General features: G+C 64.4%; 42 protein-coding genes and 1 pseudogene. 27 read left to right on the top strand and 16 right to left on the bottom strand.

What is annotated here, in order from left to right; genetic code table 11:
- The 4 genes and pseudogenes from BOO71_RS07630 to BOO71_RS07615 all read right to left on the bottom strand — a co-directional run.
- A pseudogene (locus BOO71_RS07630) lies at positions 1 to 289 on the bottom strand (hypothetical protein); the annotation flags it as partial.
- Positions 290 to 390: 101 nt separating this feature from the next.
- Positions 391 to 2,016, bottom strand: a complete 1,626-nt coding sequence (locus BOO71_RS07625; RefSeq protein WP_075831345.1) for a catalase — start codon at positions 2,014 to 2,016, stop codon at positions 391 to 393.
- A 71-nt stretch (positions 2,017 to 2,087) separates the two neighbouring features.
- Entirely contained in the window at positions 2,088 to 2,627 is a 540-nt protein-coding gene (locus tag BOO71_RS07620; protein WP_075831344.1) for a Dps family protein, read from the bottom strand.
- Positions 2,628 to 2,799: 172 nt separating this feature from the next.
- A complete protein-coding gene (locus BOO71_RS07615) occupies positions 2,800 to 3,195 on the bottom strand; it encodes a hypothetical protein (RefSeq protein WP_075831343.1) in 396 nt (131 codons plus the stop codon).
- Between the two features lie 273 nt (positions 3,196 to 3,468).
- Between BOO71_RS07615 and BOO71_RS27710 the strand changes: the two genes are divergently transcribed.
- The 4 genes from BOO71_RS27710 to BOO71_RS07595 all read left to right on the top strand — a co-directional run bounded on the left by BOO71_RS27710 (position 3,469) and on the right by BOO71_RS07595 (position 6,468).
- A complete protein-coding gene (locus BOO71_RS27710; protein ID WP_175607392.1) occupies positions 3,469 to 3,642 on the top strand; it encodes a hypothetical protein in 174 nt (57 codons plus the stop codon).
- A 153-nt stretch (positions 3,643 to 3,795) separates the two neighbouring features.
- Positions 3,796 to 4,395, top strand: coding sequence for a hypothetical protein (locus BOO71_RS07605; RefSeq protein ID WP_075831341.1), 600 nt, complete (start codon positions 3,796 to 3,798; stop codon positions 4,393 to 4,395).
- A 62-nt stretch (positions 4,396 to 4,457) separates the two neighbouring features.
- The gene (locus BOO71_RS07600; RefSeq protein ID WP_139322822.1) at positions 4,458 to 5,000 is read left to right on the top strand and encodes a hypothetical protein; all 543 of its coding nucleotides are present in this window, start codon (positions 4,458 to 4,460) and stop codon (positions 4,998 to 5,000) included.
- A gap of 52 nt (positions 5,001 to 5,052) precedes the next feature.
- Positions 5,053 to 6,468, top strand: coding sequence for a hypothetical protein (locus BOO71_RS07595; RefSeq protein ID WP_075831339.1), 1,416 nt, complete (start codon positions 5,053 to 5,055; stop codon positions 6,466 to 6,468).
- 36 nt (positions 6,469 to 6,504) lie between these two features.
- On the opposite strand, the gene BOO71_RS07590 is transcribed toward BOO71_RS07595, so the two are convergent.
- The 3 genes from BOO71_RS07590 to BOO71_RS07580 all read right to left on the bottom strand — a co-directional run bounded on the left by BOO71_RS07590 (position 6,505) and on the right by BOO71_RS07580 (position 9,487).
- Positions 6,505 to 7,026, bottom strand: a complete 522-nt coding sequence (locus BOO71_RS07590; RefSeq protein WP_075831338.1) for a hypothetical protein — start codon at positions 7,024 to 7,026, stop codon at positions 6,505 to 6,507.
- A gap of 300 nt (positions 7,027 to 7,326) precedes the next feature.
- Positions 7,327 to 7,959 carry a response regulator gene (locus tag BOO71_RS07585; RefSeq protein WP_075831337.1) on the bottom strand — a complete coding sequence of 211 codons (633 nt, stop codon included), beginning with the start codon at positions 7,957 to 7,959 and terminating at the stop codon, positions 7,327 to 7,329.
- Entirely contained in the window at positions 7,952 to 9,487 is a 1,536-nt protein-coding gene (locus BOO71_RS07580) for a sensor histidine kinase (RefSeq protein WP_075831336.1), read from the bottom strand. Before BOO71_RS07580 ends, BOO71_RS07585 begins: the two co-directional genes overlap by 8 nt.
- Before the next feature lie 45 nt (positions 9,488 to 9,532).
- Between BOO71_RS07580 and BOO71_RS26315 the strand changes: the two genes are divergently transcribed.
- From BOO71_RS26315 to BOO71_RS07555, 5 genes are all read left to right on the top strand, one after another.
- On the top strand, positions 9,533 to 9,679 hold the full coding sequence (locus BOO71_RS26315) for a potassium-transporting ATPase subunit F (protein ID WP_083653196.1): 147 nt from the start codon (positions 9,533 to 9,535) through the stop codon (positions 9,677 to 9,679).
- An 87-nt stretch (positions 9,680 to 9,766) separates the two neighbouring features.
- Positions 9,767 to 11,455, top strand: a complete 1,689-nt coding sequence (gene kdpA / locus BOO71_RS07570; RefSeq protein ID WP_075831334.1) for a potassium-transporting ATPase subunit KdpA — start codon at positions 9,767 to 9,769, stop codon at positions 11,453 to 11,455.
- Positions 11,452 to 13,530: a potassium-transporting ATPase subunit KdpB gene (kdpB, locus tag BOO71_RS07565; RefSeq protein ID WP_083653194.1), complete on the top strand. Its 2,079-nt coding sequence runs from the start codon at positions 11,452 to 11,454 to the stop codon at positions 13,528 to 13,530. The genes kdpA and kdpB overlap by 4 nt, the downstream gene beginning before the upstream one ends.
- A gap of 28 nt (positions 13,531 to 13,558) precedes the next feature.
- Entirely contained in the window at positions 13,559 to 14,173 is a 615-nt protein-coding gene (kdpC, locus tag BOO71_RS07560) for a potassium-transporting ATPase subunit KdpC (protein WP_075831333.1), read from the top strand.
- On the top strand, positions 14,145 to 15,302 hold the full coding sequence (locus BOO71_RS07555) for a sensor histidine kinase KdpD (protein ID WP_254843078.1): 1,158 nt from the start codon (positions 14,145 to 14,147) through the stop codon (positions 15,300 to 15,302). The genes kdpC and BOO71_RS07555 overlap by 29 nt, the downstream gene beginning before the upstream one ends.
- Positions 15,303 to 15,591: 289 nt before the next feature.
- Here BOO71_RS07555 and BOO71_RS07545 read toward each other — a convergent pair whose 3' ends face one another.
- From BOO71_RS07545 to BOO71_RS07505, 9 genes are all read right to left on the bottom strand, one after another.
- Positions 15,592 to 16,521 carry an acetamidase/formamidase family protein gene (locus BOO71_RS07545; protein ID WP_075831331.1) on the bottom strand — a complete coding sequence of 310 codons (930 nt, stop codon included), beginning with the start codon at positions 16,519 to 16,521 and terminating at the stop codon, positions 15,592 to 15,594.
- A gap of 151 nt (positions 16,522 to 16,672) precedes the next feature.
- Positions 16,673 to 18,295 carry an ABC transporter substrate-binding protein gene (locus tag BOO71_RS07540; RefSeq protein ID WP_075831330.1) on the bottom strand — a complete coding sequence of 541 codons (1,623 nt, stop codon included), beginning with the start codon at positions 18,293 to 18,295 and terminating at the stop codon, positions 16,673 to 16,675.
- Positions 18,296 to 18,347: 52 nt separating this feature from the next.
- Positions 18,348 to 19,268, bottom strand: a complete 921-nt coding sequence (locus tag BOO71_RS07535; RefSeq protein WP_075831329.1) for an ABC transporter permease — start codon at positions 19,266 to 19,268, stop codon at positions 18,348 to 18,350.
- Positions 19,268 to 20,158, bottom strand: coding sequence for an ABC transporter permease (locus BOO71_RS07530; protein WP_075831328.1), 891 nt, complete (start codon positions 20,156 to 20,158; stop codon positions 19,268 to 19,270). The genes BOO71_RS07535 and BOO71_RS07530 overlap by 1 nt, the downstream gene beginning before the upstream one ends.
- Before the next feature lie 523 nt (positions 20,159 to 20,681).
- Complete coding sequence (locus tag BOO71_RS07525; protein ID WP_075831327.1) at positions 20,682 to 23,225, bottom strand: excinuclease ABC subunit UvrA; 2,544 nt, start codon at positions 23,223 to 23,225, stop codon at positions 20,682 to 20,684.
- 516 nt (positions 23,226 to 23,741) lie between these two features.
- On the bottom strand, positions 23,742 to 24,308 hold the full coding sequence (locus tag BOO71_RS07520) for a hypothetical protein (RefSeq protein ID WP_075831326.1): 567 nt from the start codon (positions 24,306 to 24,308) through the stop codon (positions 23,742 to 23,744).
- 42 nt (positions 24,309 to 24,350) lie between these two features.
- Positions 24,351 to 25,415, bottom strand: coding sequence for an ABC transporter ATP-binding protein (locus tag BOO71_RS07515; protein WP_083653191.1), 1,065 nt, complete (start codon positions 25,413 to 25,415; stop codon positions 24,351 to 24,353).
- Between the two features lie 22 nt (positions 25,416 to 25,437).
- On the bottom strand, positions 25,438 to 27,753 hold the full coding sequence (locus BOO71_RS07510; RefSeq protein WP_075831325.1) for an ABC transporter permease: 2,316 nt from the start codon (positions 27,751 to 27,753) through the stop codon (positions 25,438 to 25,440).
- A gap of 32 nt (positions 27,754 to 27,785) precedes the next feature.
- Positions 27,786 to 28,796: an ABC transporter substrate-binding protein gene (locus tag BOO71_RS07505; protein ID WP_075831324.1), complete on the bottom strand. Its 1,011-nt coding sequence runs from the start codon at positions 28,794 to 28,796 to the stop codon at positions 27,786 to 27,788.
- Between the two features lie 210 nt (positions 28,797 to 29,006).
- On the opposite strand from BOO71_RS07505, the gene BOO71_RS07500 reads away from it, so the two are divergent.
- The 18 genes from BOO71_RS07500 to BOO71_RS07415 form a co-directional block, all read left to right on the top strand.
- Complete coding sequence (locus tag BOO71_RS07500) at positions 29,007 to 30,356, top strand: extracellular solute-binding protein (RefSeq protein ID WP_175607391.1); 1,350 nt, start codon at positions 29,007 to 29,009, stop codon at positions 30,354 to 30,356.
- Positions 30,334 to 31,983 (top strand): sensor histidine kinase, encoded by a 1,650-nt coding sequence (locus BOO71_RS07495; RefSeq protein ID WP_217694858.1) that lies wholly within the window; start codon positions 30,334 to 30,336, stop codon positions 31,981 to 31,983. The genes BOO71_RS07500 and BOO71_RS07495 overlap by 23 nt, the downstream gene beginning before the upstream one ends.
- Positions 31,980 to 32,660, top strand: coding sequence for a response regulator (locus tag BOO71_RS07490; RefSeq protein ID WP_139322821.1), 681 nt, complete (start codon positions 31,980 to 31,982; stop codon positions 32,658 to 32,660). Before BOO71_RS07495 ends, BOO71_RS07490 begins: the two co-directional genes overlap by 4 nt.
- 582 nt (positions 32,661 to 33,242) lie before the next feature.
- A complete protein-coding gene (locus BOO71_RS07485) occupies positions 33,243 to 34,607 on the top strand; it encodes an NAD(P)-dependent oxidoreductase (protein ID WP_254843077.1) in 1,365 nt (454 codons plus the stop codon).
- Positions 34,600 to 35,979, top strand: a complete 1,380-nt coding sequence (gene preA / locus BOO71_RS07480) for an NAD-dependent dihydropyrimidine dehydrogenase subunit PreA (RefSeq protein ID WP_075831322.1) — start codon at positions 34,600 to 34,602, stop codon at positions 35,977 to 35,979. Before BOO71_RS07485 ends, preA begins: the two co-directional genes overlap by 8 nt.
- 40 nt (positions 35,980 to 36,019) lie before the next feature.
- On the top strand, positions 36,020 to 36,283 hold the full coding sequence (locus BOO71_RS07475; protein WP_139322820.1) for a hypothetical protein: 264 nt from the start codon (positions 36,020 to 36,022) through the stop codon (positions 36,281 to 36,283).
- On the top strand, positions 36,283 to 36,741 hold the full coding sequence (locus tag BOO71_RS07470) for a type II toxin-antitoxin system VapC family toxin (RefSeq protein ID WP_075831320.1): 459 nt from the start codon (positions 36,283 to 36,285) through the stop codon (positions 36,739 to 36,741). The genes BOO71_RS07475 and BOO71_RS07470 overlap by 1 nt, the downstream gene beginning before the upstream one ends.
- Entirely contained in the window at positions 36,738 to 38,159 is a 1,422-nt protein-coding gene (gene hydA / locus BOO71_RS07465; protein WP_075831319.1) for a dihydropyrimidinase, read from the top strand. The genes BOO71_RS07470 and hydA overlap by 4 nt, the downstream gene beginning before the upstream one ends.
- Positions 38,156 to 38,980: an ABC transporter ATP-binding protein gene (locus BOO71_RS07460; protein ID WP_254843076.1), complete on the top strand. Its 825-nt coding sequence runs from the start codon at positions 38,156 to 38,158 to the stop codon at positions 38,978 to 38,980. The genes hydA and BOO71_RS07460 overlap by 4 nt, the downstream gene beginning before the upstream one ends.
- Entirely contained in the window at positions 38,973 to 39,857 is an 885-nt protein-coding gene (locus tag BOO71_RS07455; protein WP_254843079.1) for an ABC transporter permease, read from the top strand. The genes BOO71_RS07460 and BOO71_RS07455 overlap by 8 nt, the downstream gene beginning before the upstream one ends.
- Positions 39,833 to 40,819 carry an ABC transporter permease gene (locus BOO71_RS07450; RefSeq protein ID WP_083653180.1) on the top strand — a complete coding sequence of 329 codons (987 nt, stop codon included), beginning with the start codon at positions 39,833 to 39,835 and terminating at the stop codon, positions 40,817 to 40,819. Before BOO71_RS07455 ends, BOO71_RS07450 begins: the two co-directional genes overlap by 25 nt.
- A 67-nt stretch (positions 40,820 to 40,886) precedes the next feature.
- On the top strand, positions 40,887 to 41,957 hold the full coding sequence (locus tag BOO71_RS07445; RefSeq protein ID WP_075831318.1) for an ABC transporter substrate-binding protein: 1,071 nt from the start codon (positions 40,887 to 40,889) through the stop codon (positions 41,955 to 41,957).
- A gap of 134 nt (positions 41,958 to 42,091) precedes the next feature.
- Positions 42,092 to 43,108 (top strand): alpha/beta fold hydrolase, encoded by a 1,017-nt coding sequence (locus BOO71_RS07440; RefSeq protein WP_075831317.1) that lies wholly within the window; start codon positions 42,092 to 42,094, stop codon positions 43,106 to 43,108.
- 66 nt (positions 43,109 to 43,174) lie between these two features.
- The gene (locus BOO71_RS07435) at positions 43,175 to 44,410 is read left to right on the top strand and encodes a hydantoinase/carbamoylase family amidase (protein WP_075831316.1); all 1,236 of its coding nucleotides are present in this window, start codon (positions 43,175 to 43,177) and stop codon (positions 44,408 to 44,410) included.
- 333 nt (positions 44,411 to 44,743) lie between these two features.
- Complete coding sequence (locus BOO71_RS07430) at positions 44,744 to 45,790, top strand: Atu2307/SP_0267 family LLM class monooxygenase (protein ID WP_075831315.1); 1,047 nt, start codon at positions 44,744 to 44,746, stop codon at positions 45,788 to 45,790.
- A 139-nt stretch (positions 45,791 to 45,929) separates the two neighbouring features.
- On the top strand, positions 45,930 to 47,537 hold the full coding sequence (locus tag BOO71_RS07425) for a GAF and HD-GYP domain-containing protein (protein ID WP_083653178.1): 1,608 nt from the start codon (positions 45,930 to 45,932) through the stop codon (positions 47,535 to 47,537).
- A complete protein-coding gene (locus BOO71_RS07420) occupies positions 47,527 to 49,203 on the top strand; it encodes a GGDEF domain-containing protein (protein ID WP_139322819.1) in 1,677 nt (558 codons plus the stop codon). Before BOO71_RS07425 ends, BOO71_RS07420 begins: the two co-directional genes overlap by 11 nt.
- 317 nt (positions 49,204 to 49,520) lie before the next feature.
- The coding region (locus BOO71_RS07415) for a transposase family protein (protein WP_139322818.1) at positions 49,521 to 49,870 on the top strand (350 nt) is incomplete at its 3' end.

Below are 49,870 nucleotides of genomic sequence, written 5' to 3'. Positions count from 1 at the left end.
CTGCGTCGATCCCAATGATGCTCTCCCTGCCCAGACACTGCTGATCTTGCATCTGCAAGATCAAACTGGTGTTCAACTCCACCCACGGCATTGGTTTCTGGAACCAGGCGCGATGGGTTCGCTCAGATGGCCCGCCATAGCGGGCCAGATTGGTGAAATTCAGTCGTCCAGGAACGACCAGCCACAGCACCAACAGCACCTGAAGATAGGCGGCCTGGGTGGAACGCAGGCTGGTTCCAGGGAGCAGGGCCGCTAGAATCTGGCTGGGGGTCGTCCGTTTTGTTGCCACACATCAACATGGACGATCCCCACCCCATTCGTCAAAAACCTTCCGGAGTACTGCATGACGAAGAGGGGGTTCGGTGATGCACGTTGTTCAGTCGTCAGCGTTTAGTCGTCTGCGCCTACGGCCTGCTGGGTCTGTGCCGTCATCAGGCCGCCTGCTGCATGGGTATGGTCCTCTTTGAGGATCGTCTCAATCTCTGGCTTTGCCTTCATCTCTGGCTTCTCCAGACTGGCACGCACACCTGCGCCCAGTCGGGCGTCCACCTTGTCCAGTTGGATGAGGTAGCGCTGCTGAATGAAGTCAGGAGCGGCTCCCAGATGCCGGGCGAAATTGTCGTGCATCCTGTTCTGCTCTTCCGCCCGCAACAGGCGGTACAGCGCGCCGGGCTGGGCAAAGTAATCCTCGTCAGTGTCGGGCCAGCCATACCGGTCCGCGCGACTGCCTACGGTCATGGGCGGCTCGGCAGCTTCCTCACCGTACTGCACTGGTCCCCCGAAAGAATTGGGTTCGTACACTGGCATTCCGCCAAAGTTGCCGTCAGAGCGCAGTTGCCCGTCCCGGTGGTAGGTCTGCACGGGCGAGACGGCCTGATTTACCGGCAGCGCGGCGTAATTGGCCCCGATGCGGTAACGGTGCGCGTCGGCGTAGCTCATCAGGCGGGCTTGCAGCATCTTGTCGGGACTGAACCCAAACCCGCGCGGCGAGTTGCTGGGTTCAAAGGCCGCCTGTTCAATCTGCGCGAAGTAGTTGTCCGGGTTCTCGTTCAACTCGAACTCGCCCACTTCCATCAGGGGGTAATCCGCGTGGGGCCACGTCTTGGTCAGGTCAAAGGGATCGAGATGATACGTCTCGGCGTCGGCCTCCGGCATCACCTGAAGGCTGACCTTCCACTTCGGATACTCGCCGCGCTCGATGGCCTCAAAGAGGTCCTGAAAATAGAAGTCGGGATTCTTCCCGGCAATCTCCATCGCCTCTGGTTCGGCGAGGTTCTGGATGCCCTGCTGGGTGTGGAAGTGCCACTTGACGTACACGCGCTCGCCCTGATCGTTCCACAGGCTGTAGGTGTGGCTGGAGTAGCCGTTCATGTGGCGGTGGCTGCGTGGAATGCCCCGGTCCCCGAACATGTAGACCACCTGATGCATGGATTCGGGGCGCAGGCTCCAGAAGTCGAACATCATGGTCTCGCTGCGGCGGTGCGTGACCGGGTGGCGCTTCTGGCTGTGGATGAAATCCGAGAACTTGAGGCCATCCCGCACGAAAAACACGGGCGTGTTGTTGCCCACCATGTCCCAGTTGCCGTCCTCGGTATAAAACTTCAGCGAGAAACCGCGTGGATCGCGCACGGTGTCGGCGAAACCGCTCTCTCCAGCCACCTGAGAGAAGCGGGCCAACATGCGGCACTCGGTCCCCTCCTTCTGAAACAGTTTTGCCACCGTCAGTTCGGGGATGGCGCGGGTCACGCGGAAGGTGCCGAACGCGCCGGTCCCCTTGGCATGGACCACGCGTTCAGGGACGCGCTCGCGGTTGAACAGGGCCATGCGCTCCAGCAGGTGATGGTCCTGAAGCAGCACTGGGCCGTCCTTGCCTGCCGTCAGGGAATTCTGGTTGTCGGCCACCGGATTGCCCGCCGCGTTGGTCAGTCGGGTCTGGCTCTGTTTGGGGGCCTGCATGTCGGTGGGTTCACTGGGTTTATAGACCTTACTATTGCTGGCCTTACTGTCGTCACTCATGGGAAGACTCCTCGTGGTGCTGCCGGGGCAGCCGACGCCTGGGAAAGGGCGGAAGAGGCGAGCGTCCGAGATTACTTGGTGTTTTCGCCACCCTGCGCGGCTTCAAACAGGAACCAGATGCGCCGCTCGGTCTCGTCGATCAGCACTTCGAGCAGGCTGGAAGTGGCGTAGTCGCGGGCGTCGTCGCAGGTTTCATGGGCGGCGCGCATACTGGCCGCAATGCTCTGGTTGTCGGCCATCAGCTCGCGCAGCATGTCCAGTGGAGCCACGAAATCGGCGTTGTTGTCCTGCACCGTCTGAAGGCCAGAGATGTGCGAGACCGAGCGTAGCGTGGTGCCGCCCAGTTTGCGGACGCGCTCGGCCAGTGGATCAGTGCTGCCCAGCAGTTGCTCGGCCTGCTCATCAAAGAGCAGGTGGTAGTCGCGGAAATGGCTGCCGGAGAGATGCCAGTGAAAGTTCTTAGTCTTGAGGTACACGGCGTAGGCGTCGGCGATGATCGGGTTGATGGCCTCAACGATTTTCTGCACGCCGTCAGCCTTGAGGTCTGTGGGCGTCTTCAGGGCGTCGGGGGCGGAAGAGGTGACAGTCTTTCTGGAGTCGTTCTGGGTCATGGAAATCTCCTTGAGATGGATGCGCAGTCTGCGGTCTGCCAGAGACGGCGCGGGCGATTGGCCTCGACGCTGATGTTCGGCCTGGACAATGGGCGGAGAGATACGAAAAGGGTGCAACAGACTTCATTGAGCATGGATGAAGCTAACCACTGGTGACCACTGGCGAGCTGGATCAGTTGACGGCGGAGTTGACCGCCTGGATGGTGGGCGCTGGGCGCAACTGAATAACGCTCAGCACCACGAACGCCACTTCCATAACCAGAGCGATGATCCCGGACGGTTCGGCCCAGTTGCCGATGTCGTCCTTCGCATTGGGCAATCCGGTGGTCCGGGTCAGCACATAGAAAATGATGGACCCGGCAGAGATCAGCAGACCCAGGCCATAGCCGTTTTTCCAGTGCGAACTCAGCAGCCAAGCTCCCGCCGCCGCGCATCCAGCCACCAGCAAGATGTACAGCCAGCCCAGGTAGGCGGTTTCTCCCAGCTTGTCGGGGATATCCCTGAAGTGAATGAAGCCGATGCCGGCCAGCAGTAGCACGCCGATCCAATGGTCCTGAAGATATTTCATACCCCTCCTTGTGGGGCGGCAAACCGCCGAGGTCAAACAGGTTGGGCCTCAACAGCCCACGGTGGCCGCGCCGCACGCATCCACCAAAATCATTGGGACACGACGTATTCCAGGCCCAGGGTGTTACGCGGGGGTTAGATTCCAGTCTCGCTTAAGATCGGCTCTACAGATCATGAGATTCAGTCGCGCAGGATGATGGCGTGCGCTTCGGGTGTCAGCCGAGGGATCGGTTTAAGCCTCAGATGTTCAATTGACAAGCAGCAGGTGCTTGCAGTGTCGATCGTGCGTGAGCTGGGCCAGCGTCAGACCGTCACCGGGCAGTCCATCAACCTCTCTGACAGACCTGCCGAACGCAAAAATGGAGGGGCGGTGAAAATAGAGCGTCAGAAACGTCCTGTCCACCCGCCACATGCCCGTGAATTTCTGTATGGGGTGCTGCACGTCTGACCGACCCGCCGCCACCTGACACAGAAAGCAAAGCTGGGATTAAAAATGACAGATGTTGGGGGGCATCCACCAAGCGCCCGTTGATTCAGCCACATGTCGTCAGCCGTGTTTTACACTGAACCCAGGCTGCCTTCCGGCACCCGAAGGAAGCGCATGACCACACCTTTTACGGCCCTCGAACGCAACATTCTGAAAGCCAAGGGCTTGAGCGAACAGCATCTGGCCGCCCTCGCAGACCTGGGCGTCAGCGGGCGGGCCGATTTTGCGAGTATCGGCTCCTGTGAAACACTGCTGGAGTTGCTGCCAGACCTGAACACCGAAGTCGCAGCGCGGGTGTTGAACTGGGCACTGCCCTCTGCCGCGCTGGGAGAGCCGGTGCCATCTGCGCTCAGCGGTGAGACGCAGGCTGGCGCGGCCATGTTCTTGCAGGGGCTGGTAGTCAATTCCAGCGACTCGACGTACTGCGTCCACTGTCAGGCCAAGCAGCCCAAGGATTACAGCGTGGGTGACCTGTGCCTCAACTGTGGCCTCCAGGCCGAGCCGATTGAAACGTGCTACTGGTGCGGCACCAGCGGACCGGGCCGATTTTGCCGCACCTGTGGCGCGGCCTTCGTGATCACCGCCGAACTGCCGCTGGCCCTGCTGCTGAGGCGCGAGGGCGTGGCCAAGGACGACATTCCAGCCAAGATCAGGGCGATGGGTGAGGCCGAGAAACAGGTCCTGTGGGGCCGCGTTCGTCGGTCCCGCCGTTAGAAGCAGTGACCGCCCCTTTACCAGACCACCCAGCGGATCACTGTCCCCATTGCGGCGCACCCTTGCCCCCCGACTGGCAGGCTGGTGACCTGTGCAGCCACTGTGGTGGGGCCAGCCGTGAAGATGTCCGCCGCGCGTGGTGTACCCAACTGATCCCACCGGGACCATTCTGCCGCCACTGCGGGTCCGAACAGCTTCCAGGCGCATGGTACGGCGCGGCGCGAATGCTGCGGTCCGTGGGCGTGGATCAGTTCAGCATGCCGGAGCGCCTGCGGGCCATGCCAGCGGCCCAGCGGGAACACTTCAGCCGCCAATATGCCCCCCATCAGGCCATGCTGGAGCGCCTGCTTGACGACGTGACCTTTGCCGAAAGTGTCATTGGCCGCCGTGGTTGGAGCGCGGCCCTGGAAGATCAGTGGCTCCCCCAGTTGCCAGCAGCCCCGGAAACGCTGACGGCCCTGAGCCTGCCGCCCAGCACGGCGGACAGCGACGAGGCGCGCCTGACCGAGATGCGCGATCAGGCCCGGCTGCCCCTGAGCGCCTGGCTGGCCTCGCTGGCCCGGCTGCGGCTGGGCGCCGAACGAAACGAGGCCGACAGCATTTAGCATTTACCTCAGGGAAGCGGTACAGAGCGGTGATCTGGCCCTTCAGGAGGCGGTGGCGCTGGCGCTGGCCCGCTGGCCCTACACCTACCTGCACCCATACAGCCTCCAGGCCAGTGAACTGCGTGACGTGCTGTGGACGCTGTACCGCGCTACCTGCTCACCCGAGGCGGGACTGGGCCTGAATCTGCTCGCGCGGCAATACACCAATGTAAGCAGTGAGGCCATTCCTGAAGAGCTGCTGGCCCCGCTCCTCGGCGCGGAGGACCCTGATCTGGCTTTCGGCGCGGCGCTGGCGCTAGACCGACAGGACGTGTTGCAGGCCGCCCTGCGCGACCCCCATAAGCGGCTGGCGGCGGCGCTGGGGTTGGCACGGGGCGGCGCGGGACAGCTTCTGGCCCCGGTCCTGACCACGATGGATGACGGCGAACTTGATCATCTGCTGCTGATCTTGAAACCCTTGCCAGAATTGCGGCCCGCGCTGGTGACCCTGACTGAGTCGCCGCGCCGCCAGGCGGTCCAGCGACGCGCACTGGACCTGCTGGCGCGTCTGGGCGATCCTGCCGACGCCCTGCGCTTGGTAGCAGCCAACTCCACGTGGTATGCCAACGACGTTCTGAACAACCTGGACCTGAGGCCACAGCAGCTGGAGGACGTATTGACTGCACTGCTGGATCAGGGCCTTGACCCGTCTGAGGTCAGCGGCTTCATGTCACTGGCAACCAGTGGCCGAGTACCGGACGGCTTTGTGCCCGCCATCTTCAGACAGGTAGGACCAGACGCCCAGTTGAGCCTGGTTTCCTTCGCGGGTCAGCAACTCGCCGTCAGTCAGAATCAGGACCTTCACCGCTGGCTCTGGTCCCTGATCGACGGTGACTTTCCCGAAAAGATTCAGGAGCGGGCCTGGGCCATGCTGAGCGGCTGGTACGGTACGTACGGTTCTGCGCTGGAGCTGTCGCGGGCCAGCGTGGAACGGTTTTTTGGAGGCTTTGCTGCCTTCACAGGGCAGCTGTGTGTGATCATTGAAAATCCCCAACTGACGGGCCGATTCTTCAACTCCTTCCGCTTCATGGCCGTTCTCTCGTCGGTGGACGAGGGCGCACTTGCGCCATTGACTGAGCTGGGCGCGTCGTCTGAGCGGCTGTGGCAGGCGCTGCTGTCGCTTACGCAGACCCAGCAGGTCTTCATCCCGGACCGGGCCGCCGGCCTGCGCCTGCTGGGCCGACTGACCCGCTCTGCAACGCAGCGCAACACCCTGGAAATCCATCTCCGCCCCCTGCTGGACGACCATGAAACGCCTGCCGATCTCCAGCGCGGCGCACTGGCTGCTCTGTATCCCAGCGCAGCGGCGCAGACGGCGTACCTGGCCCAACTGGAAGCGAGACTGACACTGGCGCAGACCTACGACGAGCGCTCACCAATTGAGACAGTGATTTATAGCCTGCGGGCGGTGATCGCGCAGAGGCAATAAGTGGTTCATGCGGTCTCCAGGCCACTCTTTCCAAGTCTACTTGAGCTTGAGAGACCCCAGGGTCTTGTCGAACGCCCCCCGCTGGGCCGCCGTGGCAGCGGGTCCCGTGGTGAACTGAACGCTGAGCATGTTGTGTTTGCTGACCCCATACCAGTACTGCAAGCGCACCACCGCCCCGTTGGCCTTAAGGGTCAGGTCATACAGCCGTTCAGACCCCTTGACGCCGCCCACCGTTCGTGGGCGCTCACTCACGCGCTTCAGGGTGGCCAGACCGCCGCCCGTGAGCGATCCCTCGACGCCCCCGATGAATTCTTTCAACGCGGCGGCGTCGTTGCCCTTGCTCTGATACGGCGCAAAGAACAGTTGCAGGACGGCAGGCGGCGGGGTGCCAGGAGCCAGCACCGTGATGCCGGGCAGACCATTCGGGTAGGGCCGCTGTTCCCAGCCCACAGGAACATCGGCAGTGAATGGGGCCTTCGTGTTCTGGAGGGGAACGGCCCGTGCCGTGCCGGTCAATGCCGAGACGAAGAGAAGTGTCATGCGAATGGAGAGGGACATGGCACAGAGCATAGAGAGGGCGCGGTCTCCAGGAACAGCCCTGACTTTGTTCAGGTTTCAGCGGCGAACAAACTGGGCACGCGGCGTCGCCGCTTTTCCTTGGCCCGGTCCTACCCAGGCGCATCCCTCTCCTCGGGAAGCCATTTCTATCAAAGTGTCAGGTGCTGAGATAGGCGCGTCGAGGTGCGGCAGTTGGTGCTGGCGGCGGCCAGTCTGCCGGATGTGCTGTAGACATCTACGGCTGTGCATTGCGTTTTCGTGACTGGCCGAGGTCAGGACCGATGGACATGCCGCCGGACCTCACAGCCACCCCTGCCGGAGCGCCTTGACTGCCGCCTGCGTGCGGTCCGCCGCCTGCAATTTCACCAGCAGTTCCTGCACGTACAGCTTGATGGTGCTGACGCTCACGCCCAGCTCGGCAGCGATCTCCTTGTTGGGCAGGCCATCGGCGATCAGGCGCAGCACCTCCAGTTCGCGGGGGGTCAGCAGCGGGGCTGATCCAGGGGCGCGCACACCGCCCAGAACGTGGTGGGCCACCTGCGGGTCCAGGTAGGCACTGCCCGCCGCCGCCGCCCTGACCGCCAGAAGCAGTAACTCGGGCTTTGCGCTCTTGAGGCAGTACGCTGCTGCCCCCGACGCCAGCGCCGCGAAGACCTCCTGGCGCAGATCGTGAGCAGTCAGCATCACGATGCGCACGTCCGGCCAGCCCCGCCGAATCTCGGCAGCAGTCTGGATGCCGTCGATGCCCGGCAGGCCGATGTCCACCACGGCCACGTCCACTGCCGTTACGGCCAGACGCTCCAGGGCCTCCTCGCCGCTGCGGGCCTCGCAGACCACGCGCAGATCGGCCTCCAGATTCAACGTGGCGCGCAGGCCGTCGCGGGTGAAGGCGTGGTCTTCCACCAGTAGAATACGGATCAGGTCTTCAGCCATGAGGCGTCTCCCCGGACACGGGCAAGGTCAGCGTGAAAAGGCTGCGGTTCTGACCCGTGCGGATGTAGCGAACCGTGCCGCCGTGGGCCTCGGCGATGCGGCGGGTCAGGTACAGCCCCAGCCCCGTGCCGCTGCCCGCGCCACCGCCCCGGAAGCGCTGGAACAGGTGCGGAATGCGGGCCTGCGAGACGCCTGGCCCCTCATCCTGCACACTCAGAACCGCCTCGCCGTCCTCCTCGCTTAAAGCGACATGCAAAGTGCTGCCGGGCGGGCTGAATTTCACCGCGTTGTCCAGCAGGTTCTGGGCAGCGCGGCGCAGATCATGGGAACGGCCCCACAGCCGCACGGCCCGCAGGTCACGTTCCACCGTCAGGCGGCTGGTCTCGATACGGGGGCGCAGGTCTTCCAGCACGCCCTGCACCAGCGCCCGCAGGTTGACCTCTTCCATCTCGTCGTCGGCCTCACCGCTTTCGTATTTGGTGACCAGCAGCAGCTTCTCGGCCAGGGCCAGCAGCGTGGCGTTGGACTCCAGACCGTTTTCCAGGGTGGCGCGGTACGCCCCCGGCAGCGGACCGTAGGCACCGCGCCGGGCGGCTTCCATGTTCATGGCGTTGGCGAGCAGGGGGGTACGGAGGTCATGCGAGAAAGCGTAGACCAGATCGCGCAGCAGTTCGCCGCGCTCGCTGAGTTGCGCGCGCTGCACGCGCAGGTCGTCCAGCAGGGCGGTACGCTCCAGCAGGGGTTGCAGGGCTGAAATCGCCTCGGCGGTCAGGGCCAGTGGGGTCTCGGGACGGTGCAGGATCAGCAGCAGGTCGCCGTCTTCGCCGCGCCGCAGCCGCGCCAGCACGAAGGCCCCGCCGTCCACCGCCCACACGTCGCCCGCGCCCACTGGCTGGGCCAGGTATTCCAGCGGAAGGCGGGTGTCCAGCCGGGAGCGGTGATCTTCGGCTTTCAGACCTGAAGCCAGGGCCAGCGCATAGGGGCGGCGCAGCATGGCCCGGTCCACTGCGCCCACCTCCACGCTCAGCGCCCCGGTCAGGTGTTGCAGGGCGCTCGCGGCGCGCGACACGAACTCGGCCTGCCCCAGCGGGCCGCCCACGTCCTCGGCCAGCCGGCGCAGCAGGCGTTCGCGCCGCAACTGGCGCTCGTCCTCGGTGATCCGCACGGCCCGCTCGGAGGCGTCGCGCGAGCGCAAGGTCAGGCCGCCCACCAGCAAGATCGCCAGCAGGCTGACGACACGGTTGGACAGATCGGCATTGCTAAAACCGTCTTCCAGCGCGTTTTCCAGTGCGGCCACCAGCGAGGCCAGCACGCCCAGCAGGGTCAAGATCACCACCGGGCGGCGTGAGGTGCCCAGCGCGGCTAACGCAATCGGCACCGTCAGCAATGTCCCCACCACCAGAGAGGCCGGGGTCAGCAGGTCAATCAGCAGCACCACGGCCAGTGCCATCAGACAGACCGTCCACAACGTACTGTCGCCCAGCGGCAATTTGGGCGGCGCAAGCAGCAGGCGCAGGGTGTCTCGCATTTCCAGTTGAGGCTACCCGCAAACGATGTGTGGACGACTGGCCACATGGCCAATTCAGTTGGCCGTAAGGCGAATGGTACGGCCAGAAGAGGCGGCGCAGCATACGCGGGTATGAATGTCTTTTTGCTGTTGCTGGTGCTGGCTTTAACCGCCTACCTCCTCTACGCCCTCGTGCGTGCGGAGAAGTTCTGATGGTGGGTGCGCTCCTGGGATTGCTGATTTTACTGGCCCTGTTCGGCGTGGTGGCCTGGGCCTTGAAGCTGCCGGAAAACCTCTGAGATGGATATCTTCCTGACATACCTGCTGGCCTTCGGGTTGGCCGTCCCGCTGGGCTTTCTGATCGCGCGGCTGTATGCGGCCCCGGCTTCGCACTTCACGGCGGGACTGCTGCGGGTCTGCGGCGTGGACGCCTCGCGCGGCATGGGCTGGCGGCAGTACGGTGCGGCGCTGATCGGCACCAACGTGCTGCTGGGGCTGGCCGCCTACCTGATCTACGTGCTTCAGGGCGCGTTGCCCCTCAACCCCGACGGGATCGCCAATATGCGCTGGGACACCGCGCTGCACACCGCCGCCTCATTCATCACCAACACCAACCAGCAGCACTACAGCGGCCAGAGCGGACTGAGCTACTTCTCGCAGCTCGTCGCCATCGTGACCCTGCAATTCGTGACTCCCGCCGTGGGCATGGCCGCCCTGTTCGCCGTGCTGCGCGGGCTGAAAGGACAGACCAACGTCGGCAATTACTATCTGGACGTGACCCGCGCCGTGGGAATACTGGTTCCCTCGGCCTTCGTGCTGGCGCTGCTGCTGACCTCTCAGGGCGTTCCCAGCACCTACGGCGGCGCGAAGGTGGCGCGGCTGGTGGAGGCACAGACGGTTGAAGGAAAAGCCGTGACCACCCAGACCATTCCTGTCGGCCCCGTCGCGGCAATGGTGGCGATCAAGCAACTCGGCACCAACGGCGGCGGCTGGTACGGCCCCAACTCCTCGGTGCCGCTGGAAAACCCCACGCCGCTGAGCAACCTGTTCTCAATGGTCAGCATCATCGTCTTTCCGATCAGTCTGGTCTTTGCCTCTGGCCTGTTCCTGAACCGTCGCCGCTTTGGCGGGGCGATCCTGGCCGTGATGAGCGTGACCTCGGCGGCGCTGACCTTTGGCGCGGTCATGGCCGAGCGGCAGCCCAACGCCGCGCTGCTCGGCCTGGCGGCCCCTGGCGGCAACATGGAGGGCAAGGAGATTCGTCTGGGCACCGACGCCACCGCGCTGTGGGCCAGTCTGACCACCCAGACCAGCAACGGCTCGGTGGCCGGGATGCACGACAGTTTCAACCCGCTGGGCGGGCTGGTGCCGCAACTGGGGATGTTCCTGAACGACGTGTACGGCGGCATCGGCGTGGGCATGATCAACATGCTGGTGTTCGTGGTGCTGACCGTGTTTATCGCGGGCCTGATGGTGGGCCGCACACCGGAACTATTCGGAAGAAAGATTGAGGTGCGCGAGATCAAGCTGGCCTCCCTCATCATCCTGCTTCAGCCGCTGCTGGTGCTGGGCTTCACGGCGGCAGCGGTGTCGCTGCCCGGCGTTACAGCCAACTCCAACCCCGGTTTTCACGGCCTGTCCCAGGTGCTGTACGAGTACAACAGCGCCTACGCCAACAACGGCAGCGGCTTTGAAGGGCTGGGCGACAACACGCCGTGGTGGAACGTGACCTGCGCCATCGTGCTGATCCTGGCCCGCTTCCTGCCGATCCTGGGGCCGCTGGCGATTGCTGGACTGCTGGCTGGTAAGAAGGCCGCGCCCGAAACGAGCGGCACGCTGAGGGTGGACACCCCCATCTTCGCCGGAATGCTGCTGAGCGTGATGCTGCTGCTGCAACTGCTGAACTTCGCGCCCACGCTGGTGCTGGGGCCAGTGGCCGAGCAATTGACGCTGCAAACCACCACACCCACCACTGGAGTCCAGAAATGACCGCCCTGCCACAAACGCCTGAAACCGGGCCGAAAGCCCCCCGTAAAAATATCTTCACGGGCGAACTCGTTAGTGGGGCACTGAGGGCCAGCTTCACCAAACTCGATCCGCGCAGCATGGCGAAAAGCCCGGTGATGTTCGTGGTGCTGGTGGGCGCGGTGCTGACCGCCTACCTGACACTCGCCAATATCGTCACGGGGAAAACCTGGGGCTACGAGCTGACCATCACCCTGCTGCTGTTCCTGACGGTGCTGTTCGCCAACTTCGCCGAGGGGCTGGCCGAGGCACGCGGCAAGGCGCAGGCGCTGGGGCTGCGGGCCGCCCGCCAGGACACCCCCGCCCGCCGACTCCTGAACGGCGTAGAAACCACCATTCCCAGCACCGAACTGCGCCGCGACGACATAATCGTGGTGGAGGCGGGCGAGATGATCCCCGGCGACGGCGAGATTGTGGAGGGACTGGCCTCGGTGGACGAAAGTGCCATCACGGGTGAGAGCGCCCCGGTCATCCGCGAGGCTGGAACCGATTTCAGCGGCGTGACCGGCGGAACGCGGGTGCTGTCGGACCGCATCGTGGTGCGCGTGACCTCTCAGCCGGGTGAGAGCTTCCTAGACCGCATGATCGCCCTGGTGGAGGGGGCCAGCCGCCAGAAGACGCCCAACGAGCTGGCCCTGAGCATCCTGCTGGCCGCGCTGACGCTGATCTTCCTGATCGTGGTGGCAACGCTGCCGCTGCTGTCGCGCTTCGTGGGCATCAATGTGGATACGGTGACGCTGATCGCGCTGCTGGTCTGCCTGATTCCCACCACCATAGGGGGGCTGCTGCCCGCCATCGGCATCGCGGGGATGGACCGCGCCTTGCAGGCCAACGTGATCGCCAAAAGCGGCAAGGCGGTGGAAGTTGCCGGGGACGTGGACATCCTGCTGCTGGACAAGACCGGCACAATTACCATCGGCAACCGTCAGGCGACGCGCTTTGCTCCGCTTTCTGGCGTGAGCGAGGCCGAGCTGGCCCGCGCCGCCGCGCTGTCCTCACTGGCCGATCCGACGCCCGAGGGCAAGAGCATCGTGACCCTGGCCCGCACCCTGACCGAATTGCCCACCCAGCCGAGTGATGCCGAGTTCATAGAGTTCAGCGCCCAGACCCGCATGAGCGGCGTGGATTTTGCCGATGCGGGGGGAGCTGTAAAAATCCGCAAGGGCGCGGCAGACCGCATGGCGCGTTTTGCCTCCGAGTTTGGCGCAGCCGCACCTGCTGATCTGACCGCCCTGGTAGAAGAAGTTGCCCGCGCCGGCGGCACCCCGCTGACCGTGGCCGAGGTGCGCGGTGGCGTGGCCCGCGTGCTGGGCGTGGTGGCCCTGTCCGACATCGTGAAGCCCGGCATGAGCGAGCGCTTTGACCAGTTGCGCCGCATGGGCCTGAGAACCGTGATGATCACCGGAGACAACCCCCTGACCGCCGAGGCGATTGCCAGGGAGGCGGGTGTGGACGGCTTTCTGGCCGAGGCCACCCCCGAGGACAAGCTCCAGATGATCAAGGACGAGCAGGCGGCGGGCCGCCTCGTGGCAATGATGGGCGACGGCACCAACGACGCCCCGGCACTGGCGCAGGCCGACGTGGGTCTGGCGATGCAGAGCGGCACCCAGGCGGCCAAGGAAGCGGCCAACATGATTGATCTGGACTCAGACCCCACCAAACTGATTGAAGTGGTGGAAATCGGCAAGGGCCTGCTGATGACGCGCGGGGCACTGACCACCTTCTCCATCGCCAACGACATCGCCAAATACTTCGCCATCCTGCCCGCGCTGTTCGCCGCGCAGCTTCCCGCGCTGGGCGTGCTGAACGTGATGGGGCTGGGCAGCCCGCGCAGCGCGATCCTCAGCGCCGTGATCTTCAATGCGCTGGTGATTCCGCTGCTGATTCCGGTGGCCCTGCGCGGCGTGCGATACACCCCTGGCAGCGCCGACTCCCTGCTGGCCCGCAACCTGCTGATCTACGGCCTGGGCGGCGTGGTGGTGCCATTCGTGGGCATCAAGCTGATTGACCTGCTGCTGTCCGTGGTGGGTGTCCAGTGACCGCTTTTCTATTCATAGGAGTTTGCCCATGACCATTCCTTCCAATCCTGCCGATACCACGCCTCAACCCGGCTTTTCTACCTGGCTGCGCTTCGCCCTGATGTGGCTCCTGCTGTGCGGGCTGGCGTACCCTGCCGTGACCACGCTGCTGGCGGGAAGCCTGTTCCCGGCGCAGGCGAACGGCTCCCTTATTACGCGCAATGGTCAGGTGGTCGGCTCTGCCTTGGTGGGCCAGACCTTCAGCGGCGCGGGCGACTTCATCGGGCGGCCCAGCGCGGCGGGGGGCGGCTACGATCCAGTCAACGCCTCGGGCAGCAACCTCGCCCCCAGCAACCCAGATTTGCGGAAACGGGTTCGGGACTTGTCCGCTAAAATCGCTGCCCGTGAAGGCATTCCGGCCTCCCAGATTCCCGCCGACTTGCTGACGGCCAGCGGCAGCGGTCTTGACCCGCACATCAGCCCCGCCGGGGCCGGGGTTCAGGTGGCGCGGGTGGCGCAGGCGCGTAATCTGAGCGAAGACAAGGTGCGCGAACTCATCACCGCCGCCACCGAGCGCGGCCCGCTGGGCCTGGGCGGCGTGGGCGTCAACGTCCTGAAGCTGAATCTGGCGCTGAATGCGGCAGCCCCCGGCACCGGACGCTGACGCCATGCCGGACGCCGAGCCATCTTCTGCCGAGCGCTCTCCCCAGCGGCTGATCCTTCCCGGACAGGCCGAGAACGCCGCCCCCGCGCGCGGCGTCCACAAGGTGTTCATCGGCATGGCGGCGGGCGTCGGCAAGACCTACCGCGCCCTGGGCGAACTGCGCGAGCGGCTGGAGAAGGGTGAAGACGTCCTGATCGGCGTGCTGGAAACACATGGACGCGCCGAGACCATCCGCGCCGCCGAGGGGCTGCCCATCTTCCCACGCCGCGTCACTGCTTACGGAGGCACCGAACTGACCGAACTGGACGTGGACGGCCTGCTCGTCCGCCGCCCAGCCGTGGTGCTGGTGGACGAGCTGGCCCACACCAATGCCCCCGGCAGCGAACGTCAGAAACGCTGGCAAGATGTGGAGGTCTTGCTTGCGGCAGGCATCACCGTCCTGTCCACCGTCAACGTGCAGCATCTGGAATCGCTGAACGACACCGTGGCCCGGCTGACCGGCGTGCGCGTGCGTGAGCGGATTCCCGACGCCGTGCTGCGTGCGGCCACCGAGCTGGTGCTGGTGGACCTGACGCCGCATGACCTGCGCGCCCGGCTGAAGGCAGGCCACGTCTACGGCCCTGAGAAGATTGATCAGGCGCTGGGTAACTTCTTTACGTCACCCAACCTGATCGCGCTGCGCGAAATTGCATTGCGGCAGGTGGCGAGCGTGGTGGAGCAGGGTGCGCCGCCCGGCAGCCCCGGTGTGCAGGAAGTCGTGGTGGTGGCCATCGCTGCCGAGGAAAGCGCCGCGCGCCTGATCCGCAGAGGCGGGCAACTGGCCGCGCGGCTCCACGCGGCGCTGCATGTGGTGACGATCCGTGGCCCACGCATCACGCCCGAGCAATCGCGCCTGCTGGACACCTACCGCGCCCTGACGGTGGCGCTGGGCGGCCAGTTTGAAGTGCTGGGCGGCGAGGCGGGGGTGGCCGCCGCTCTGATCGGTTACGTCCAACTCTCGCGGGCCACCCAGGTGGTGATGGGCGAGACCAGCCGCTCGCGCTGGGCCGAACTGTGGCGCGGCGACATCATCAAGCGGGTGCTGAGCGGTACGCGCAATGTGGACGTGCATGTAATCAGCCGCGATTAATACGGACTCCGATGAGAAGGTGTTGAAAACACCCAGAAATCCGAGTGGGACTCGCAGAGCTGCGACGCAGAGGAAGAGTGTTCTCATGGGCGTCTGTTCATGACGAGAGCGAGAAGGAGAAAAACGGGTTGCGGGCGTGGAGTGGAGGGATCGGCGCTGTTCCGATCCCTGCCGCGTTACAGACGGAATCCGTAGTGCCCCAAGCGACAGAGACCTGGTTCTACCTTGCGGACATCCAGCCCATATTGCGCCGCCTGGAACCCGCTGCCTGAGCCTTTTAAAACCCGCTCTAGATGAAGATGCTCCTGGGCAGGTACAGGCTGACCAGCCAGTTGGGAGCGTCCACGATCTCGCTGATCCGCAGGTCCGCTGCCACACTGCACAGCAGATAAGCTTCCTGCGGTGACAGGCCATACTCGCCAGTCATGAAATCCACCATCGAGCGGGTGGCGTCCTGTGCGGCGGCGTACAGGTCCGGGCCAATCCCAGTGGTGACCTGATAGCCCGCCCGATCAATGTGGCCTGTGACGGGGCCGGGTGTCGAGAAACGCGGCGTTTTCAGGTGTGCTGCTTTCTTCAGGGTGAAGCGCAGCGTCACGTGCATGGCCGATTCGATGGCGGTGCCGCAGACCTCGCCGTCACCCTGGGCCGCGTGGGTGTCACCCACCGAGAACAGTGCGCCGGGTACGGCCACCGGCAGATGCAGGGTGGACCCCGCCGTCAGGTCACGAATGTCCATGTTGCCGCCCACAGCCCGGGGCGGCACAATCGAGTGTGGCCCAGCCTCGGCGGGCGCGTTGCCGATGGTACCGGGGAAGGGCCGCACCGGCACCCGGATGCCCGGCAGGAACTCCGCCGAGGAGTCGCTGTACTGCCACAGCTTGAGGTAAGGATCAGCGAATTCATCTGCCAGCAGGCCGAAGCCGGGAATGATGGCCGTCCAGCCGAAACCCGAGGGCCGGAATTCCAGAATGTCGACCTGCAACGCGTCGCCCGGCTCCGCCCCATGCACGTAGACCGGGCCAGTCACCGGATTGATCTTCGAGAAGTCCAGCGCCGTCACATCTGAGGAGGTGGACGCGGGCGTGAACTGACCGCCGCCAGAGTCGATGACCTCGAATTCGATGGTCTCGCCGCTCTCGACTTCCAGCGCGGGGGGCAGGCTGTTGTCCCAGCCGTAATGGTGGTCGTGGATGGTGCATTTGGGTCTATTTGTCACTGGAATCCTCCTCCTATACGAATTCCGTTTGTAACGCGGCAGGAATCGGAACAGCGCCGATCCCTCCACTCCACGCCCGGAACCCGTTTTTCTCCTTCTCGCTCTGCTCGGATTTTCAGGTGTTTTCAACACCTTCTCATCGGAGTCCGTATTACTTCTTGACTGAGAGACGCTCGTAATTGATGAAATGCGTCGGGTCGAGCAGGTCGTCCACGCCGCCCACGAGTCGGTCGGACTTCATGGTGTAGCGCACCTCGTGGAACACCGGCACCCACACCGCCTGCTTGTTCAGGGCCGCGAAGATGCTGGCGTACTCCTTCAGGCGGGCGGCCTGCTGGGCAGGCGCAACCATCCGGTCGGCCTTCCCGGCGCGGGCGTCCAGTGCCTTGTCGCACACGAAGGGCCAGTTCCAGCCGCCCTGCACGGCGCTGCGGCACGACAGGATCGGCCAGTAGAAGTCGCTGGGGTCCGGGTAATCCTGCGTCCAGGCCAGTCCCCCTGACCAGACCATTGCAGCGGTTTTGGGCGTGCTGGCCGCGTCGATCACGCTGCTCTGGGCGAGGCTCTTGAGCTGCACCTTCACGCCGATCTGCGCCAGATCCTGCTGGATGCTCTGGGCGATGCGCGGGTTGGGATCGGTGGAAGTGGTGTAGAGGATAGTCTCGAAGCCGTTTTTGAATCCGGCTGCCGCCAGCAGCGCCTTGGCCTTGGCTGGATCGTAGGCGTAGCCCGCCTCGGCCTTATCGTAGCCGGGCATCAGCGGCGGCAGAACGCCCCGCGCCACCACACCGCGTCCGTTGATGATCCGCAGGATCTTGGTCTTGTCGATGGCCATGTTGATGGCCTGACGCACCCGCACGTCCTTGAGTGGGCCGACGCCCGTGTTCAGGCTGAGATAGGTCGTGTTGACCGACGTCTTGGAAAACACGTTGGCCTTGAGCTTGGGATCGCGCGTCACCTGGAGAAACTGCGCGGGCGGAATGCCGTCACCGAGCAGGTCGATCTCGCCGCGCTGGAGGCTGAGGTAGGCGACGCTAGGATCCAGCCCCACCTTGACCGTGACCCCATCCAGATACGGCATACCCGCCATGAAGTAGTTCGGGTTGCGCTCGAATTGAAGCTGCTGGCCGCTCACCCAGGATTTCAGCTTGAATGGTCCAGTGCCGACGGGTTGATGTCCGAAATCCTCTCCGGCCTTCGCCACGGCCTCTTTAGGCACGATGAACGCGAAATTCATCGCCATGATGTTCAGGAAGGCGGCATTCGGGGCGTTCAGCGTGATCTTGACCCTGTCGGGGGCCAGCACGGCGATGCCCGAAACGGCCTTGGCCTTGCCGTCCACGAACGCCTGCGCGCCAGCGATGTCGGTGTAGAAACTCTGGCCCGGACTCTTGGTCTTGGGATCAAGCACCCGTTCCAGGCTGTACTTCACGTCGTCGGCAGTCATGACCCGGCCATTGTGGAACTTCACGCCTTTTCGCAGGGTGAAGGTGTAGGTCTTGCCGTCCTTGGAGACGTCGGGCATTTTGGCGGCCAGACGCGGTGTCAGCGTGGTTCCGCCGGGGGTGTAGTCCAGCAGGGCGTCGAAGACCATCTTCTCCATCGGCCAGTTCTGGTAGTCGTAACCGACGGCGGGGTCCAGGGTGGTCACGTCATCCTTGTATGAGACCGTGATGCTGCCGCCCTGCTGAGGCGCGGCGTGGGCGGTTCCGAGAAGCAGTGTCAGGCCAAGCAGCGACGAACCCATCAGCGACTGTCCGGTGAATCTTTTCATGGCTCTCCTTTCCAGCGAAAGAACGTGCAGCACCAGAATTTCCAGCACAACATCACGAGTAGCGAATCCGGGGATCGAGGGCGAGCTGCACGAGATCGGCGAGCAGGTTGGCCAGGGTGATCACCACCGCGCTGAAGATCACCACGCCGACAATGACGGGAATGTCCACCACGCGGATGGCGTCCCAGACCAGTCGGCCCAGGCCCGGCCAGCCGAAAACACTCTCCACCACCACCACCCCGCCCATGAAGACGCCGATGTCCAGGCCGATCATGCTGATGATGGGCGAGGCGGCATTGCGCAGCGCGTGGCGTACCACCACCCGGCTCTGCGACAGCCCCTTGGCGCGGGCGGTGCGCACGTAATCGCGCGCCAGCACTTCCAGCAGACTGGAGCGGATGACGCGGGCGTACCACCCGGCCCCACCGAGGCCCAGCGTCAGGGCGGGCAGAAACAGGTGCGAGAGGCCGCCGTAGCCGCCCAGCGGAAACAGATTCAGCCCGTAAGCCAGCAGGTACACCAGACTCAGGCCCAGCCAGAACTGCGGCGCGGACGCCCCCAGGAAGGCGAACCCCATCACCAGCCGGTCCGGCCAGCGCCCACGCCTCAGCGCCGCCCAGATGCCCAGCGGCAGCCCCAGCAACAGTTCCAGCGCCACGGCCCCCAGCATGAGCTGAAAGGTGGGCCAGACCCGCGAGGCGATCAGCGGGCGCACCGCCGTCTGCTGCTTGTAGGAACGCCCCAGATCGCCCCGCAGCAGATGGGTCAGGTACAGCGCGTACTGCGCGACGAAGGGCCGGTCCAGTCCCAGCTCCCGCCGGATGCTGTTGACCGTCTGTACGCTGGCGCTCGGCCCGGCCACCAGTCGGGCAGGATCGGCGGGCAGCAGGAAAATCAGGCTGAAGGTGAAGACCGAAGCCACAAGTAGCACGCCCAGACTTTGCAAGACGCGCGACACCGTGAAAGTCAGCATCAGTTCGCCCCGTTGGGATCGAGGGCGTCACGCAGGCCCTCGCCCAGCAGATTGAAACCCAATGAGGTGACCAGAATGGCCGCGCCGGGAAACAGCACGAGCCACGGCGCGGTGGTCAGGTAACTCTGCGACTCGTTGATGATGCCGCCCCAACTGGGGGTCGGCGGTTGCACGCCCACGCCCAGAAAGGACAGGGTGGCCTCCAGCAGCACGGTGGTGCCGATGCCCAGCGAACCCCAGACCAGCGCGGTGGGCAGCAGGTGGGGCACGATATGCCTGTACAGGATGCGGCTACCTGAGGCCCCAACGGCCTGGGCCGCCTCCACGAACTCGCGTTCACGCAGCGAGATCACCTGGGCGTAGATCACCCGCGCCACCGCCACCCAGTTGAGCAGCGCGATCACCAGCGTCACGATCCACAGGCTGGGCCGCAGCACCGCCGTGAGGGCAATGGCAAGAAGCAAAACCGGAAAGGCCATCATCACGTCGGTAAAACGCATGATCAGCGTGCCGATCAATCCGCGTCCCATTCCCCCCAGCGCCCCCAGGAACACGCCAATCACGACGGCAATGCCGTTGGCGACGATGCCCACCAGGAGCGAGGCCCGCGCCCCCCACAGCAGCCGCGAAAGCAGGTCCCGGCCCAGCAGATCAGTTCCGAGCAGAAAGGCCGTTCCTGGCGGCTGGGGTGCCCCTTCCAGCGAGATGCCGTCCGGGAACTGGAAATTGGGATCATGCGGCGCAATCCAGGGGGCCAGCAAGGCGGCCAGAATGATCAGACTGCACAGGACCAGGCCCAGCAGGGCGGCCTTATCGCGGGAGAAGCGTCTCCAGGCCACTGAACGCGGCTTTGAAGCGCGGGCTGCTGGGGCAGTCGGCAGTGCGGTCAAGTTTGCCCCAGTAATACGGATTCCGTTTGTTTCGTGCAGGAATCGGAACAGCGCCGATCCTCCACTCCACGCCCAGAACCCGTTTTTCTCCTGCTCGCTCCGCTCGGATTCCAGGTGTTTTCAACACCCTCTAATCGGAGTCCGTATAAGCGGGTGCCGTGGGAAGTTCGCCCGCTGTAGACGGGCGCGCAGGACTGGGCAAGGGACGGGCAAACTGACAGGACGGATGGGCACAGAAAACGTCGTGGTGGGGCCAGATCCAGGAATGTGGCGGGATGCACCCTGGGAAGATACTCCTCCAGCAACCGAAAGGGGTGAAGAAGCGCGCCAGACCGTCAATTCGGGCCACGCTGCCCGAATCGCGCGAAGGGGAAGACATCTCCCCTGCACCTGATGCACGACAGCGTGCCCGAACTGTTGCGGAGCGGCATTCCCCAGGTACAGCTCAACCAGAGGCCATTCAAGGACCCCGATCGGGCCTTCGGAGCGGGCAGGTGTCGCCCAGCCTATGGGATGCGTTGCCTCAGCTCCCTGCAAGCTCCACTTTGCCGAGGGCCTGCGCCAGGTAAGGAGCAGTTCGGCTGTTCTTCGCCCGCGCCACCTTAAGAGGCGGACCCTGCGCGACAATCAGGCCGCCCTCATCCCCTGCGCCGGGTCCGATGTCGATCACCCAGTCGCTGCCCACCACCAGTTGCATGTCGTGTTCTACCGTGATCACGGTGTGCCCGGCAGCGACCAGACGATCAAGCTGGAGGGCGAGTCTCTCCACGTCGGCGGGGTGCAGGCCAGTGGTGGGTTCGTCCAGGATATAGAGCGTCTGTCCGCGTCCAGCGCGCTGCAACTCGGTGGCCAGCTTGATGCGCTGCGCCTCGCCGCCCGAGAGTTCGGTGGCGGGTTGCCCCAGCCGCAGGTAACCCAGCCCCACTTCCCGCAGGGTGTCTAAGCTGCGGAACACCGCTGCGTCACCCTTGAAGAAATCCCAGGCCAGATCCACCGTCATGCCCAGCACTTCGGCGACGTTGCGCCCCTGGTACTGAACTTCCAGGGTCTCGGCGTTGTAGCGCGCCCCGTGGCATACCGGACACGGCGCGTAGACGCTGGGCAGGAAGAGCAGCTCCACCATCACCCAGCCCTCGCCCTGACAGTGTTCGCAGCGCCCACCCTTGACATTGAAGGAAAAGCGGCCTGCACCGTAGCCACGCCCACGGGCCAGCGGTGTGGCAGCAAACAGCTTTCGGACGTGATCGAACAGCCCGGTGTAGGTGGCCATATTGCTTCTGGGCGTGCGCCCAATCGGCTTCTGGTCCACCTGCACCAGTCGTGAGATCGAGGCCACGTCCCCTCCCAGGTGCGCGGTGGTGACGGGTGCCTGGCTGTCTCCGAGGTCTTCCTCATCCTGTGAAAGATTGACCTGATCCCCGCTGCCCTGACCCAGGTGGGCCGCCAGCGTCTCCGCCAGCACCCCGCTGACCAGGGTGGACTTGCCCGAACCTGAAACGCCCGTCAAGCAGGTCAGCACGCCCAGCGGGAAACGGACACTGAGGTCACGCAGGTTGTGGCGCGTCACGCCGCCCAGTTCCAGCCACCCGGAGGGCGTGCGCGGCGGGCGTGTGTTCTGGGCGGCGGTCCTGAACAGGTACTCGGCGGTGCGCGAGTTCTCCACGTTCCGCAGTCCCTCCAGCGGCCCGCTGTAAAGGATCTCTCCGCCCCCCTCCCCGGCCCCTGGCCCGACATCCACGATCCAGTCGGCGCGGCGCACCACGTCCAGATCGTGTTCCACCACGAACAGCGAATTGCCCGCTGCTTTCAGACCGCCCAGGGCCGAGAGGAGCGCCTCGGTGTCGGCGGGGTGCAGCCCGGCGGAAGGTTCATCGAGGACGTATACCACGCCAAACAGGTTGGAATAGAGCTGGGTGGCCAGCCGCAGCCTCTGCAACTCGCCGGGCGAGAGGGTGGGCGTCGAGCGCTCCAGTTGCAGGTAGCCCAGCCCCAGATCCAGCAGCACGTTCAGCCGGGCGACGAGGTCTTCTGTCAGGCGCTGGCGGGCCACGGCCTGCGCGGGCTGGTTCTGATCAGGTGCGCTGTTTCTATCCCCGGCGGCATAGGGACGCAGGAGCGCGGCCACTTCCTTGAGCGGCAGGCGCGAGAAATCGGTGATGTCGTAATCCGCGAAGGTCACAGCCAGGGCTTCCGGGCGCAGCCTCTTGCCGTGGCACACCGGGCACTCGGTGGCGATCATGTAGGTCTGCACCCGCCGCTTCATGTACGCGCTCTCGGTGCTGGCGAAGGTGTGCAGGACATGTCGCCGGGCGCTGCTGAAGGTGCCCATGTACCCGGGTTCGAGCTTGCGTTTGACTGCTTTTCGGGTCTCCTCTGGACTCATCCCCGGATACACTGGCACCACGGGCTGCTCATCCGTGAACAGAATCCACTCGCGTGTCGTGGGCGGCAGTTCACGCCACGGCACGTCCACATCTATGCCCAGGGACACCAGAATGTCGCGCTGGTTCTGCCCGCCCCACGCCAGCGGCCAGGCGGCCACCGCCCGCTCACGGATGGTCAGTGACGGGTCGGGAACCATCGAAGCCTCGGTGACCTCGTAGACCCGGCCCTGACCGTGGCAGTTCGGACAGGCCCCCTCGGGGGTGTTGGGCGAGAAGCCCTCGGCATAGACGATGCCCTGCCCCGGCGGATACGTCCCAGCGCGCGAGTACAGCATCCGCACCAGATTGGACAGGGTGGTGACGCTGCCTACAGAGGAACGGGCGGTGGGCGCACCTCGCTGCTGTTGCAGCGCCACTGCCGGGGGCAGACCCTCGATAGCGTCCACATCAGGCGCACCCACCTGATGGAACAGGCGGCGGGCATACGGCGAGACCGATTCCAGATACCGCCGCTGCGCCTCGGCGTACAGCGTCCCGAAGGCCAGCGAGGACTTGCCCGAGCCGGAGACCCCGGTGAACACCACCAGGGCGTCACGCGGCACCCGCAGCGAGAGGTCTTTGAGGTTGTGTTCCCGCGCCCCGCGCACCTGCACGAAGCCGGAGAATTCAGAGGGATCTGGCATGGTCCGGGCAGTATGGGTGGTCTGCCCAGCACGCGGGGCGAGTCGCAACGAAATCTGAAGCTTTGGCCCTGTCACGATCAAACTGCGGCCAGCAGTGGCAAGACAGACGGGCGGCGCGGCCACCACGTTAAAAATCGGGCAAAAGATGTTCAGGATTTTTCAGGAAGGACGGGCAGACTTGATCCGCCCATGAAGAGTCGGATTTCTTGACTGTGGCAAATCACGCTCAGGGCAGGGAGCGGCATGGCTTTTTTTGACCAGCAGATTGGGAGGTGCAACAGCCCGCATCACCCGACCTCAGCCCAAAGGTTGGTGATACGGACTCCGATTGAAAGGTGTTGAAAACACCTGGAAATCCGAGCGGAGCGAGAAGGAGAAAAACGGGTTCCGGGCGTGGAGTGCAGGAATTGGCGCTGTCCCGATTCCTGCACGAAACAGACGGAATCCGTATGATCTGCAAAAAAGGTGGCCGCCTCAGACAGGCGACCACCAAGGAAAGCTATTCCACCAACGGGGTTACTGACCAATCCAGTCAATCGTCTGCTTGGCGTCTCGCAGGTTTTTCACCTCTCCGGCAGAGGTGGTCAATGTCAGCGCGGCGGCGGTGCTGGCGGTGGCATTCAGCAGCAGCGTCACGGTTCCGTCCGAACCTGTCATGGTTTCGTATTTGACCGTCTCATCCGGGGCAATGGTCGCGGCGATGTCTGTCGCCTTGCCGTCCACGGCCACGGAAATCACGTACACCGGGTTCTTGCCGGTGTTCTTGACTTCCCAGGTCACGGCCACACCTGCCACCGAGTTGCCGTCCTTGTCGGTGGCCAGGACCGGAATCATGACCTCGCCCACGTCGTCGCTGGCGACAGTGGGAGTGGTGCCCGCGCTGACCGGGGACGTGATCTCCACATCCTGAATCTCCACCTTGGCAACGGGGCCAGCCTGAACAGCGGGGGCGGCGGGAGCGGCAGGCGTGGCAGCCGGAGCCTGTGCCGTGGCCCCTGGTGGCAGGGCAGGAATATCTGAAACGGACATCTGGGCAGAGGCGGCGGGCAGCAGCAGGGCGGCGGTCAGGATCAGGTGGCGCATGGGGAACTCCTTTTGAAGAGGGGGCGGATCAGGGGGCAGGGTTCAGGCAGGCAGGATGTACAGGCCGTTGCTGCGGAAATCCAGGTGGATGTCGCTGCCGTTGGGCAGGATGGTGGCCTCGGAGGGTGGGGCGATCAGCACGTCTCCGGCAGAAGTTTCGATGGTGTACTCGGTCATGGCCCCCAGATACGCGCCGGAGGTGATGCGCCCCGCCAGCCCGCGCTCGCTGAACGAGATGGATTCGGGCCGCACCAGCACGCGCACGTCACCTGTGGGTGCGCCGGGTTGCGTGTAGGGCAAGAAGACATTGCCGAAGCCGAGTTTCTGCCCGTCATAGGTGCCTTGCAGCAGGTTGGCCTCGCCGACGAAATCCGCGACGAAGGCGTTGGCGGGGCGGCGGTACAGGTCTTCAGGGGTGCCGATCTGCTCAATCTTGCCCGCGCTCATGACCACCACCACGTCTGAAATTGCCAGCGCCTCGGCCTGATCGTGGGTCACGTAGACGGCGGTAATCCCCAGTTGCTGCTGGATGGCACGGATCTCGTTGCGCATCTGGCGGCGCAGCTTGGCGTCCAGGTTGGACAGCGGCTCGTCAAAGAGGAGGACTTTGGGTTTCATGACCAGCGCGCGGGCCAATGCGACGCGCTGCTGCTGCCCGCCCGACAGTTGCGACGGCGCGCGGCTGCCGTAGCCGCCCAGCCCCACCAGTTTCAGGGCTTCCTCGGCAGCCTCGGCAGCGTCGGGGCGGCGTGCGACGCGCAGGCCGTAAGCAACGTTTTCCAGCACACTCAGGTGCGGAAACAGCGCGTAGCTCTGAAACACCATCGTCACGTCGCGCTGCGCCGCCGAGAGCTGGGTCACGTCCTCGTGGTCAATGGACAGCTTGCCCTCGGTGATGGTTTCCAGTCCGGCGATCATCCGCAGGATGGTGGTCTTGCCGCAGCCCGAAGGACCTAGCAGCGTGACCAGCGTCCCGGGTTGCACCTCCAGATTGGCACTCTGGACAGCGGTGGTCTTGCCGAAGCGTTTGGTGACGCCTTCCAGCTTGACCGGGGCGGCCTGGGGGTTGGAAACGGAAGTTTGGGGGCGGGATTGGGTCGCGGTCATGGATTCCTCTTGGCAATGCAGTTCATACGTTTACCCCTGCCTTTGATCCGCCCATGCGTCCCACGCCCCAGGTCATCAGGGCAATGACGACGGCCAGCGTGAAGACCAGTAGCGCCGACAGCGCCGCCGCGTCGCCGAGTTGCCCGCGCTCCACCATGCTCAGCACCTCGCTGGTGACCACCTTGTGATCGGGGGAGATCAGGAAGATGATCTGCGAGATGGCGGTCATGGCGCGCACGAAGGCGAAGATCAGCGCCGAGATCAGCGCGGGGCGAATCAGGGGCATCACCACCCGCCACAGCGTGGTCAGGCTGCCCGCACGCAGCGTCGTGCTGGCTTCCTCCAGCGCCGGGTCAATCTGGCGCAGGTTGGCCACAGAGGAACGGATGCCCACCGGCATGTTGCGGAAGATAAAGGCGACGACCAGGATCAGCATGGTGCCGGTCATGTACGCGAAGCCGCTGTTCAGGGCCAGGATGTACCCGATGCCGATCACGGTGCCGGGCACGGCGAAGGACAGCAGCGAGCCGAGTTCGATGAAGCCGCGCCCGAAGAACTTCTGCCGCGTGATCAGGTAGGCGATCACCACGCTCAGGATCAGCACGGGCAGACTGCTGATGGCCGCGATCTTGAGGGTATTGAAGAACACGCCCAGCGATCCCACCGACAGATTGCGGATGTGTTCGGTGGTAAACGTGTTGTCAAAGCCCCACAGCTTGACCAGCGCCCCGAAGAACATGCTGCCGTACACCGCGCCCACGAACAGCACCCAGATCATGAACACGAACAGCAGGACACGCTCCAGCACGGCTGGCAACGGCGTGACCATGCCCAGCGCGGGTTTGCCCGTGATCGTGGTGAAACTGGTGCGGCCCAGCCACGCCTGCTGCGCCAGAAATGCCGAGACGCTCAGGGCCAGCAGCACCGTGCCGTACACCGACGCCTCGGCGGGATTGAACTCCACCGAGAAGTACACCTGCGTCGCCAGGAAGGAGCCGCCCATCACAAAGGGATTGCCGAAATCGGCCAGACTTTCAATGATGGTCAGCAGGAAGGCATTGGCGAGGCCGGGGCGCACCAGGGGCCAGATCACCGTTTTCAGGACATGCCAGCGGCCCGCGCCCAGGGTGACGGCAGCTTCCTCCAGCGTACCGTTCAGGCTCTGCACGACGCCTACCAGAACCAGATAAGCAATCGGAGTGTAGGCCAGCGTCTGCGCGATGCCCACGCCCAGCGGTCCCAGCAGCGCGTCGGTGTCCAAGCCCAGGATGCCGCTGGTGATCAGGCCCTGGCGGCCCAGCAGGAAAATCAGGGCGAAGCCGATCACGAAAGGCGGCGTGATGATCGGCAGCAGCGAGAAGACGCCCAGCAGCTTGCCCGCCGTGATGCGCCGCCGGGTCAGCCACCACGCCAGCCCGACTCCGGCCAGCACGCCCACTGCCTTGAACACGATGCCCAGCCCGGCAGTCTGCGGTGTGCTGGACGCCAGTGAGCCAATCGCGTACCCCGCCAGCGCCAGCGGAACAAACAGATACGGCCCGAACGGGACCCGGCTGCGCGTTCCCAGCAGCGCGAAGGCCAGCGCCAGCGCGGTGGCCGCCGTCGCCACACTGACTGCCAGCAACACGCTGTTCCGCAGCGCCCCGAAGCCGAAGTACAGCGCGGCGAAAATACCCACGCCCAGCGCCGCCAGCACGGTATTCCGCACAGTGGCCCAGACCGGACGCTTTCGCCACAGCGACAGCCCCAGCCCAGCCACTGCGCCGATGACAGTGGCGATCAGCGCCAGCGTCGCCTCACTCCGCGCCGTGGTTTCGTTCTCCAGCACGAAGAAGGCCGGGGAACTCAATACGCTGCGGAAGGCTTCCAGTGAAAATCCCGTCTCACCGAAAGCGTTTCGCAGCACCTTGTACAGCGGAAACATCACGAACAGGATCAGAAACAGGCCCACCCACAAAGTGGAACTGGCGATGAAGCGGTCTGCCTTGATGATCCCGGTATCCGACAGCGCCATGCCGGTGACCGACAGCAGCGCCAGCGCGGTGATCAGGGCGCCCAGATCGGCAGGTTCGTTCCTGAACACGATGAAAAACGCCGTGACCAGAAACCCGGTCAGCGCGGCGGCCAGCGTGGGTGGGGCGCGGGTGGCGCGGCCCAGGAAGCTCAGGGCCAGGGTGGCGACCAGAGCGGCCAGAGGCACCCACAGCACAGGCAGGGTTCCCAGCAGCCCCAGGCCACTTGGCCCGCCTGCCAGAAAGGCCCGGCCCTCACGCACCCAGGGCAGCGCGCAGAAGGCCAGCAGCCCCAGCAGCGGCCACAGCAGCAGCGCAATCTGCACTCCAGCCCGGTTCCTTTCCGAAACAGGAGGAGTTACCGCCGTGGTAATGGAAAGACCTCCTTGGTCCAGCGCGAGATGATGCGGGCGCGGGTGGCGCTGTCGCCCCATTTGCCGAAGTCGTAGTCGATCAGCTTGATCTTGTCCAGCTTGGGCGAGGCGGCGGCCACCGGGGTTTTGGCGTTGGACTGGATCTGGAAGGATTCCACCGTCGCCGCCAGTTTCTGCGTTTCAGGCTTCAGCACGAAGTCGATAAACTGCTTGCCTGCGGCGGCGTTGGGGCCGTCCGTGACCAGACTGACGCCGCCGATCTCGGTGCCCGTTCCGGCCTTGGGGGCCACGGCCCGCACCGGGAAGCCGCGCACGTTCTGCGCCACCGCGTCGTGCAGGAAGGTCACGCCCACGGCCACCTCGCCGCGCGCCGCCAGGAACGCCGCGCCGGAGCCGGGGCGGGTGTAGCCGTTGCGCGGCACATTGTTGTGGATCTTCTTCAGGAGGTCAAAAGCCTGGTCCTCACCGTAGATCTGGATCAGGGTGGTGATCATGGTGTAGGCCGTGCCGGAGGTGTTGGGGTTGGGCATGGCAACGAGGCCCTTGTACTTGGGATCGCCCAGATCCGGCCAGTCGGTGGGGGCGGGCAGGTTGCGCTTCTTGAGGACCGTGTCGTTGACCGCGAAGCCCAGTGCCCCGGTGTACAGCGGAATATAGGCGTCATTGACCTGCTTGCGCAGCGACGGGTACAACTCGTTCCACGCCTTGGGCTTGTAAAAAGTCAGCAGCTTTTCCTTAGTGCCTGCCTCGTGGACGTCCCCCGTGCCGCCGAACAGCACGTCGAAGCTGGGGTTGGCCTTCTCGGCACGCAACCGGGCCAACGACTCGCCCGCCGACAGGCGCAGGAACTTGGCCTCGCCGCCCGTTTCCTTCTTGTAAGCGTTGGCCACCACCTGGCACCAATCGGCCTGTGCGCCGCAGACGAACGTCAGGTTTCCCTGCGCGCCGGCGGTGGCCGCCGTGGCAAAAAGGGTAAGGGTCAGTAGTCGTTTCATGGAGCCTCCTGAGAGAAATGTGGCGATCTGGGAGTGCGCCGCGCTGGGCACCGGCGGCCTGGACGAAAAAAAACAATGTGGTTCGGGCCGAGTCTGCAAAGCGCCAGCGGCAAACTCAAGCTTTGGTGCATTGAGTTCACGTGTTCTCAGGACCACATTCTCAGGACGACAGAGGAACCGCTGCGGCGCGGCTTCTACAATGCGGGGCAGATGAATGGATGTTCCCGTCGGCTGTTCAGTCGCTGGCTGACCTGGCTGGGGGCGGCCTGCGTGTTCATGGCTGGGGCTGGCCGGACAGCGTCGGCTCAGACCGCAGCCCTGCCCGCCCCCACCCTGATTGAGTTCTGGCACATCTTTCCCGATGCTCCCCGCCAGCAGTGGATCCGCGAGCGCGCCGCCGAATTTCATCGCCTGCACCCCGACATTCAGGTCAGGCCGGTGGCGTATGCCAACTATCCACAGGCGTTTCAGGCCCTGGCCACCGCCGCACGCACGGGCAAAGCGCCCGCCCTGGTGCAGATCTCCGAGGCGGGCACCCAACTGGCGGTAGACAGCATGCTCTTCCGGCCACTTTCCCGCGCCGCCGCTGGGCAGCTCGGCGATTATCTGCCCGCCGTCCTGAACTATTACCGCGTGGGGGGCCAGCTTTACGGCCTGCCCTTCAACACGTCGTCTCCGGTGCTGTACGTCAACACCTCGCTGCTGAAAAAGGCTGGTCTGGCCGGGACGCGGCTTCCCGATACGCTTGAACGGCTGACGCAGACCTGCGGCGCATTGAAACGTGCAGGCAGCGCTGGCCCCTGCCTGACCTTTCCGGTGGACGCGTGGTATTTCGAACAGTGGAGCGCTCAGCAGGGGGCGCTGTGGGTCGATGGCAGCAACGGCAGGCAGAGCCGGACCACGAAGACATTCCTGATGGGAGAAGCGGTCGCGCGGCCTCTGCGCTGGCTCAGCGCGATGCAGCGGGCCGGATACTATGTCAACACCGGCAAGATCGAGGACAATGCAGGCGTCACCCAGCTCTTTCTCAAAGGTCAGATTCCCTTTCTGATGACCTCCTCGTCACGGATCGGTCAGGTGCTGTCCGGCAGCCGCCAGCGGGGATTTACCGTGCAGGTGGGCCGGATGCCTGTGCCCCAGGGAAGCCCGCGCCAGGGGCTGGTGGTCGGCGGCAGCAGCCTGTGGATCCCGCGCGAGATCACGCCGCAGAGCGCTGCCGCTGCCCAGGATTTCGCTCTCTACCTGACCAGCACGGCCAACCTGGCATCCTGGCACCATCTCAGCGGCTACGATCCTCTGCGGCAGAGCAGTGTGGACCTGCTGCGGCAACAGGGCTGGCTCCAGCCGGGTCAGGCGCATACCGTGGCCGTCGATCAGTTCCGCAGTACGCGCGCCTCACCCGCCACGGCAGGAGCGTTGTTCGGGAGCTTTTACGAGGTCCGCGCCGTGCTGCATGCTGCCATCGAACGCGTGCTGGCTGGCGCGGATGTGGCCGCCTCGCTGAAGGCGGCGCAGACCCGGGCCGACGAGATCATCCATGCCTACAATGCGCGTTTCTAGCCCCAGGTCGCTGCGCCAGCGCGCCCCGTCTGGCGCGGCGGGGCTGGCGCGGGTCTCGGTCCCCCCGGCACGCTGGCGCAGGCTGCGGATGTGGCAGCGCTTCTTTCTCAGTCAGGTCACGGTGTTCACTGCGCTGACCTTGATGCTGGCCACCGTGCAGTACACCTCCCTGACGGCGCGGACGCGTCAGGAATGCGGAAACCGTGCGCTGATGCTCTCGCGCACCGTCGCCAACACGCCCACAGTGAGAACGTATTTCGAGCGCCCGGACGTGCCGCTGCCCATCGATCCCCTGCTCCGGCGCATGCAGGCAGACATCGGAGCAGACTTTCTGGTGGTAGGCGGACCCCTGGGCATGCGTTACGCCCATCCCTTTCCGCCCGCCCTGGCGCAGCGCATCAGCACTGGAGGAGGACTGGACGACGTGCTGACCGATGGAGACCCCGTGGAAGTGGGGGTGCAGCAGTTCAGGGACTTTATCTGGGGCAAGGCGGAGGTGCGCGGCGCAGCCGGCGACGTGATTGGTCTGGTGTCCACCGGCTTTCTGCTGCCCACCGTCCAGGCTGGGATCGCGCGGGTGATGTGGGGCCTGCTGCCGTGGTACGGCCTCGGTCTGCTGTTTGCGCTGCTCAGCAGCCTATATCTGAGTGGACGGCTGCGCCGCGACCTGTTTGACCTGGAACCCGATCAGATCTCTGGCCTGATCTCACAGCATCACGCGGTCCTGACCGCCCTGCAAGACGGCGTGCTGGTGCTGGACGGCGGGCGCATCATTCTCGCCAACGCGCGGGCGCTGGCCTACCTGCGCGTCTCCGAGGTCTCGGCCTTGCCCGCCCTGCCCGAGCTGTGGCCTGAACTCCACGGGCTGCTCAGTGGTGCGGATGGGACTTCTTTTCAGGAACGGCCCAGCGAGTGGCAAAAACAACCGGTGTTGCTCACCTGTTACCCGCTCCCTGGTGGCCAGCGGCTGGTCCTGTTCCGTGGACGTGCCGAGGCCGTGCGGCTGGCCGAGGAGCTGACGCAGACCCGGCAGTACGTCGAGCTACTGCGCTCGCAGACCCACGAGTTCACCAACCGCCTGCACACCATCGCGGGCCTGATGCAGATTGGCCGTCCTGAACTCGCCCTCCAGGTGATTCAGCGCGAGGCCAGTCAGGCGCAGCAGGTCAGTGACAGTGTGGGCGGCGTCGCCCCACCGCGACTGGCGGCCCTGCTGGCCGGCAAAATTGCCCGCGCCCGCGAACTGGGCGTTCACTTGCAGGTCGACCCGGCGTCGGCGCTGGCCGACCACTGGCCGGAACCGGTCATCGACGCCTTGCTCCTGATCACCGGGAACCTGATCGAGAATGCCTTCGACGCCGTACAGGAGCAGTCCGAGCGCCGCATCACGGTCATGATCGGTGAGGATGCCGAGGGTCTGCAACTCGAGGTCCGTGACTGCGGACCGGGTGTGGACGCACAGCACTGGCAACGGCCCGGTTTTTCCACCAAGGGTCCGGGCCGTGGCCAGGGCCTGGACCTGATCCGTCAGCATCTGCTGGGTCTGGAGGGCCATCTGGACTACCTCAGAAGCTCGGGCGAGAGCGTCTTCATCGTCAGCATCCCGGCGACGGAGGGTGAACCGTGACTGCTCCAATGAGCCGCGTCATGATCGTCGAGGATGACGAACTGGTGCGCACCATTCACCGAACGCTGGTCGAGGACACGCCCGGATTCCAGGTGGTCAGCGCGGTAGGCACGCTGGCCCAGGCCGAGCAGGACCTGCGGCACCTGACCGTTGACCTCCTGATGGTGGACATCTATTTGCCAGACGGCAATGGCCTGACCTGGGCCAGTGGGCTGCCACGCACGCCCACCAGCCCAGACGTCATCATGGTCACGGCGGCCAATGATCTGCCGACTGTGCAGGCTGCGGTCCGCAGTGGGGTTCTTGATTTTCTGATCAAGCCATTTGACCGACACAGGCTTCAGGCCGCCTTTCTCCGACATGGTCAGCGCCGCGCCGTGTCCAGTCCGGCCCATCTGACCCAGTCTGGCGTGGACCGGTTGCTGCGCCATGACCCGGTCACCCATCTGCCCAAGGGCATCGACGCCGCGACCCTCGCCAGGGTGCAGCACCTTCTGGACAGCAGCCCCGCGTCCTGGAGCGCCGAGGCGGCAGGTCAGCATCTGGGCGTGAGCCGCATCACGGCGTGGCGGTATCTGGAGTACCTCGTGGTCCTCTACTTCGCCGCTGTCGACGTGCAGTATCAGCCCACCGGCAGGCCACTGAAACTGTACCGCCGGGCGCGCACGCCACTCTGAGCGCATGTTTTAAAAGCACCCGGGTCAGCGCGTCACGGATCAGCACGGACTCCGATTACGTCGATGAAAATAGGACCAGCCAGTTCTCGGAATTCCGTCCGGCTCCAACACCCCGCTGGCAGCTCCTGAGCCATTGTACGGCGCAAATGCTACGGCGCAGAGCGCAGTCTTTTGCATTTTTGACCGAAGACAAGAACGAAATTGAAGGAAGGCAGGTGTACTGCGATTTCATATGGCTCATACCAACTCCGATTGAACAGTATTGAAAACACCTGGAAATCCGAATGAAGTGAGCAGGGGAAAAACGTGTTCCGAGCATGGAGTGCGGGAAGCGGCGCTGTCCCGATTTCTGCCGCGTTATAGACGGAATCCGTCTCAGACACGCCCCAGCGTGTGGCTAACTTTGCGGTAGCCCTGGCTCTCAAAATTGACTTTTCCTTCATTTTCGCCCTAGCATGCGCCCACGCGGTTAATCGTCTCCGGTGAGGGTCTGGACCGCTGCCCAGTGGCCTTCGGTGTGCTTTGGGCGGTGGCAGTTTCCCATGTCTTCGACTCAGGATGCATGCACAACCGGAGGACGCCTTGACGGACCACGCGCTGGTAGACGACGCCCTGACTCCTCACGACAGCTTTCCTTTTGATCCCCGCTTTGCGCCCACGCACCCGCCCCTGAGCGCCCATGAAGCGGCGGTGGAGGCCAACCGCTGCCTGTACTGTTACGACGCACCGTGCATTCAGGCCTGTCCCACCCACATCGACATCCCCACGTTCATTCGTAAAATTGCCACCGACAACCTGCGTGGCAGTGCGCGCGTCATTCTGGAATCCAATTTTCTGGGTGGCACCTGCGCCCGTGTATGCCCCGTCGAGGAACTGTGCGAGGGCGCATGCGTGCTGAACGCCGAGGAAAAGCCGATTGCGATTGGGCGTCTGCAACGGCATGCGGTAGACCATGTGCAGGGGCGCGGCTTGCAGATGTTTACAGCGGGTCCAGCAACGGGCCGCAAGGTGGCCGTCGTCGGCAGTGGTCCCGCTGGCCTGAGTGTCAGCGCCGAGCTTGCCAAGCTGGGCCACGCGGTCACGCTGCTAGAAAAGCGTGAACTGGGCGGCGGCCTCAGCACCTACGGAATCATCGTTCTACGCGAACCCGTGGACGTTTCCTTGCAGGAGGTAGAGGCTGTACGGGCGCTGGGCGTGACGGTGGAAACTGGGCGCGAGCTGACGGATCAAGCCGGACTGGACGCCCTCCTGAGCGAATACGACGCCGTGTTTCTGGGTCTGGGTCTGGGCGCGGTCCCAGCAATGGGCATTCCCGGCGAGCAACACCTGATCGACGGCCTTCAGTACATCGAGGACAGCAAGATTTCTCCCGACAGCTTGCCAGATGCCGAAACCGTCGTGGTGATCGGCGCAGGCAACACCGCCATCGACGCAGCCACCATTGCCCGGCGGCGCGGCGCGGACGTGACCATGCTGTACCGCCGCACCGATTCCGAGATGACTGCTTACCGCCACGAGTACGAATTCGCACTGTCAGAGGGCATCCAGTACCGCTTTCTGACCCAGCCGGTGCGGGTGATCTCGGATGGAGGCAAGGTCACGGGCGTGGAGTGCGTGAAAATGGTGCTGGGCGTGCCGGACACAGGCGGACGGCCCAGCCCGCGTCCTCTTCCAGGCAGCGAATTCATCGTTCCCTGCGACGCCGTCATCAAGGCCATTGGGCAGGAAAAGCCTGTGCTGGCAACCGAACTGGGCTTGGACGTTGCGGGAGGTTATATCGTCGTCAACCACGACATGCAGACCAGTCTGCCGCGCGTGTATGCCGGGGGCGATTGCGTGCGCCTGCGCGGCACCGCCAGCACCGTGATGGCCGTACAGGACGGCAAATACGCCGCCGTCGCTATTCACCAGCAACTTTCTCAAACCCAGGAGGCTCCACATGGCTGACCTCTCCGTCAATTTTGCGGGCATCCGCGCGCCCAATCCGTTCTGGCTGGCCTCCGCGCCGCCCACCAACAGCGGGGCGCAGATTCACCGCGCCTTTGAACACGGCTGGGGCGGGGCTGTGTGGAAGACCATCGGCGCTCCCGTGCTGAACATCAGCAACCGCTACGGCGGCCTGACCATCGGCGGGCAACGGCTGCTGGCGATCAACAATGTGGAACTGATCAGTGACCGCCCGCTGGACGTGAATCTGCGCGAAATTGCCGAGATCAAGCGGCTGTGGCCGGACCGCGCCGTGATCGTGAGCGCGATGGTGGACGCCTCGCCCGAAGCGTGGCACGAGATCGTCATGATGATCGAGGACACTGGGGCAGACGGCATAGAACTCAATTACGGCTGCCCCCAGGGCATGAGCGAACGCGGCATGGGCGCAGCCGTCGGTCAGGTGCCGGAGATGTGCGAGCTGAACACGCACTGGGTCACATCCATTACCAAACTTCCAGTCATCGTTAAGCTGACCCCGAACGTCACACACATCACCGAACCCGCACACGCGGCGATTGCGGGTGGGGCGCACGCGCTGAGCCTGATCAACACCATCAACTCAGTCATGAGCGTTGATCTGGACACCCTGCAAATCACGCCCAACATCGGCGGGCGCGGCACCCACGGCGGCTACGCGGGGCCAGCCGTCAAGCCGATTGCCCTGAATATGCTGACCGAGCTGCTGACCGACGAGGGCGTGCTGAGAAGTGGTGTGCCGATCTGCGGTATGGGCGGCATCGTGACGTGGAAGGACGCCGCTGAATTCCTGCTGCTGGGCGCGGGGGCCGTACAGGTCTGCACCGCCGCCATGCACTACGGCTACCGCATCGTGGAGGACATGATCGACGGCCTGTCCAACTGGATGGACGACAAGGGTTTTGCCACGATTGCCGACGTGTCGGGCCGGGCGCTGCCGCAGATGAGCAGCTTTGGGCAACTGGACCTGGGGTATCAGGCGGTGGCGCGGATTGACCCCGACAAGTGCATTCAGTGCGACCTGTGTTACGTGGCCTGCAACGACACCGCGCACCAGTGCATCGATCTGGTGGCCGGGAACGGCGTGCGGGTGGACCCCGGCTACGACGTGCGCGTCAACGGCAGGGCGGTGGCTGACACCCGCCCGATGCCAGTGGTCCGCGAACCCGATTGCGTGGGCTGCGCGCTGTGCGCCAACGTCTGCCCGGTGGACGGCTGCATCACGATGGTGGGGGTGCCCAGCACCCAGGAAAATATCAGTTGGGACGCCCTGACCGCCCAGCGCCCCGAGATCGCCACCAGTTGGGACGCCATGATGGCCTACCGCAAGGAGCAGGGCATAGAGATTCACTAGAATGGGGTCAGTTCCAATTCAGCCATAAAGGGGTGAAATGATGACCGCAGCGAAAATTCGGATTGACAGTGAAGGGCGCGTGCAAACGGACGCCGAAACGCTGGAAATCCTGAAGAACCGAGAGTTTGAGTTGCAGGCCAACGGTCACATCGTCCCACTGACGCCCCGGCCCCGGCGCTTGCATGAGATTGAGGATGTGGGCGAGCGGATGGCGGCGTTTGACCACTTCGTTGCCAGTATCGCCAGGACAACTGGCGTAAGCTGGCCTGCCGATTATGATGTCAGAGACGATATCTACGACTGATGCGCGTTTTATTGGATACGAACATTGCATTGAGACTGGTCAATACCAGCGATTCAGACCATGCCGTGATGACCGCAGCAGTGCGTCAGCTTTATGGCAGTAGGCATGAACTTTTCGTGGTGCCGCAGTGCATCTACGAAATGTGGGCAGTGATGACTCGGCCCGCTGGAGCAGCCAACGGATTCGGCCTTTCGCCCGCAGATGTGGCGCTGGGAATGGACCGCTTCCTGGCACGTGTTCCTCTGCTCGCCGATTCCCCCGAAATTTTCCCCTACTGGCTGACCCTGGTGACCCAACATCAGGTTTCAGGCAAGCCCACACATGACGCCCGCCTCGCTGCTGCTTTGCAAGTTCATGGTCTGGATGCAATCCTGACCAGAAACGTCGCTGATTTTAAACGCTTCGGCATTCAAGTGATTAATCCCGCCGATCTTCCCGAAGGAGGCTCCACCCTATGACCCTGCTCATCAAGAACGGCGAGATCGTCACGGCAGAACGGCAGTACAGGGCGGACATTCTGGTGGAAGGCGAAACGATTTCGCTGATCGGCGAGAATCTGATCGCGCCGGATGATGCAGAAATCATAGATGCAGAGGGAAAATATATCTTCCCCGGCTTTATCGATCCGCATGTGCATATCCACCTGCCGTTCATGGGCACTTTTGCCAAAGACACGCACACCACGGGCAGTCAGGCCGCGTTGATTGGCGGCACCACCACCTTTATTGAAATGCTGGCCCCCGCCGGAAGCGATGAGTTGCGGGACGGCTGGAAGACCTGGTCCGAGATGGCTGCCGGAAACAGCGCCTGCGATTACACCTTTCACATCGGCGTGACGCGCTGGGACGCTGGAACCGAGCAGACGTTACGGGAACTGGTGGCAGACGGCATGACCTCCTTCAAGGTCTTTCTGGCCTATAAGGGCGCATTCGGCATTGAGGACGCAGCCCTTTTCAACACCTTGACACTGGCAAAGGAACTGGGCGTGGTGGTCACGGCCCACTGCGAGAATGCCGAGCTGGTCTCGCAGCTCCAAAGCAAATTGCTGGCAGAGGGCAAGACCGGCTCCGAGTGGCATGAACCCAGCCGCCCCGAACAGGTGGAAGCCGACGGAACCGCGCATTTCGCCACCTTTCTGGAGATGACGGGGGCCGAGGGCTACGTGGTTCACCTGTCCAACGCGAAGTCCTTGAAAGCCACGCTGGACGCCCGCAGACGCGGCGTAAACATTCACATTGAGTCCGTGATTCCCCATTTTCTGCTGGACAAAACGTATGCCGAACGCCCCGGCGTGGAGGGCGCAAAATACGTGATGAGTCCGCCCCTGCGCGACAAATCCAATCAAGGGGCGCTGTGGCAGGCGCTGAAAGACGGCGACATAGACACGGTTGCCACCGATCACTGCCCCTTTGACGTGGAGCAAAAGCATATGGGGGACGACAATTTCACCCGTATTCCCAACGGCATCCCGGCCATCGAGGACCGCGTGAACCTGCTGTACACCTACGGCGTCAGCCGGGGCAATCTGAGCCTGAGCCGTTTTGTGGATGCCGCCAGCACCCGCGCGGCGCAGATTTTTGGGCTGTACCCGAAGAAAGGCGCGGTTGAGGTGGGTTCGGACGCCGATCTGGTGATCTACGATCCAGCGTACCGGGGCAAGATCAGCGCGGCCACATCGCACGTCAACAACGATTACAGCGGCTTTGAGGGCTTTGAGATTGACGGGCGGCCCAGCGTGGTCACAGTGCGCGGGCAGGTGGCGGTGCGGGACGGCCAGTTCGTGGGCGAGGCGGGGCGCGGACAGTTGCTGCGGCGTCAGCCCAGGCAGACTCTAGAACCTAGCAAGAATCTAACTTCTGCCGGGGATCGGGGTTGACCGCCACCGCCCCAGCGCCTACCGTGCGCGACATGGGCCAGCCTGCCGTTCACCTCAAAGACCTCAACATGGTTTTTCGTGGCGCGCAGGGCGATACCGTGGCCCTCAAGGACGCGAATCTGGACATCGCGCAGGGCGAGTTCATCAGCCTGATCGGCCCCAGCGGTTGCGGCAAGACCACACTGCTGCGGCTGATGGCGGACCTGATCAAACCGACGGGCGGGGAGTTGCTGGTAGGCGGTAAATCACCCGCCCAGGCCCGGCAGGAACGCGCCTACGGCTACGTGTTTCAGGCCCCGGCGCTGCTGGAATGGCGTACGGTCCTCAACAACGTCTTACTGCCGCTGGATGTGATGAACACCCCCAAGGCCACCCGGCAGGCCCGCGCCCACGAAATGCTGAAACTTGTTGGCCTGGAGGGCTTCGCGGGGCGTTATCCGTGGCAGCTTTCGGGCGGAATGCAGCAGCGCGTCAGCATTGCCCGCGCCCTGGCTTTTGACCCCAATCTGCTGCTGATGGACGAGCCGTTCGGCGCGCTGGACGAGATCACGCGTGAACACCTGAACGGCGAATTGCTGCGGCTGTGGCAGGAAACGGGAAAAACGGGGGGGTTCGTGACCCACGGCATTTCCGAAGCGGTGTTTCTGAGTACGCGCGTCGTGGTCATGACCTCGCGGCCCGGCAAGATCGAGGGCGTGGTGGACATCGACCTGCCGTACCCGCGCAACGTGGAAACCCGCGAGAGTCCGCGTTTCTTTGAGCTGGCGACAAAGGTGCGCGAACTGCTGCGCCGGGGGCACGGGTTTGACGCGGATGATTAAGGCACGGCGTCCCGTGATGGCCGGAAGCATCGGCCCCATGATCATCGTGGCCGTCATCGCGCTGGCGCTGTACTGGCCGCTGATGCTGTGGGTCAATGCGGGCGCGGCGCAGCGCAGTCTGGACAACGGCGCGGAACTGGGCTGCGCCACGGCCATTGCCTGTGCCACCCAGCTTCGCAATCCGGTGTTGCCCGCCCCCGCCCAACTGGGTAGCAGCCTGCGAACCATGAGCCTGCCACCGCTGGCCCCCACCAGCGTGCCGTACAACACCCTGATCACGGCAGGGGAGACCATCGTGGGCCTGCTGATCGCCTCGGTGCTGGGCATTCTCTTGGCGGTGGGGCTGGTGGGCAGCCGGGCCTTTGAGCGGGTCACACTGCCGTGGCTGATCGCCTCGCAGACCGTTCCCGTCATTGCTCTCGCCCCTATGCTGGCGGTGGTGCTGGGGCAATACGGCGTGCAGGGCTGGCTGCCCAAAGCGCTGATCGCCGCCTACATCGCCTTCTTTCCAGTGGCGGTGGGTGTGGCAGCAGGGTTACGCAGCCCCGATCCCATGCAGGAAGATCTGCTGATCACCTACCGCGCATCGGGCTGGCAGACGTTCTGGACATTGCGGCTGCCCGCCAGCCTGCCCTTTCTGTTCACCTCGCTGAAGGTGGCGGCCACCGCCGCGCTGATCGGCAGCATCGTGGCGGAGATCAGCACCATCAGTTTTTCTGGCCTGGGCAAGATGCTGGCCGAGAATTCGCGGGCCAGTGACACGCTGGCGCTATGGGTCATCATGCTGTACGGCGCGGGCCTGGGCATTGCGCTGGTGGCCGTGCTGGGCTTGATTGAGAGGCTGGTGACCCCGTGGCGAGCCGGACAGTCGCGCTAAGCGGGGGGAAATCGGGCAGGCTGCCAGGGCTGGGGTGGCTGGCCTTCGCGCTGGGTGTGGGGCTGCTGCTGGCCGCTGTCTGGAATGTCTGGAACTTCCCACTGGACGGCGTGCCGCCCGCCCGCAAGGCGCTGAGCCTGGGCCTGATCGTGCTGGGGCTGGGAACGGGCATTTACGGTCTGGCGACGCTGGCCCGCCGCATGACTGGGGTGATTCCCGCCCTGCTGGCCGCGCTGCTGACACTGATCACGGTGGAGGGGCTGCTGCGCGCTTACGGCGTGCCGCCCGGCCTGATCCCCACACCCACGCGCGTCGTCACCGCGCTGTACAACTCACGCACCGTGCTGCTGGGCGACGCCCGCGTGACCTTCGTGCAGGAGGCGCTGCTGGGCTATCTGGCGGGGGTGGGGGCGGGCATTCTGGTTGCTCTGGCCGCCGTGCGTTTCCCGTTTCTGGAACGTGGGGCGCTGCCTTACGCCGGACTGTTTGCCAGCATTCCCATCGTGGCGCTGGCCCCGGTGATCGTCAAGGCGTTCGGGCTGGAATGGCCCAGCAAGGCGATCATCGTGGGCATCACGGTTTTCTTTCCGGTGGTGGTCAACGTGGTGCGGGGCCTTCAGAGTGCCAATCCGCTGCTGCTGGACCTGATGCAGACCTACGCGGTTACGCCCGCCGCCTCTTTCCGCCTCGTGCGGGTGCCGGGTGCGCTGCCGTTCCTGTTCAATGCCCTGAAAATCGGTTCCACGCTGGCGCTGATCGGCGCGATTGTCGGTGAATTCTTCGGCACCACCGGGCAGGGGCTGGGCTTCCGTATCCAGATCGAGGCGGGCCGATTCAATCTGGATATCGTGTGGGCCGCCATCGTGATCGCCTCGGTGCTGGGCATCGCTTTTTACGGAGTCATCTCGTGGCTGGAAGCCCGGTTCACAGGCTGGCACGCGAGCCGACGACAACCTAGGTAGGCCGCTGAAGACTGTATCTCTCCAACTTTTTCCCATCTACTGCGCCCCGCGCGCCCGGAGGAACACCATGAAGAAAAACGTCCTGACCGCCCTGACCGCCGCCCTCGTCGCCTCAGCCCTGGGTTCGGCGGGCGCGGCCAATGTTCCGGTGAAAATGCAGCTCAAGTGGTTTCCACAGGCGCAGTTCGCAGGATTTTTCGTGGCGCAGGCCAAGGGTTTTTACAAGGCCGAGGGCCTGGACGTGACCTTGCTGCCCATCGGGGACCAGTCTCCCATTCAGACGGTGGCGACGGGAGCCGCCGACTTCGGGACCACCTGGATCACGGACCTGTTGACCGCCCGGCAGCAGGGCCTGCCCGTGGTGCATATCGCGCAACTGTTCCAGAAGAGTGGCTACACCCTTGTGGCGCTGAAAAGCAGCAACCTGACCGATCCCAAGCAGTTCTCAGGCAAGCGCGTCGGCGTGTGGCCCAGTGGCAACGAATATCCGGCGGTGGCGCTGCTCAAGAAGTACGGCCTGACCACCAGCCTGGACAGCACCGTGTCCAATCCCAGCGTGCAGGCCGTCACCTATCCCTTTGACCCCAGCCTCGTTTTCCCCGACAAGGTGGATCTGGTATCCGCCATGACCTACAACGAGATTGACCAGATCGTGGGCTTGGGCTACTCGCTGGACAAGCTCAAGATCTTCAACACCAGCGATTACGGCGTCAACCTGCTGGAAGACCTGATGTTCACCACGCAGAAAACGCTGGACAATAAAAACTTCAAGAACAGCGGCATGAGCGGGGAGGAGGTGGCCGCCAGACTTGTTCGCGCCACCATCAAGGGCTGGAATTACGCGGTGGCCAACCAGAAGGAGGCCGTCCAGACCGTGCTGATCAACTGCGGCAACACCTGCAAGGGTTCGGGCACACGCGCCAGCGCTGCCGGGCACCAGACCTGGCAGATGACCGAGGTGGCCAAGCTGTACCGGGCCGGACAGACCCTCAAGGGCAACGCTGGGCTGTTGGACAGGGCCACTTACGACGCCAACGTGAAGCAATTGATGGATCTGGGCATCCTGAAATCTGCCCCCAGCGCCGGGGCCGTGAATTACAAGGTGTGGGAGATGGCGACGGGCAAGAAAGCGAAGTAAGTTCCAGGGCAGGGCCACAGGGACGCACCTCCAGCCCTGTGGCCCTTTCCCATCCGTGGGCGTAGGCTAGGCGGCATGCCCACGATCTGTCCCGAATACCTGCCACACGCTCTCTTTCAGATCGGCGGGGCCGCATGACATCCTGGCCCGTGCAGGAAGGCGTGTTCGAGTTGGGCGACTGGAACGCCGAGCGCGGCGGCGTCATCCGGGACGCCCGACTGGCGTGGCAGACCCACGGCACGCTCAACGCGGCGCGCGACAACGTGATCGTGTACCCGTGCAGCTACACAGCCACGCATGACGGACAGAACTGGCTGATCGGGCCAGACGGCATTCTGGACCCGGAACAGTGGTTCATCGTCATTCCCGACATGTTCTCCAACGGCCTGTCGTCGGGCGCGGCCAATACGCCGGACTACCCGGCAGTCGTGACCGTGCGCGACAACGTGCTGGCGCAGGAGCGGCTGCTGCGCGAGGTCTTCGGGGTCACGCATCTGGCCGCTGCCTACGGCTTCTCGATGGGGGCCATGCAGGCGTATCACTGGGCCGCACTGTTCCCTTCGCGGGTGGAACGTGCCTTTGTGGTGTGTGGCAGCGCCCGGACTGCCCCCCATAACAAGGTGTTCCTGTCGGGCCTGCTGCGAACGCTGGAGGCCGCGCCGGAGTACGTGGGCGGCGGCCAGTTCAGCGCCGTGCCACACGCCTCGCTGCGGGCCTTCGGACACATCTACGCAGGCTGGGGTCTGAGCCAGGATTTCTACCGCCAGGACCTGTTTCGCACCGTGCTGGGTGCGCCCGATCTGGAAACCTACCTGCAAACCGACTGGGAGGCGAGTTTTGGTGCCCGCGACGCCGCCAACCTGTATGCCCAGGCGCTGACGTGGTCTCACGGAGACATCAGCGCCAATGACCTCTACGGCGGTGACCTCGCGGCAGCGCTGGGGGCCATTCAGGCGCGGGTGCTGCTGCTGCCCAGCGAGACCGATCTGTATTTCCGGGTGGCCGACAACGCCGCCGAACTGGAATGGCTGAAGCGCGGCGAGTTGCGGCCCATCGCGTCGGTGTGGGGCCACCGGGCAGGCAGCCCCGCCGGACTGACGGAAGAACTGGCCTTTTTAAAGGCGGCGGTGCGCGGCGCACTGGCCGAATAGCGCACTGGCCAAAAAGCACACTGGCCGAAGAGTCGCCCTGCCCCGGCTTTTTCGCTAAGGTAGACCATGACCCTCAATCCAAGGCGAACCCTGGACGAACTCAAGGCCCTGCGCGAACTGACCGGCGACGCGGATGGGGCGCAGCGGGTGGCCTTTACAGACGTGTGGGTGGCGGCCCGCAAATTCCTGACCGATAAACTCGCCGATTTGCCGGTGGAGGTCCACACCGACGCGGCGGGCAACCTGTGGGCCACACTGAAGGGCGAGTCTGACAAAGAGTTGCTGATCGGCGGCCACCTCGACAGCGTGCCGAACGGTGGCTGGCTGGACGGCTGCCTGAATACGCTGGCGGGTCTGGAAGTGCTGCGCCGCCTGTCGGCGGGGGGCAAACCTCCTGTGACGGTCCGGCTGGTGGACTGGGCCGACGAGGAAGGCGCACGCTTTGGCCGCAGCCTGTACGGGTCCAGCGCGGCGGGCGGCAACATCGACCTTGCCGAGATGCGGAAGCTCAAAGACCGTGACGGCATCGGGCTGGAGGAAGCGTTGGAGCGGGTGGGCATCACGCTGGCCGACGCCCCCAATGCCCGCGAGGAACTGAAGAACGCCGCCGCTTACCTGGAACTGCACATCGAGCAGGGGCCAGTGCTGGAGGGAATGAAATTGCCGCTGGGCGCAGTCCTGGGCACCTTCGGCGTGGAACGGCACACCATCACCTTTCACGGGCAGGCCGCGCATTCGGGCAGCACGCCCATGAACGTGCGCCGCGACGCCTTCCGCGCCGCCGGGCAGTTCTCGCAGGAGATTTACGCCATAGCCGAGCGGCACAGCGGCGTCTGCACGGTGGGCAGTTGCAAGACGCTGCCCGGCATCGTGACCAGCGTGGTGGAAACCTGCGAGATCACGCTGGATCAGCGCAATTTAGAAGCTGGCAGGCTCGCAGCCATGTGGCAGGACGCTCAGGACGCGGCGAAGAAATTTGCGGAGGAAGGCGGCTGCACCGTCACGTTCGGCGACCTGTGGAACATCGAGCCGATCCTGTTTCACCCGGAGCTGATCGAAGCGGCGGACGCCTCGATCCTGGACACCGTGCCGCACAGCCACCGCCTGCCCAGCGGCCCCCTCCACGACGCGGCAGAGGTGGCCCGCGCGGGCGTTCCCACCGTCATGCTGTTTGTCCAGAGCCTGCGCGGCATCAGCCACAACAAGATCGAGGACACGGAGGAAGAACACATCCTGCAAAGCGTGGAGGCGCTGGATAAGCTGACGGACCGGGCGATGGCGTGGGTGGAACAGCACGGCTGAACCTCCGCTTCCACCTTGGGCCACCAAACGCACACAGGGAAAAGGAGAGTTTGGCCAGCGCCAGGGCAGCCACGCCCACGGTTCCTGGCACATCCGTTCTGCGGTGCGAATCCCGGCAGGGTCTCTACTGCGGTCAACACGGCCCGCAGTGAACCTGTACGTCGCGAAGAGGGGAACAGGACAAACGGTGGCCAGGCAGCGGCAGCCCACCACAACTTCAACTATGCAAACCCCTTTGAAAAACAGAGTATGATGTAGCAGTCAGGTCAAGCGGACTCCCGCTGTCCACTCCCATCTTTGACACACATACTTTGACCCACAGGAGCGCACCACATGCAGATTGGAATTGACAGTTTTGCCGCCGTGGTCTCGGACCCGCAGACGGGTGAGACGCTGGGCGCAGCAGACCGGCTGAATAACCTGCTGGAAGAGATCGAGACCGCAGACCACGCCGGGATCGACGTTTTCGGCATCGGGGAACACCACCGCCCGGAATATCTGGATTCCGCACCCGCCCTGATTCTGGCGGCGGCGGCGGCCAGAACGCAGCGCATTCGCCTGACCAGCGCTGTGACAGTCCTGAGCGCCAACGATCCAGTGCGGATCTTTCAGGAGTTTGCCACGCTGGATCTGCTGTCACGGGGCCGGGCAGAACTGGTGGTGGGCCGGGGGTCGTTCGTGGAGGCTTACCCACTGTTCGGGCTGGCCCTGGAGGACTACGATTCGCTGTTTGCCGAGAAACTGGAATTGCTGCTCAGGATCAGGGATGAGAGCCACGTTCACTGGTCCGGCCAGCACCGCGCCGCGCTGACCGGGCAGGGCATCTACCCCCGGCCCTTGCAGGAGAAATTACCCATCTGGCTGGGCGTGGGCGGCACTCCAGCCTCCTTCGTTCGCGCGGGCACGCTGGGGCTGCCACTGATGGTGGCCATCATCGGCGGCGAATTCCGGCAATTCCGGCCCCTGATCGATCTGTACCGCCGCGCCGGGCAGCAGGCTGGATTCACGCCCGAGCAGCTTCAGGTGGGCGTCCACGCCTTCGGTTTTGTGGGGGAAACCCCGGAAGCGGCCAGGGACGCCTTCTGGCCAGGGCATCAGCGGCTGTTCTCGGCCATCGGGCAGGAGCGCGGCTGGCGGCCACCCACACGCGAACAGTTCGACGCGACCTGTGGGCCGATGGGGGCCTACCTGATCGGCGACGTGCAGACCGTGGCCCAGAAGGCGCTGGACATGGACCGGATGCTGGGCGGCCTGTCACGCCTGACCTTCCAGATGACCAACGTGCTGATGCCACACGCCGAGATGCTGCGCGGCATCGAGCGGCTGGGAACGCAGGTGATGCCGCTGCTTCGCGGGCAGCAGACACTGGCCGAATCCTGAGCTGTGGTTGCCGGGAAGGATCTTGTCACCCCCCAGGGGCAGCCGTGTGATGTTTTAAACAGGCGGTCAACCCTGAATTCAGTAATCTGAGCCACATGAGATCCCATGTTGTCTACCCTGGTCATGGGTTTCTCAGAAGATGACCGTCGAGATCGACCTGTCTGCCCAGTTGGGCCAGAAGCCTGAGCTGGACCTCCAGACCGTGGTGCTGCTGGCCCAGTCGGCAGATGACGTCTTTGAACGGTGCGTGACCCTGGCGCTGCAAAAGACGAGGGCGACCACTGTGGTGATCGTGCTGCACTGTGCCGAGTTCGACGAGCTGAGGGTGGTGGCCGCCGCAGGACAGCGTGCGGCTGCCGCCACCGGACGCCGCCTGCCCAGAGGCCAGGGCCTGGGCTGGCATGTGCTGGCGACCTCGGCCCCGTATCTGGTAGAGGAAGCCTTCAGTCACACGGAGGCGCACTTTGTGGCGGGGCGGCCCCGCTCGGGCATGTACCTGGGGGTGCCGCTGCTGGATCCAGAGGGTCAGGTGCTGGGCGTGCTGTCTGCCGACACCACCGACAGCGACGAGGTGCTGGGCACGGCAGATGCGCGGCTGCTGCTGTTGCTGGGGCAGGCGGCGGGGGTGGCGTACAGCCGCTGGAAGGCCCTTGAGGACGCGCAGCGCAGCGCCAGGCAGTATCAGCAACTCGCGTACCTGTCGGCCCGGCTTGAAACCCTGGCGCGTCCTGACGACATTGCGCGTGAGGCGCTGAAGATGCTCCTGGCCCTGAGCGAATTCGACATCGGGGCCATGATGACGGTGGATGAAGACGGTCTGGCCCATCTGAGCATGATTCAGGGCGACGAGGACGCGTCCAGCACCCTCGCCGCAGCCCTGGCGAACATGAACGAGCCGCGCGGACTGGTCGCGCAGGTCATCGCTGGCAACCGCAGCGCCGCGATCTCGGATTACCATGCGCACCCGGATTCACCGCCGGAACTGAAGCGTGTGCGCTCCATCCTGGCCGCGCCGCTTCGCAGCGGCACGCGCATCGTGGGGGTCATCGGCCTCCTGAAGCTGGACACGCCGCACCTGATCCCGGCGGAGCTGGCGGCGCTGCTGGACATGGTGGCGGCGCGGGTGGACCGGGCACAGGAGCGGATCAGCACCTTCGACCAGATGCGGCAGATGAGAGAGGCTGCCCTGCGCGCTGTGGGCCGCGTCCTGGAAGGCCGGGACGGCGAGACCTTCGGACACACCGACCGCGTGACGGCCCTGTCCCTGCGCCTGGGCCGGATCCTGGGGCTGGACGACGCGCAGTTACAGCACCTGCGCTGGGGCGCGTACCTGCACGACATCGGCAAGGTGACGCTGGGCGACGACATCCTGCGGAAACCGGGGCCGCTGACCCCGCAGGAGCGTGCGCTGATGCAAAAACATGTGGTCCTCGGCGATCATATGCTGCGCGAGGAGATCTTCGTGCCGCGTGAGGTGCGGGCCATCGTGCGCTCCCACCATGAACGCTGGGACGGCGCGGGCTACCCCGACGGCCTGAGCGGCGAGACGATTCCCCTGCTGGCGCGTATTTTCAGTGTTGTGGACGTTTACGACGCCCTGATCAGCAAACGCCCGTACAAGCCCGCCTGGACCCACGCGCAGGCCCTGGACGAGTTGCGGCGGGGGGCCGGCAGTCAGTTCGATCCCCATGCGCTGGCCTGCTTCGAGACGTTGTTCGGCCACGATAGAGACGAGCATGACGGATAACGACACGGCAGATCAGCCACTGGCGGGGCAGCCACGCGGCCCAGAAGTCAGCAGCCCAGATTCCAGCAGCGCGGGAACCTCGGCGCTCCGGGACGAGCTACACGCCTTGCAGGTCCGGGGAGCTGATCCTGACAGCACGGCGGCCATGAAATTCCTGGCGTACCGCGACGCGGCTTACCTCGCTCTGGATCTCAGGGATCTCAAGGCAGCGATGGAGCATGCCCTGAACTGCCTGCTCTGGGCGCGGGCCAGCGGAGACGGACGCTTGCAGGTCAAGGCCCATGTGACGCTGGCGCTGGCCATGATGCAAACCTACGACGATGCGGGCGCGCAGCGTGAATTCGGGGCGGCGCTCACGCTGGCAGAGGCGATTGCCGACGCCCGTGGGGTGGCGCTGGTGGCGATCAACACCTCGCATTTTGAGCTGGAACGGCGCAACTACCCCCAGGCCGCACAACAGCTCCTGAAACTCCTGCACGCCCCAGCCATCTGGGCGCTACTAGAAACCGGTACACAGGACACACGGCAGCTCTGGGAGATCTTCCATATCAATTTCGTGGTCTCCGCCTCGGAAACACTGCTGGCCGGCACTGCCTCCGCCAGCGGCGCAGTCAATCGACCCGAGATAGAACGCCAACTGGCCGTTTCTGCCGCGCTGCTGGCCGTCAGACTGGAGGACCGGCACGCCCTGAGTCTGCTTGAAACGGCGGCGCTGCTCGACGCCCTGGTCCGCCACACGCTGTGGACTGGCGAACTGACCGTCGCCCGCACGCTGGCCGACGAACACGTCCAGCTTACGAGCAACGCAGACTTTCCGCTGCTGTATGGCCGGGCGCTGCTGGACCGCAGCCGCGTGTCCGCCCGGATCGGGGATCTGGAAAACGCGATTCTGGACGCCGGGCAGGCCGTCGGCTATTTCCATGAGGCCGCCTCGGAATTGTGGGAGGCCCGCTCCAGGGAACAACTGGCCGCCATCTACGCCCGCGCAGGACGCTACCGCGAGGCTTACGAGACCCAGCAGGAGGTGACCCAGGGGGTGGAGAACCTGTACCGGGATTACCACCAGCAGCGCGCCCTGGTCCGGCAGATCGCGCAGCAGGCGCGCGAGGCGGAGGTGCGCGCCGAGGCCCTGGCCGAGGCGGCGCTGCGCGATCCGCTGACCGGCGCACCCAACCGCACGCGGGCCATGCAGGTGCTGGCCGACCTGCATACCCGCGCCCGGCAGGACCGCCCGAGTGCGGTGGCCCTGCTCGACCTCGACCTGTTCAAGCGCGTGAACGACACCTTCGGACACCTGGTCGGGGACGCGGTGCTGACAGGGGTGACCCGCCTGCTCAGCGCCGAGTTGCGCGACCAGGACCTGCTGGCCCGTCTGGGCGGCGAGGAGTTCATCGTGATCCTGCCAGACGTGACGGCCCAGCAGGCGGAGACGGTCTGCCTGCGGCTGCGCGACTCGCTGCAAAGCGCGTCCTGGGAAACGCTGGCTCCTGGCCTGATGACCACGGGCAGTTTCGGGGTGGCCGTGCTGGACGGTGGACAGGACATCACCAGCGTCCTGATGAACGCCGATCAGGCGCTGTACGCCGCAAAGGCCGCTGGCAGAAACGCGGTTAGGGTAACGGCGAAACATGCTGACATCACCCGGAAAATGCAGCCCTACCTGTGATACGGATTCCGTTTGTTTCGTGCAGGAATCGGGATAGCGCCGATCCCTCCACTCCACGCCCGGAACCCGTTTTTCTCTCCCTCGCTCTGCTCGGATTTCCAGGCGTTTTCAACACCTTTCAATCAGAGTCCATGTAATACGGCTTTCCCAGGTCAGTCCCGTCGCCGGTAGTCAGGGGGCCTGCGTGATAGGCGAAGGCGCAGTCAGCTCAGGCCAGAGACCTGCTGTCCCGGACCTGTCGCCCTCCAATAATTATCCTCCACACGCAGGCTTTTATCTTGACTGAGTACAAGCAAAAAAATGGGCGATAAGGGAGTGTGCAAATTCCTGTCAGCCCGCTGCCTTTTCTCACCCAAATTCCAGACTGGCGCGACCTACAACGAATCACGTATCCGTGGGAAGCCCTCTGGGCGCTCATCCTCACGGGTTTGATCAGTGGGCCTGAGAATATCCTGGCTCTTTCCGACTGGCTCCATGCCCACCGAACGACGCTTATTCAGCGGCTCAGCTTGCCGGGGGTACCCCGGCAAGCCACGCTCTACCGCTTTTTCTGGAATCTCGATCTCCATCCTGGAGAACTTCAGACTGCCCTGCTCACCTGGGTCAAGGCATGTCATCCAGATCTCGATGCAGAACGTCTGGTCTTGCTGGCAGGCGATGGCAAAGT

This window comes from Deinococcus marmoris (assembly GCF_001949125.1).
Taxonomy (GTDB): domain Bacteria; phylum Deinococcota; class Deinococci; order Deinococcales; family Deinococcaceae; genus Deinococcus; species Deinococcus marmoris_A.
Note: the sequence above shows the minus strand (reverse complement) of the source record. Positions and strands in the feature narration are given on the sequence as shown.

What these genes read in the sequence shown, in the direction of transcription:
- BOO71_RS07625 (WP_075831345.1), bottom strand. Translation starts at nt 2,016, where the DNA reads ATGAGTGACGACAGTAAGGCCAGCAATAGTAAGGTCTATAAACCCAGT.
- BOO71_RS07620 (WP_075831344.1), bottom strand. Translation starts at nt 2,627, where the DNA reads ATGACCCAGAACGACTCCAGAAAGACTGTCACCTCTTCCGCCCCCGAC.
- BOO71_RS07615 (WP_075831343.1), bottom strand. Translation starts at nt 3,195, where the DNA reads ATGAAATATCTTCAGGACCATTGGATCGGCGTGCTACTGCTGGCCGGC.
- BOO71_RS07605 (WP_075831341.1), top strand. Translation starts at nt 3,796, where the DNA reads ATGACCACACCTTTTACGGCCCTCGAACGCAACATTCTGAAAGCCAAG.
- BOO71_RS07590 (WP_075831338.1), bottom strand. Translation starts at nt 7,026, where the DNA reads ATGTCCCTCTCCATTCGCATGACACTTCTCTTCGTCTCGGCATTGACC.
- BOO71_RS07585 (WP_075831337.1), bottom strand. Translation starts at nt 7,959, where the DNA reads ATGGCTGAAGACCTGATCCGTATTCTACTGGTGGAAGACCACGCCTTC.
- BOO71_RS07580 (WP_075831336.1), bottom strand. Translation starts at nt 9,487, where the DNA reads ATGCGAGACACCCTGCGCCTGCTGCTTGCGCCGCCCAAATTGCCGCTG.
- BOO71_RS26315 (WP_083653196.1), top strand. Translation starts at nt 9,533, where the DNA reads ATGGCCAATTCAGTTGGCCGTAAGGCGAATGGTACGGCCAGAAGAGGC.
- kdpA (WP_075831334.1), top strand. Translation starts at nt 9,767, where the DNA reads ATGGATATCTTCCTGACATACCTGCTGGCCTTCGGGTTGGCCGTCCCG.
- kdpB (WP_083653194.1), top strand. Translation starts at nt 11,452, where the DNA reads ATGACCGCCCTGCCACAAACGCCTGAAACCGGGCCGAAAGCCCCCCGT.
- kdpC (WP_075831333.1), top strand. Translation starts at nt 13,559, where the DNA reads ATGACCATTCCTTCCAATCCTGCCGATACCACGCCTCAACCCGGCTTT.
- BOO71_RS07555 (WP_254843078.1), top strand. Translation starts at nt 14,145, where the DNA reads ATGCGGCAGCCCCCGGCACCGGACGCTGACGCCATGCCGGACGCCGAG.
- BOO71_RS07540 (WP_075831330.1), bottom strand. Translation starts at nt 18,295, where the DNA reads ATGAAAAGATTCACCGGACAGTCGCTGATGGGTTCGTCGCTGCTTGGC.
- BOO71_RS07535 (WP_075831329.1), bottom strand. Translation starts at nt 19,268, where the DNA reads ATGCTGACTTTCACGGTGTCGCGCGTCTTGCAAAGTCTGGGCGTGCTA.
- BOO71_RS07525 (WP_075831327.1), bottom strand. Translation starts at nt 23,225, where the DNA reads ATGCCAGATCCCTCTGAATTCTCCGGCTTCGTGCAGGTGCGCGGGGCG.
- BOO71_RS07520 (WP_075831326.1), bottom strand. Translation starts at nt 24,308, where the DNA reads ATGCGCCACCTGATCCTGACCGCCGCCCTGCTGCTGCCCGCCGCCTCT.
- BOO71_RS07515 (WP_083653191.1), bottom strand. Translation starts at nt 25,415, where the DNA reads ATGACCGCGACCCAATCCCGCCCCCAAACTTCCGTTTCCAACCCCCAG.
- BOO71_RS07505 (WP_075831324.1), bottom strand. Translation starts at nt 28,796, where the DNA reads ATGAAACGACTACTGACCCTTACCCTTTTTGCCACGGCGGCCACCGCC.
- BOO71_RS07500 (WP_175607391.1), top strand. Translation starts at nt 29,007, where the DNA reads ATGAATGGATGTTCCCGTCGGCTGTTCAGTCGCTGGCTGACCTGGCTG.
- BOO71_RS07495 (WP_217694858.1), top strand. Translation starts at nt 30,334, where the DNA reads ATGCCTACAATGCGCGTTTCTAGCCCCAGGTCGCTGCGCCAGCGCGCC.
- preA (WP_075831322.1), top strand. Translation starts at nt 34,600, where the DNA reads ATGGCTGACCTCTCCGTCAATTTTGCGGGCATCCGCGCGCCCAATCCG.
- BOO71_RS07475 (WP_139322820.1), top strand. Translation starts at nt 36,020, where the DNA reads ATGACCGCAGCGAAAATTCGGATTGACAGTGAAGGGCGCGTGCAAACG.
- BOO71_RS07470 (WP_075831320.1), top strand. Translation starts at nt 36,283, where the DNA reads ATGCGCGTTTTATTGGATACGAACATTGCATTGAGACTGGTCAATACC.
- hydA (WP_075831319.1), top strand. Translation starts at nt 36,738, where the DNA reads ATGACCCTGCTCATCAAGAACGGCGAGATCGTCACGGCAGAACGGCAG.
- BOO71_RS07455 (WP_254843079.1), top strand. Translation starts at nt 38,973, where the DNA reads ATGATTAAGGCACGGCGTCCCGTGATGGCCGGAAGCATCGGCCCCATG.
- BOO71_RS07445 (WP_075831318.1), top strand. Translation starts at nt 40,887, where the DNA reads ATGAAGAAAAACGTCCTGACCGCCCTGACCGCCGCCCTCGTCGCCTCA.
- BOO71_RS07440 (WP_075831317.1), top strand. Translation starts at nt 42,092, where the DNA reads ATGACATCCTGGCCCGTGCAGGAAGGCGTGTTCGAGTTGGGCGACTGG.
- BOO71_RS07435 (WP_075831316.1), top strand. Translation starts at nt 43,175, where the DNA reads ATGACCCTCAATCCAAGGCGAACCCTGGACGAACTCAAGGCCCTGCGC.
- BOO71_RS07430 (WP_075831315.1), top strand. Translation starts at nt 44,744, where the DNA reads ATGCAGATTGGAATTGACAGTTTTGCCGCCGTGGTCTCGGACCCGCAG.
- BOO71_RS07425 (WP_083653178.1), top strand. Translation starts at nt 45,930, where the DNA reads ATGACCGTCGAGATCGACCTGTCTGCCCAGTTGGGCCAGAAGCCTGAG.
- BOO71_RS07420 (WP_139322819.1), top strand. Translation starts at nt 47,527, where the DNA reads ATGACGGATAACGACACGGCAGATCAGCCACTGGCGGGGCAGCCACGC.